The 55761-nt window shown below is 73.2% G+C and carries 33 protein-coding genes; 23 read left to right on the forward strand and 10 right to left on the reverse strand.

Features of this window, described 5'->3' with window-relative positions:
- On the reverse strand, positions 1-5431 hold a 5431-nt coding region (locus ACIG87_RS04450; RefSeq protein ID WP_396848102.1), incomplete at its 3' end, for a beta-ketoacyl synthase N-terminal-like domain-containing protein.
- 836 nt (positions 5432-6267) lie between these two features.
- Between ACIG87_RS04450 and ACIG87_RS04455 the strand changes: the two genes are divergently transcribed.
- The 3 genes from ACIG87_RS04455 (at position 6268) to ACIG87_RS04465 (ending at position 9214) form a co-directional block, all read left to right on the forward strand.
- Positions 6268-7197 (forward strand): sulfite exporter TauE/SafE family protein, encoded by a 930-nt coding sequence (locus ACIG87_RS04455; RefSeq protein ID WP_396848104.1) that lies wholly within the window; start codon positions 6268-6270, stop codon positions 7195-7197.
- Positions 7198-7306: 109 nt separating this feature from the next.
- Positions 7307-7528 (forward strand): hypothetical protein, encoded by a 222-nt coding sequence (locus ACIG87_RS04460; protein ID WP_396848106.1) that lies wholly within the window; start codon positions 7307-7309, stop codon positions 7526-7528.
- A gap of 102 nt (positions 7529-7630) precedes the next feature.
- Positions 7631-9214, forward strand: coding sequence for a DUF4139 domain-containing protein (locus ACIG87_RS04465; RefSeq protein ID WP_396848108.1), 1584 nt, complete (start codon positions 7631-7633; stop codon positions 9212-9214).
- A 106-nt stretch (positions 9215-9320) separates the two neighbouring features.
- Here ACIG87_RS04465 and ACIG87_RS04470 read toward each other — a convergent pair whose 3' ends face one another.
- The 3 genes from ACIG87_RS04470 to ACIG87_RS04480 all read right to left on the reverse strand — a co-directional run bounded on the left by ACIG87_RS04470 (position 9321) and on the right by ACIG87_RS04480 (position 13714).
- The gene (locus ACIG87_RS04470; protein ID WP_396848110.1) at positions 9321-10853 is read right to left on the reverse strand and encodes a polysaccharide deacetylase family protein; all 1533 of its coding nucleotides are present in this window, start codon (positions 10851-10853) and stop codon (positions 9321-9323) included.
- Between the two features lie 112 nt (positions 10854-10965).
- Positions 10966-12342 carry a glycosyltransferase gene (locus tag ACIG87_RS04475; protein WP_396848111.1) on the reverse strand — a complete coding sequence of 459 codons (1377 nt, stop codon included), beginning with the start codon at positions 12340-12342 and terminating at the stop codon, positions 10966-10968.
- A gap of 1 nt (position 12343) precedes the next feature.
- Positions 12344-13714, reverse strand: coding sequence for a nucleotide sugar dehydrogenase (locus tag ACIG87_RS04480; RefSeq protein WP_396848113.1), 1371 nt, complete (start codon positions 13712-13714; stop codon positions 12344-12346).
- Positions 13715-14269: 555 nt separating this feature from the next.
- Between ACIG87_RS04480 and ACIG87_RS04485 the strand changes: the two genes are divergently transcribed.
- The 7 genes from ACIG87_RS04485 to ACIG87_RS04515 all read left to right on the forward strand — a co-directional run bounded on the left by ACIG87_RS04485 (position 14270) and on the right by ACIG87_RS04515 (position 27282).
- Complete coding sequence (locus ACIG87_RS04485; protein WP_396848115.1) at positions 14270-15145, forward strand: DUF4132 domain-containing protein; 876 nt, start codon at positions 14270-14272, stop codon at positions 15143-15145.
- Positions 15142-19899, forward strand: a complete 4758-nt coding sequence (locus ACIG87_RS04490) for a hypothetical protein (RefSeq protein WP_396848117.1) — start codon at positions 15142-15144, stop codon at positions 19897-19899. The genes ACIG87_RS04485 and ACIG87_RS04490 overlap by 4 nt, the downstream gene beginning before the upstream one ends.
- Positions 19896-21056 carry an AAA family ATPase gene (locus ACIG87_RS04495; RefSeq protein ID WP_396848119.1) on the forward strand — a complete coding sequence of 387 codons (1161 nt, stop codon included), beginning with the start codon at positions 19896-19898 and terminating at the stop codon, positions 21054-21056. Before ACIG87_RS04490 ends, ACIG87_RS04495 begins: the two co-directional genes overlap by 4 nt.
- A complete protein-coding gene (locus tag ACIG87_RS04500) occupies positions 21040-24600 on the forward strand; it encodes a DUF5682 family protein (RefSeq protein ID WP_396848121.1) in 3561 nt (1186 codons plus the stop codon). The genes ACIG87_RS04495 and ACIG87_RS04500 overlap by 17 nt, the downstream gene beginning before the upstream one ends.
- Positions 24597-26504 (forward strand): hypothetical protein, encoded by a 1908-nt coding sequence (locus ACIG87_RS04505; protein WP_396848123.1) that lies wholly within the window; start codon positions 24597-24599, stop codon positions 26502-26504. The genes ACIG87_RS04500 and ACIG87_RS04505 overlap by 4 nt, the downstream gene beginning before the upstream one ends.
- A gap of 48 nt (positions 26505-26552) precedes the next feature.
- Positions 26553-26759, forward strand: coding sequence for a hypothetical protein (locus tag ACIG87_RS04510; protein ID WP_396848125.1), 207 nt, complete (start codon positions 26553-26555; stop codon positions 26757-26759).
- Positions 26760-27003: 244 nt separating this feature from the next.
- Positions 27004-27282 (forward strand): potassium transporter TrkA, encoded by a 279-nt coding sequence (locus ACIG87_RS04515; RefSeq protein ID WP_396848127.1) that lies wholly within the window; start codon positions 27004-27006, stop codon positions 27280-27282.
- Between the two features lie 78 nt (positions 27283-27360).
- Here ACIG87_RS04515 and ACIG87_RS04520 read toward each other — a convergent pair whose 3' ends face one another.
- Together ACIG87_RS04520 and ACIG87_RS04525 are read right to left on the reverse strand one after the other, a co-directional pair.
- Positions 27361-28491, reverse strand: a complete 1131-nt coding sequence (locus tag ACIG87_RS04520) for a hypothetical protein (RefSeq protein WP_396848129.1) — start codon at positions 28489-28491, stop codon at positions 27361-27363.
- 307 nt (positions 28492-28798) lie between these two features.
- Positions 28799-30067, reverse strand: a complete 1269-nt coding sequence (locus ACIG87_RS04525) for an amidohydrolase (protein WP_396848131.1) — start codon at positions 30065-30067, stop codon at positions 28799-28801.
- Positions 30068-30220: 153 nt separating this feature from the next.
- Here ACIG87_RS04525 and ACIG87_RS04530 point away from each other — a divergent pair, with 153 nt between their 5' ends.
- The 11 genes from ACIG87_RS04530 (at position 30221) to ACIG87_RS04580 (ending at position 46847) form a co-directional block, all read left to right on the forward strand.
- Positions 30221-30415 carry a thiazolylpeptide-type bacteriocin gene (locus ACIG87_RS04530; RefSeq protein ID WP_396848133.1) on the forward strand — a complete coding sequence of 65 codons (195 nt, stop codon included), beginning with the start codon at positions 30221-30223 and terminating at the stop codon, positions 30413-30415.
- A gap of 389 nt (positions 30416-30804) precedes the next feature.
- Positions 30805-32568 (forward strand): BTAD domain-containing putative transcriptional regulator, encoded by a 1764-nt coding sequence (locus ACIG87_RS04535; protein ID WP_396848135.1) that lies wholly within the window; start codon positions 30805-30807, stop codon positions 32566-32568.
- The gene (locus ACIG87_RS04540; RefSeq protein ID WP_396848136.1) at positions 32568-34673 is read left to right on the forward strand and encodes a TOMM precursor leader peptide-binding protein; all 2106 of its coding nucleotides are present in this window, start codon (positions 32568-32570) and stop codon (positions 34671-34673) included. Before ACIG87_RS04535 ends, ACIG87_RS04540 begins: the two co-directional genes overlap by 1 nt.
- Positions 34670-36538 (forward strand): TOMM precursor leader peptide-binding protein, encoded by a 1869-nt coding sequence (locus tag ACIG87_RS04545; RefSeq protein ID WP_396848138.1) that lies wholly within the window; start codon positions 34670-34672, stop codon positions 36536-36538. Before ACIG87_RS04540 ends, ACIG87_RS04545 begins: the two co-directional genes overlap by 4 nt.
- A gap of 9 nt (positions 36539-36547) precedes the next feature.
- Positions 36548-38242: a nitroreductase family protein gene (locus ACIG87_RS04550; protein ID WP_396848140.1), complete on the forward strand. Its 1695-nt coding sequence runs from the start codon at positions 36548-36550 to the stop codon at positions 38240-38242.
- Positions 38243-38249: 7 nt separating this feature from the next.
- Positions 38250-41036 (forward strand): lantibiotic dehydratase, encoded by a 2787-nt coding sequence (locus ACIG87_RS04555; RefSeq protein ID WP_396848142.1) that lies wholly within the window; start codon positions 38250-38252, stop codon positions 41034-41036.
- Positions 41029-42075, forward strand: coding sequence for a lantibiotic dehydratase C-terminal domain-containing protein (locus tag ACIG87_RS04560; RefSeq protein WP_396848144.1), 1047 nt, complete (start codon positions 41029-41031; stop codon positions 42073-42075). The genes ACIG87_RS04555 and ACIG87_RS04560 overlap by 8 nt, the downstream gene beginning before the upstream one ends.
- Complete coding sequence (locus ACIG87_RS04565) at positions 42072-43253, forward strand: peptidase M50 (protein ID WP_396848146.1); 1182 nt, start codon at positions 42072-42074, stop codon at positions 43251-43253. The genes ACIG87_RS04560 and ACIG87_RS04565 overlap by 4 nt, the downstream gene beginning before the upstream one ends.
- Positions 43254-43264: 11 nt before the next feature.
- On the forward strand, positions 43265-44173 hold the full coding sequence (locus ACIG87_RS04570; protein ID WP_396848148.1) for an ABC transporter ATP-binding protein: 909 nt from the start codon (positions 43265-43267) through the stop codon (positions 44171-44173).
- Positions 44170-44925, forward strand: a complete 756-nt coding sequence (locus tag ACIG87_RS04575) for an ABC transporter permease (protein ID WP_396848150.1) — start codon at positions 44170-44172, stop codon at positions 44923-44925. The genes ACIG87_RS04570 and ACIG87_RS04575 overlap by 4 nt, the downstream gene beginning before the upstream one ends.
- Positions 44922-46847 carry a TOMM precursor leader peptide-binding protein gene (locus ACIG87_RS04580; protein ID WP_396848151.1) on the forward strand — a complete coding sequence of 642 codons (1926 nt, stop codon included), beginning with the start codon at positions 44922-44924 and terminating at the stop codon, positions 46845-46847. The genes ACIG87_RS04575 and ACIG87_RS04580 overlap by 4 nt, the downstream gene beginning before the upstream one ends.
- Positions 46848-46911: 64 nt before the next feature.
- Here the strand turns inward: ACIG87_RS04580 and ACIG87_RS04585 are convergent, their stop codons facing one another.
- The 3 genes from ACIG87_RS04585 to ACIG87_RS04595 form a co-directional block, all read right to left on the reverse strand.
- Positions 46912-47586 (reverse strand): LuxR C-terminal-related transcriptional regulator, encoded by a 675-nt coding sequence (locus ACIG87_RS04585; protein ID WP_396848152.1) that lies wholly within the window; start codon positions 47584-47586, stop codon positions 46912-46914.
- On the reverse strand, positions 47574-48761 hold the full coding sequence (locus ACIG87_RS04590; protein ID WP_396848154.1) for an ATP-binding protein: 1188 nt from the start codon (positions 48759-48761) through the stop codon (positions 47574-47576). The genes ACIG87_RS04585 and ACIG87_RS04590 overlap by 13 nt, the downstream gene beginning before the upstream one ends.
- A 423-nt stretch (positions 48762-49184) precedes the next feature.
- Positions 49185-51302: a cellulase family glycosylhydrolase gene (locus tag ACIG87_RS04595; RefSeq protein WP_396848156.1), complete on the reverse strand. Its 2118-nt coding sequence runs from the start codon at positions 51300-51302 to the stop codon at positions 49185-49187.
- Between the two features lie 572 nt (positions 51303-51874).
- Between ACIG87_RS04595 and ACIG87_RS04600 the strand changes: the two genes are divergently transcribed.
- On the forward strand, positions 51875-52927 hold the full coding sequence (locus tag ACIG87_RS04600; protein WP_396848158.1) for a LacI family DNA-binding transcriptional regulator: 1053 nt from the start codon (positions 51875-51877) through the stop codon (positions 52925-52927).
- Positions 52928-52948: 21 nt separating this feature from the next.
- On the opposite strand, the gene ACIG87_RS04605 is transcribed toward ACIG87_RS04600, so the two are convergent.
- Positions 52949-54031, reverse strand: coding sequence for an SRPBCC family protein (locus ACIG87_RS04605; protein WP_396848162.1), 1083 nt, complete (start codon positions 54029-54031; stop codon positions 52949-52951).
- A 558-nt stretch (positions 54032-54589) separates the two neighbouring features.
- Here ACIG87_RS04605 and ACIG87_RS04610 point away from each other — a divergent pair.
- Positions 54590-55761 (forward strand): endo-1,4-beta-xylanase (locus ACIG87_RS04610; RefSeq protein ID WP_396848164.1); only part of this gene is annotated, 1172 nt, incomplete at its 3' end.

Raw genomic sequence — 55761 nt, forward strand, 5'->3', positions numbered from 1 at the left:
CTTCGGCGCGTTTGATGGAGTCGATGGAGAGGTCGGCTTCGAGGTCGAGGTCGAGTTCGATGAGGTCGACCGGGTAGCCGGTGCGCTCACTGATCACCGCCAGGATCGCGTGCTGGAACTCGGCGATGCCCGGTCCGGCCGGGGCGGGGGCCGCGACGACGCCGCCGACCGCGGGAGAGACGGGCACGACGTCCGGGGTGACCGGCACGGGCCGGGCGATCGCCGGTGCGGTGGCCAGCGCCGTGCCGCCGTTCGACGTCGCCACGGCGGGCACCACGGCCGGGGCCACGGCGGGCCTCGGGGCCGGGGCCGGGGCGGGGGCGGGGGCCGGGGCCACGGTGGGCCGGGGAGCCGGGGCGGGCATCGCGGCCGGGGCCGCAGTGGGCGTCGGTGCCGGCCCGGCGGGCAGTGCCGTGTACCCCTCGACCCGGTACGTCTCGGTGGGCTGCCAGGCCGGCTGGCTTCCGGCGCCACCGGAGTCGCCGAGGAAGGCGAGCATCACGTCCCGCTGGGTAGCGATCATGTCCCGCGTGGTGCGCAGGTACTCACTGAGCAGCTCGCCCCGGATGTCCCGGACGGCCGCCGGTTCGGGGCCGCTGACGGTGCCGGTGGCGGTGCCGGGGGTGGTGGCGGTGCCGTTGGCAGGGGTCATCGACAACTCCTTGATCCGTCGGGGAGGGGTCATGCCACCGGGAAGGCAGTTGCCGTGCTGGTCCCGGACGAGTTGGCCGTCGACCGTCCAGAGCGGACGACGGGACGGTGCGGTGGTGCTGGCGTCGTCCGCGACCCGGCCGTGGAACAGCCAGTCGGGGCGGACCGGGAGGCCGGCGCAGGCGAGCTCGGCGACCGAGATCAGGAACCCGCGCAGGCCGTCGGCCGGGCCGCGTTCGCAGGCGACCGTCCGGTGCGGTCGGTCGCCGAGCACGGCCTGCACCAGCCGGGTGAGCACCTGGCCGGGGCCCACCTCGACGAAGAGGCGGGCGCCGGCGGCGTACATCGCCTCGATTTGTTCGACGAAGCGGACCGGTGCGCCGATCTGCTCGGCGAGGTGGTGGCGGACCTGGCCGGCGTCACCGGAGTACGGTGCGGCGGTCAGGTTCGACCAGACCGGGATGCGCGGTTCGGCGATCTGCCGGGCGGCGAGCACCTCGGCGAAGGTCTCCACCGCGCCGGCCACCACCGGGCTGTGGAAGGCACAGGCCACCGGGATGGCGCGGGCGGACAGGCCGGCCTCCTTGAGCGCGACCACCGCCGCCCGCACCTTCGCGGTCGGGCCGGAGACCACCACCTGCTGCGGGGCGTTGCGGTTGGCCAGCACCACCTCGCTGGTCAGGCCGGCCCCGGCGAGCGTCTGGGCGACCTGGTCGGCGGTCGCGTTGACCGCGGCCATGGTGCCCGGGTCCTCGCCGCACGCGCCGAGGATGGCCGCCGCCCGTTGCCGGCTCAGGTCGAGCAGGGTGGCCGCGTCGAACGCCCCGGCGACGCAGAGTCCGACGAGTTCGCCGTAGCTGTGGCCGGCGGTCATGTCGGGTCGGACCCCGAGTCGGCGCAGCAGGTGGTCCATGGCGAGGCCGCCGATGCCGAGCACCGGCTGGGCGATCCGGGTGTCGCGTACCCGGTCCTCCTGGGCGCGTCGGGACTCCTGGTCGAACGCGGTCGGCGGAAAGAGCAGCTCCGCTGCCGGCCGGTCGAGTTCGAGGTAGTGCCGCAGCTCGGGGAAGGCGACGAAGAGCTCCCCGAGCGCGCCGGGGCGTTGGCTGCCCTGGCCGGGGAAGAGGAACGCCACCTGACCGGGCCGGACCGGGTCGGCCCCGGCCGGCTGGACCAGGCCCTGGGCCGGGTCGTGCTCGCCGGCCAGGGCCCGACGCAGCAGCGTCTCCAGTTCGGTCAGGTCCCGGGCGACCACCGCGACGTGGGTCGTTCCGGGCCGGTTGGCGGCCTTGGCGGCGACCGACGCGGCCAGCTCGGCGAGCCGTCCCGGCCGGTTGCGACCCTCGTCGCCGGCCAGGTTCTCCAGCAGTTGCCGGATCGGTTGGTGGGCGGCGGCCCGGTCCGCGCCGCGGAAGCAGAACAGCTCCGCCGGCCAGATCCGTTGCGCGTGCCGGGGTTCCGGCGCGTTCGGGTACGCGCTGAGCACGACGTGGAAGTTGGTGCCGCCGAAGCCGAACGCGCTGACCCCGGCGATCCGCTCGGCGGCCGGCACCGGCCAGGGGCGGGCCTCGGTGAAGAACGCGAACGGGCTCTGCTGCGGGTGCCAGGCCGGGTTGGGCCGTTCCAGGTGGATGGTGGGGGGCCGGATGCCGTGGTAGAGGGCGAGGGTCGCCTTGATCAGCCCGGCCAGCCCGGCGGCGCACTTGGTGTGCCCGATCTGGGACTTCACCGAGCCGAGCGCGCAGCCGCCCGGTTCGGCGCCGGCCTCGACGAACATCCGGGTCAACGTCTCCAGTTCGGTGCGGTCGCCGACCACGGTGCCGGTGCCGTGCGCCTCCACCAGCCCCACCTCACGGGGGGAGATGCCGGTGCGGTGGTAGGCCCGGTCCAGGGCCCGCCGCTGGCCGTCGGGGCGCGGCGCGGTCAGGCCGAGGGCGCGTCCGTCGCTGGCCCCGCCGAGCCCCTTGACCACGCCGTAGATCCGGTCACCGTCGCGTTCGGCGTCGGCCAACCGCTTGAGTACGACGCAGGCGACCCCCTCGCCGAGGGCGATCCCGTCGCCGGTGCTGTCGAAGGGGCGGGACCGGCCGGTGGGGGAGAGCGCGTGCGCCGAGGTGAACATCAGGTAGTCGTTGACGCCGTTGTGCAGGTCGGCGCCACCGCAGATCATCAGGTCGCTGTCCCCGCTGACCAGTTCCTTGCAGGCGGCGTCCATCGCGGCCAGGGACGAGGCACAGGCCGCGTCGATGGTGTAGTTGGGCCCGCCCAGGTCGAGCCGGTTGGCGACCCGGCCGGCGATCACGTTGGCCAGCACGCCGGGGAAGCTGTCCTCGGTGACCGTGGGCAGCAGCTCCTGCATCTCCTCGGGCACCTCGCCGAGGTAGGCCGGGAGCATGGTGCGCAGGGTCTGCGCGTGCCCCATGTCGCTGCCGGCCTCCGCGCCGAACACCACGCCGGTGCGGGCGTGGTCCGCGCCCGGGGCGTCGTAGGCGTAGCCGGCGTCGACCAGCGCCCGGTGGGAGACCTCCAGGGCGAGCAGCTGGGTGGGGTCGATGCTGCTCAGCGCGGCCGGCGGAATGCCGTAGCCGATGGCGTCGAAGGGCACCGGCTCGATGAACCCGCCCCACTTGGAGACGCTGATCCGGCCGGTCTGCCCCGGCCCGACCTCGGGGGCGTAGTAGTGGTCGGTGTCCCAGCGGTCGGCCGGTACCTCGGTGACGGTGTCGGTGCCGCTGAGCACGGTACGCCAGAAGCTGTCCAGGTCGGGGGAGCCGGGCAGCATACAGGCCATCCCGACGATGGCGATGTCCAGCGGGGCCGGCGGCTGGTCGATCTCGGCGACCGGCGGCGCGAGCCGGGTCCGCAGCGCGTCGAGCCGGTCGCCGTGGAAGCCCCGTACCTCGGTGGTGACCGCGTCGTGCAGCTCGGCGACGGTGGTGGCGGTGTCGCGCAGCACGGCGACCTGGCCGGCCATGAACAACCCGTCACTGGCCTGGACGGTCTCGTCGACGGCCTCGACGACGTCGCCGGAGCGACGCAGGCCCTTGCTGGCGATCCGCAGCCGGCCGACGTTGAGCAGCTCCAGTTGCTCCCACACCTCGCGGTTCTCCACCCCGGCACCCTCCAGTTGGGTGCGCAGCTGGTGGAAGTCGTCGACGAACGGGGTGTGCAGGCAACGGGTGGCGTGCCCGGGGGCGGTCTCCAGCAGCGCGGTGTGCTCGGCGGTGAGCGCCTCGCGTTGGAACAGCGGCTGGACCGCGCCGTAGGTCACCGCCTCGGCGGTGAACAGGTACGCCGTGCCCATCAGCACGCCGACCTGGGCGCCCCGGCGGGCCAGCGGCGCGGCCATCGTGGCGACCATCGCCGCGGAGCGGGCGTCGTGGACCCCACCGGCGAAGAAGATCTGCAGCTGCGCGCCGGCAGCGGGATCGGTGTCGAGGTATTCGTCGAGCACCGCCAGTTGGGCCTCCCACAGCGGGAAGCTCGCCCGGGGACCGACGTGTCCGCCGCACTCGGCGCCCTCGAAGATGAACTTGCGGGCGCCGGAGCGCAGGAACTGGCGCAGCAGGCCGGGGGAGGGCACGTGCAGGAAGGTGCTGATCCCCTGCTCCTCCAGGGCGCGGGCCTGCGGTGGCCGGCCACCGGCGATGATCGCGCAGGCGGGGCGGATGTCGCGGATGACGTCCAGTTGCGCGGCGCGCAGCTCCTCGGGGGCGAAGCCGAGCACCCCGACGCCCCAGGGCCGGTCGCCGAGCCGTTCGGCGGTCTCGGTGAGTATCCGGCGGCACTGGTCGGCCGAGTTCAGGGCGAGCGCGATGAACGGCAGCGCGCCACCGTCGGCGACGGCCGCGGCGAAGGACGCCTCGTCGCTGACCCGGGTCATCGGGCCCTGGGCGACCGGCACCCGTACCCCGAGGGTCGCCGCGAGGGGAGCGCCGGGCTGGAGCAGGTCGGCGGCGTCCGGACCGTCGACGGCGTCGAGCATGGCCGCGCGCATTCCCCGGACGGCGGCGGCGGTGTCCGGCCAGCGGGCGGCGAAGGCGCCGGCCAGCCAACCGTCCTGGCCGACGGGCAACAGCTCGGCGTCTGCCTCGTGTGGGCCGCCCCGGCGGATGCCCCGCACCCCGTCGCGCAGGAGGGTCTCCGAGCCGTCCATCCGCCGGATCACCGCCTGGACGTCCGCCGGCAGCTCCGACTCGGGCATCAGGGCGAGCTGGGTGTCCAGGACGACGCCGGCCGCACCGCCGACCAGGCAGGCACCGGCGGTGCGGGGGCCGATTCCGCCGGCCACCCAGACCGGCAGGTCGAGGGTGTCGTCGGCGACGAGCTGCTGGAGCAGGACGAAGGAGCTGAGTTCGCCGACCCGGCCGCCGGCCTCCATGCCGCGGGCGATCAGGCCGTGTGCCCCGGCCGCCGCCGCAGCGCGCGCCTCGGCCCGGCTGGTCACCTCCACGAGCACCCGGTGGTGCGGGGTGATCTCGGCCAGTGGCCACGGGCTCGTCGGCTCGACCACGACCAGGTCCACCCGGCCGGCCGCGGCGCGCTCCACCTCGGCGGGGGTGGCCCGGCAGTTCGCCGGCACCCGGATGCCGACCGGGGTGGGGGACCAACTGGCGGCGCGGGTGAGCGCCCGCAGCGCCCAGTCGTCGCCGGTGGCCAGGTCGATGATGCCCCGCCCCCCACCGGCGGCGGTGGCGGCCGTGATCCGTGGGCCGGGTTCCAGGACGCCTACAGGATTGACGACCAGGATCAGGTCACGCGTGTACGGTGCGCTACTCATCGGGCTCCCACTTCGGTCGCGAAGGATCGCGTGGTGACGGGGGGGATCTGCCGGCCGATCGCCGGCGAGCGTGGTTCTGATTTGCGGCAGTCAATGTCGCACTGAGTCACAATCTAGAGTCTCCCAGTTACGCCCCGGTTAAATCCAACCATCCAGGCCGCTTGGCTGAAGATTTCCTACCAAGGCGACCGGATATGCCGTTGGGGTAACCAGGCAAAAGGTTCATCGATGCGTCGACCCTGTCACCAGATCGTGTCATCGTGGGTTACCCGTTCATTTTCAGCTTTATTTCCAAACTGTTTTCTGTTGGCCGGGAAGTCCCTGGTGGTGGAGATCAACTCTTGCATCGTCTCACCATGTGGAACGGGTCTTGCCATAGATTGCGGTGAACATCAAGGATCCGTATCGGCATTGATGCCGGCATTACCCATCGATTAGCTGTGGCATTCGTGAGGCGAGGTGGGATTGGTTTTTGATCATCAGATTCCCTGGTGGGGCGGGGTGAAATTACTCTCTGTGTCCCTGTCTCGCCCATCGTTGCCGACCTCGGCGGTGACTGTCGGCGAGGTGAAGACGCCCTGGAGGCGTCGCCGGTGACGGCTCTGGGCTGGTCAAACTCCGACCTCTGACGACGGCCGACGTGCTCACTTAACGAGCGTTTCACGCGCTGCGTGTCGGGTGGTCGAGCGCTCCAGGGCCGGACGATCTGCGTGCTGATTTCTCCAGCAGCACCACACTCTGCACGGGCTCCGACCAGGCGGGACGGTCAACACCGGCATGGTGGTCCACCCCGGCGGAGCTGCCTTCCCCATTCACCTTCCGGATCGGTGGTAATTGTGCGTAGCCTGCTTCTTCTTGCCCTCGTCGGCCTCGGTGCACAACTGGTCGACGGCAGCCTCGGGATGGCCTACGGTGTGACATCCACAACATTGTTGCTGGCCCTCAACACCGGAGCCGCCAGCGCTTCGGCAACCGTTCATCTGGCCGAGATCGGCACCACCCTGGTCTCGGGCGCCGCGCACTGGCGGTTCGGCAACGTCGACTGGACGGTGGTCCGCCGGGTCGGTGTGCCGGGCGCCCTGGGCGCGTTCGCCGGTGCGACCTTCCTGTCCCGCCTCTCCACCGAGGCCGCGGCCCCGATCATGTCGCTGATCCTGTTCACCCTCGGCCTGTACGTGCTGATCCGGTTCACCGTCTCCGGGCTGCCCCGGGAGCGCGTCGGGCTGCCCCTGCGCAAGCGCTTCCTCGGGCCGCTGGGGCTCGTCGCGGGCTTCGTCGACGCCACCGGCGGTGGTGGCTGGGGGCCGGTCGGCACACCCGCGATCCTGGCCAGCGGCCGGTTGGAACCCCGCCGGGTGATCGGATCGATCGACACCAGCGAGTTCCTGGTGGCGGTCGCCGCCAGCCTGGGGTTCCTGGTCGGCATCGGCTCGGAGAACATCAACTTCGGCTGGGTGGGCGCGCTGCTGCTCGGCGGCATGATCGCCGCGCCCATCGCCGCCTGGCTGGTACGGCTGGTCCCGCCCCGGATCCTCGGCTCCGCCGTCGGCGGGGTCATCGTGCTGACCAACACCCGGACCCTGCTGCGCAGCGACTGGATCGCCGCCCCGGCCGCCGCCCAGTACATCTGCTACCTGATCGTCGCCCTGGTCTGGGTGGCGGCGGTGACCTGGTCGACGCGCCGACACCTGGCCGACCGGCAGGTCGCGCCGGTCGCCGTCGCCCGCGAGGGCGGCTCCGGGGAACCGGCCACCGCGCCGAGCTGATCGGGGGCGGCCCGGCAGCTCACCACCGACCTGGTGGGGCCGGCAGGCTGGTGGGGTCGGCAGGACTGGTGCGCGAGGACGCTCGGCGTGGTGTGCTGCAATGGCGTCCATGATTCGACAACGCGTTCTCGCCACCCTTCTGTTGCTGATCGCGTTCGTGGCGTTGGTGCTGTCCCGCACCTTCCCGTTCCTGGACGATCTCTCCGGGCTGGCGGAGACGGCGATCGCCGTCGCGGGCGCGGCCTTCGGGCTGGCGGGGGTGTGGCTCTGGCTGCGCGGGGGGTCGGAGGCGTCCGTAGCGGACTCGGCCGGGGACGACGGCAACCGCTGACCGGGGCCGGACCGGCCCCGGTGGACGGTGGCGGACCGTGTCGCCCGGCCGGGTCCGGGCGTCCGGCGACGTCGCGAGCGCCGTCCGGCTACCCTCGCCGCCGTGGACGCAGTGGAGATCGAAGCACCAGTTGTCGCAGTCACCGTCTACCCGGACCGGGCCCGGGTCACCCGCCGGGGCAACGTCCGGTTGGCCGCCGGTGAGCACCGGGTACGCATCGCACCGTTGCCGCTGGGCCTGCGGCGGGACTCGCTGCGGGTCGGCGGCGGGGGTGCGGCCACCGTGCTGGGTGTGGACGTGGCCACGTGGCGGCGGGCCCGCAGCGTCGACGGCCAGGTCCGCGAGCGGGAACAACGGGCCCGGGAGTTGGCCGACGAACTGGCCGAGGTGGACGACGCGGCCGAGGTCGAGACACAGCGGCGGCAGTTCCTCGCCCGGCTGGCCGACCGGGCCGGTGGCACCTACGCCCGCACGCTGGCCGCCGGTGAGACCGGCCCGGCCGACGTGGCCACCTTCGCCGACTCGGTGGCTGCCCAACTCGCCGACTCGCACCGCCGTCGGCGCGGCCTGGCCCGGCGGCGGACCGACCTGACCGAGGAGTCGGCTGCCCTCGAGCGGCAGTTGGCCGCCGTGAACGGCAAGCGGGAACCGGACCGGCTGGCCGCCGAGGTGACCGTTGCGGTGGAGACGGACGACGCCGTGCTGGACCTGGAGCTGACCTACCTGGTCGACGGGGCCCGCTGGCAGTCCTCCTACGACCTGCGGCTGGTCGACGACGCGATGACGGTCACCTGGTTCGGGCTGGTCACCCAGGACACCGGCGAGGACTGGCCGGAGTGCGTCCTCCAGCTCTCGACCGCGCGACCGGCGGCGGTTGCCGGCGTACCCGAGCTGTCGCCCTGGTATCTCGACCGGGTCCGGCCGACACCCGCGATGGCGGCCCTGCCGGCGGCGAGCTTCGGCGCACCGCCGCCTCCGGCGCCGGGCGCGGCGGCCGGCGGTGGCATGGCCCGCTCCGCCGCTCCGCGCCCGAGCATGCGGGAGAGCGTGGCCGCCGTCGAGCAGGGGGTCACCGCGGCGACCTACCGACCGTCCCGCCCGGTGGCGGTGCCTGCCGACGGCAGCGCGTACCGGGCCGTCATCGCGGTGCTGGACCTGCCGGTCCGGCTGGATCACGTGACCGTGCCGCTCCGGGTGCCCGAGGCGCACCTGCGGGCGACGGTGCGCAACACCTCGGCACACACGCTGCTCCCCGGCCCGGCGGCGGTCTTCCACGGCGCCGACTTCGTCGCCGCCACCCGGCTGCCGGTGTGGGCGCCCGGCGAGGAGACCGAACTGGCGCTCGGGGTGGACGACCGGGTGCGGGTGGAGCGGAAGCTGGGTCGGCGTGCCGACACCCGGGCCACCCTCGGCTCGACCCGGCGACGCGATGTGGAGTACCGGATCAGCGTGGGTAACCACACGCCCCGGCCGACGACCGTGGAGGTGCGCGACCAGCTCCCGGTCTCCCGTGACGAGGCGGTGGTCGTCCGGGAGTCCACCGTCGTCCCACCACCGGACGAGCGGACCGAGTTGGGCGAACTGACCTGGCGGCTGCGGCTCGCCCCGGGGGAGACCGGCGAGGTCACCATGGGCTTCCGGGTCGAGCTCGGCAAGGGGGTCGAGCTGGCCGGCTGGCGGGAGTGACCGGACCCTCCCGCGCGGCGGTGACGACCGCCACCGGTCCCCCGCCCGCCGATGGGCGGTGGGTGGGGGACCGGTCCGGCAGGTGCGGCAGCCGGGCGCGGCCGGCTCAGTCCGCGGTGGACACCCCGAGGGTGGCGACGGACGGGTGGGGCCGGCCCTCGTCGTCGTCGACCGCCACGGCGAGGCCACCGGTGGCACCCGGCCCGGTCGGGGTGACCACCCGCAGGGTCGGGCCGCCGTCGACCCGGGCGACGGTCTCGCCGTCGCGTACGGTGACCGCGACGCGGTGGGTCGCGGCCGGCGCGAGCGCGGCCTCGGCGACCACCCGGCCGTCGCGGAGCAGGGCCAGCCGGCCGTACGCCACCCGTACCGAGACCGGAGCGTCGCCGTTGACCCCGACCACCAGGGTGACGGTGCCGCCGTCGGCCCGCAGCCCGCGCAACGTGGCCTCGGCCGTGTAGCCGGTCCAGTCGGCGCTGGCGTAGGCGAGCAGCGTGCCGTAGGCGCGGCGTGGGCTGGTGGCGGTGAACCGGCCGGCGGTCAGCGGGGACAGGTCGGTCATCGGCTCGCCGTGCTGGTCGCGCCAGTCCCAGGCGCGGGCGAACGGGTCGGTCACCTCGGCGGGCACGGCCGTCCGCTCGACGACCGCGCTGACCAGTTCGGCGGCGCTGGTCGTGGCGTACACCTCGGCCCGTTCGACCTGCCCGCCCGCCGCCGATCGGCGGCTGGTCGGGTCCGGGGCGAGCGACTTGTTGGTCAGCGCGCCGACGAACCGTGCGGCGATCAGGTCACGGCTGAACGCGGCGGCCTCCGGATCGGTCGTCGCGTCGCCGATCTCGGAGAAGGGGTACGCGAACAGCTGCGGCCGGGGCAGATCGTGGGCGGCGAACGCGGCGAACATCGCGTCGAAGTCGGCGGTCAGCCGCTGCTCGTAGGCGGCCAGGCTCTCCTGGGCACCGGTGGTCGGCTCCCACCGACGGTGCGTCAGGGGAGAGCCGAGCTGCCCCGGTGCGGTCTGTACCCGGGTGTGCAGGTCGTGGGTGTGCGCCTGGAAGCTCCACCGCCCCGAGCGGGCCATCCGGTTGACCTCCGCCCAGCTCAGGTAGTACGGCCGATGCTCGCCCACCTGGGCGGTGATCAGGAAGGCGGCCGCCACCATGTCGTGGCGTTCCAGGATCTTGTCGGCGTACGACCACAGCCCGCGGGTGCCGTCGTCGAAGGTCAGGTAGACCGAGCGGGCCGGGACCGCGCCGCCGCGGAGGTAGTCGACGTACTGCGCCGAGGAGATCGTCCGGTAACCCGCCGCGCGGAGGGCGGTGAGCTGGGCGTCGAACTCCTCCGGCGTGACCACGTAGTGCTCCCGGCCACCCGGTGCGGTCTCGGCCGGGTCGTCGCCGTGCGGCCGGATGTCGTGGTAGGCCACCACCACCGGGGCGGCCTGTGCCGGTAGCTGCCCGGCCAACTCGGTCCACCGTTGCAGGTCGGCCGGGTCGACCCGGGTGACCGCGGTGTCCCGCTGCCCGCTGACGTGCCGCCGCAGGTCGGCGAGGTACCAGGACACCCCGAAGGGCGCCGCCACCACCAGCAGGGTGACCAGCGAGAGCAGCGCCCCGAGCGAGCGGGGCCAGATGAGCCTCATCGGAGCACCTCGCCCCGGGAGAACACCACGGCGTAGAGCAGCACCAGCGCCACCACCCCGCCGAGGGTGAGCGCCACCCGGGCCAGCCGGGTCAACAGCCGCCGGCCCGCGTTCACACCGTGCTCCGGGACCAGACGCCGCGCCGGATCGTGTTCACCGAGTAGGGCAGCAGCCAGGAGAGCACGGTGGCGGAGAGCACGCTCATCAGCGGCCGGTACGCCCAGCGCGGATCTCCCGGGTTGTCCAGCCGGTACGCCAGCCCCCAGGCGGTGCCCTTGAGCAGCACCCCGCAGAGGTAGAGCAGCGGAACGGCCCACCAACCGCGAAGCGGTGCCAGGACCAGGTGGGAGAGGGCCATCGCCGGGGCCAGCGCGACCCAGAGCGCGTGTCCGTAGTAGAGCGCGGCCGGGCCGGGCCCGCGCCGCCACATGAAGGTGCCGGTGAAGAAGAGGTTCCGGACGTAACTCTTCTTCCAGCGGGTCTGCTGGCGCAGGAACGGCCGCAGCCGGGCCGGCACGGTGGTCCACACCCGGGCCGAGCGGACGTAGCCGACCCGCCAGGCGCGGGGCGGGTGGTCCTCGTCGCGGACGAACGGCGAGTCGGCGAAGCGCCGCTTGAGCCGGTCGCCGATCCAGCGTTGTCCGAGGACGTAGCCGGTGAGCTGCCGGTCGGTGGCGAAGCGGAACTCGCCGCCGAGGAACCGGTCCGCCGCCCAGGCGGGCAGGTAGTTGATCACCGCGTCCCGCCGGAACACCGCCAGCGGGCCGGAGACGCAGGTGACCGCGCCGAACGACGCCTCGGCCGCCTTGGAGACCCGGAACTGGCCCTCGTACCAGACGTCCTGCACCCGGGTGAGCAGCGACTCGTCGGGGTTGAGCGCCCGAGCGTGCCCGCTGACCGCACCGAGGTCCGGTTGCCGCAACAGGGCCTCGACACAGCGGCCCAGCGCGTCCGGGGCGAGGACGCAGTCGGAGTCGGTGAAGGCGAGCACCTCGCCGGTGGCGTGCCGGGCACCCTGCACCAGGGCGCGCTTCTTGCCGACGTTGCGGGGCAGGTGCAGCACGGTGACCGGGAGTTGGGTGGCGAGCCGGTCCAGCACCTCGGCGGTGCCGTCGGTGGAGCCGTCGTCGACCACGATCACCTGCAACGGCCGGTACGCGCTGTCGGTCATCGAGCGCACGCACGCCTCGATCCCGTCCACCTCGTCCTTGACCGCCACCAGCAGGCTGACCCGGGGGGCCGGCGGCAGGGGCGGGAACGCGGCGGCGTGCCGGGTCTGCGGCGGAGCCTCGCTGGGATCCACGTAGCGGGCGTAGGCCAGGTAGAACACGGCGACGGTGGCGGTGAGCACGGCGAAGCCGTAGTACGCCAACAGCGGTGCGTACGGCAGCTGGGGCAGCTGCCGGGCCAGCAGGGCGACCAGCGGGAGCAGCGCGAGCACGGTGAGCAGCCGGCGCAGGCCGCGCCGGACCGGTGGGGGCACCGGCATCTCAGACGACCTCCCGCCGGGGCAGGCCGGTCAGCCGGTAGGTGGCGTCGAGCACCATGGGCTGCCCGCGCAGCCACGACTCGTCCAGGTCGGCCTGGGCGGTGTGCACGACCACCAGGTCCCACTCCTGGTCGGTGTGGTCGGTGCGGCGGTGCAGGGTTCCGCCGTCGGGCGTGCGGACCGACGCGACGAGGTCGTCGACGAAGCTGACGTCCGCGCCGGCCCGGACCAGCTCGCCGATGATCTCCAACGCCGGTGACTCCCGGACGTCGGCGACCCCGGGCTTGTACGTCACCCCGACCAGCAGCACCCGCGCCCCGAGCAGGGGACGACCGGCCCCGGCGAGCAGGTCCCGGATCCGTTCGACGACGTGGCGGGGACGGGCGGCGATACCCCGCATCGCGGTCTCGATCAGCGGTGCCTCGCGGCGCTGGCCGCGCAGCTGCCAGAGCAGGTAGTGCGGGTCGCAGGGGATGCAGTGCCCGCCGACACCGGGGCCGGGTTGGAAGGCCATGAACCCGTACGGCTTGGTGTCCGCCCCGTCGATCACCTCGGTGACGTCCAGGCGCAGTTCCCGGCACAGGTCGGCGAACTCGTTGGCCAGGGCGATGTTCACCGCCCGGAAGGTGTTCTCCAGCAGCTTGGTCATCTCGGCGGCCTCGGGTGAGCCGAGCCGGTGCACCCGGGGGGAGATCCGGGACAGCGCGGCGGCGGCCCGCGCGGTGCAGTCGGGGGTGGTCCCGCCGACGACCCGGGGGGTCAGCTCCTGACGGTGCCGGTCGTTGCCGGGGTCGACCCGCTCCGGGGCGAAGGCCACCCACACCTCCTGCCCGACCCGCAGGCCACGGGCGGCCAACGGCTCGACCAGCAGTTCGCGGGTGGTACCGACGTAGCTGGTCGAGGTGAGCACGATGGTCTGACCGGGGCGGGCGTGGGCGACCACCGCCGCGCAGGCGGCCCGCAGCGCGGTGAGGTCCGGGGCGAGGTGGCGGTCCACCGGCGTGGGCACGCAGACCAGCACCGTGTCGGCGTCGGCGATCTCGCTGATCGAGGTGGTGAGCCGCAGGGCGGGATCGGTGGCCCCCAGCGTCTCGCGCAGCCGGTCGTGGTCGACGTCGAGCAGGTCGGCCCGGCCGTCCCGGATGACGTCGAGCCGGGCCGGGTCGATGTCCACGCCGATCACCCGGGACCCGCTGGCGACCAGGGCCAGGCTGGTCGGCAGGCCGACGTACCCGAGGCCGACCACGGCGGTGCGCGCGCCGGGGGCGGTGGAGACGCCGGGGGCGGTGGCGGGCTCCGTCGAGGTGGACGGGGATGCCGGGGCGACGGTGGGGAGATCGGACCGGGCGGCGGCGGGCAGGAGCTGCGACATGGTCGGGGACCCTCACGGAAGGTGAATGGTGATGGCCCAAGAGTGCGGACTCCGCTGCCCGCCGGCCGTCCCACGAACAGTCGGCCAGTAGACGAAATGCTACGGTCCGTGACCAGCCGTTCGGTCATTCTTCTCGGGCCGGAACCACCCAAAGGCGAAGTTGTGGCGATAATGCGTCACTCTTGGTAGTCGCGGTGGAATCACTGGCCACGTTTGTCCCAGCGTCACCACGACCCGGCTTCGAGTAAGAATCATCACTGGCCGTGAGCAGTTCAGGTGTGCTCGGCCGCCCTTGGCCGGTGCGGCGCAGCCGGTGGCCCCCAGTCGGTGCGACGTCGCTGGCGGCCTCTCGGACCTGCGCTTGGGGCCGCGCCATCGCCGTGCCGTCGGCGCCGGCTGGTGATCCTCCGGACCCGTTCGGCGCTACGTCGATCGTCACTGAGAGTAACGATCCGCGCGATCCTGGCCGGCTCACATCGTGGCGCGACGGCGCATTGTTGTCACCCGTCCGGGCTAACCTCCGGTGTCTTCTCCCGTCGAGCGTTGGATGTTCACATGGGTTGGTCGGAGGTAGCGGGTGGCTATCAAGTCACTCTACGTGATGGCGAGATCGTCGCCCGGAATGCCAAGGGCAGGGAGCTGCGCTCCGTGCCGGCATCGGTGCGCGACGACCCGGCCGTGGTCGGGCTGCGTCAGCTCACCGAGTGGCTGGTCCGGCACGAGACCCAGTGCCGGACGGACATCGAACGCTGGATGGTGCGCTCGCTGCCGGTGCCGGTCGCGGTCCTGACCGAGGTGTGGCCGGACGAGGCGTGGCGCACCGCGCTCACCGACCTCGTGGTGGCGGTGCTCGACGACGACGGTCGCTGGGACCCGGACGAGGTGGGTCTGCTCCGCGAGGCGGGCGACGGCCAGGTCGGGTTGGTCACCCTCGACGGCGACACCGTCCGCCGGGCCGCCCGGCGTGTCGTCATCCCGCACCCGGTCACGCTCGCCGACCTCGACGACCTGCGCGAGTTCGCCGCCGACCTGCAGGTCAACCAGTCCGTCGACCAACTCTTCCGGCAGACCTGGGTCCGGGGGCCGGACGTCGACGCGACGGCGACCCGGTTCGGCGACTACGCCGGCGGCCGGTACGACCAGCTGCGCCACCTGACGGCCCGCGCCACGAAGCTCGGCTACCCGGTGCGCGGCGGCAACGCGGTGTGCCGCATCGTCGAGGACGGCGACACCGTCGAGGCCCGGTCGTGGGTCGGCACCGACGACCCGTACTACGAGACCGAGACCGGTGACCTCGTCTTCACCGACCGGCACGGCACCGCCCTGCCACTGGGCGCGGTCGGCCCGGTGGCCTGGTCAGAAGGTACCCGGATGGCCGCCGCGCTGTATGCCGGCCGGGTCGTGGCAGCACAGCAGGAGGAGGATCAGTGAGCGTCGACGCGATGGACCTGCTGGAGGCGGGGGCGGTGCTGCCCGCCGGCACGGTGGTGGCCAAGGACGACACCGCCGACACCCTGACCGCCCGCCGGTACGCCCACCCCGTCCTCGCCGGGCGGACCGTGGTACGGCTGGTCAGCGACGCGCTGGGCGAGGCCGAGGACCTGTCCCTGGAGTTCCTGGGCTTCGCCCGGCCGGACCGGGTGACCCCGGTCGGCGTGGTCCGCCAGCAGGCGCTCGGCTTCCCGGCGTGGGCGCTGGTCCACGATCCGGCCAACGGGCATCACGCCCTGGCCCTGGTCAAGGAGATCGAACGGCTGGCCCGGACGGCCCGGTCCCGGATCGGCCCGGCGAAGGACGGCTTCAACACCCTCGGCGAGCGGCTGGCCCGGTCGGTGCCGCACTTCCTGCCGACGTTCTACGAGGAGGCCGGCCGGGCGTTCCTCGCCGCCGACAGCGTGACGTACGCGGCGAGCATGTTCGGCAAGGCACGGGAGGCGGAACGCGCCTACGGGCTGACCATCGACGAGGACCGCCAGCACGCCGTGTTCCTGGAGTTCGCGCTGGCCGGGGCGTTGACCGCGAAGGCGCTCTCCGGCCACGCCCGGGACCTGGCGGCCCGGTGCGCCCCGGCGGACGCGTACGGGATGTTCCTGCGGCTGTGCGTGGAGCGCACCCTGGGCGGTCTCCCGCCGTACGCGGCGATGCACACCGATCTGCGCCGGCTGGCCCGCAAGGCCGGGCTCGACCCGGCCGCCGAGGACGAGCGGGTGCTCGGCGCGCTACTGGCCGCCCCGGCGCTCAACCGGGCGCCGGAGGCGTTCTGGACGGCCTACCGGGCACCGTTGGCCCGGCTCGCCGCAGTCGACCCCGCCCTGCGCGGCCGGTTGCTCGGTCTGACTCCCCAGCACTGCGGCGACGACGTCTGGCTCAGTGTGCTGGAGGAAGCCGGCGCCACGGCGGCGCTGACCGAGCCGGCGGGCAGCGTGCCCGCCGCGGCCGACTCGCCGGACGGACCCGCCGGCTGGCTGCGCCGCTTCGACGAGCACCGCGAAAGCCGTTCGTGGCGGACCCGCAAGCGGCACCCCGGGCTGCTGGCGCTCGTCGAACGGATGGCCGGACGGCTGAAGTCCGACGGGGTGCCGGTCGCGCTCTGCCGCGCGCGCGACGCCGTGGACCTCGACCTGCTCGACACCTGCCTGGCGCTGGGGGTGCCCGTCGCGGAGCCGACCGACGACGTCCGGCACCGGCTGGAGCACTGGTTGTCGGACGACACCGACGGCCGGCGTGACCTGGTGGCCGTCGCCGCCGACCCGCGCTTCCTGCCGGCGCTGATGGAGGGCGTGGAGAGGCGGCTGCGCACCGGCTCGCGCGACCAGCGCGACTCGACGGCGCGGGTGCGGGAGATCATCGCGGTACCCGGCCTCCGGACCGCCCTCCAGCGCTGGCTGGACACCCTCGCCGTCGCCGTCGGACGCCACGGGCTGCCGATGCTCGACCACCACCTCGACCGGGTCGACACCGTCGCCTGCCCGGCCGGGTTCGCCGTCAACCCCGAGGCGGTCCGCCGGGTCGTCGACCACGACCTCGGCCCGGTCCTCGGCCGTACGCTGCGGTCCGGTCTGTTCGACGAGTACGGCTGGCCCGCCCTGGACGACGCCGCCGCCCGCCTCGGCGAGCCGGACCAGGACGTGCAGCTCATCGGGCAGTGGCCGTACCTGCTGCTGCTCAGCGGCGACCTGGTGTCGGTGATCGGGCCCGACGGGGTGGAGCACGAGCACCTGATGCGGATCCCGGCCGGGGAACGCCGGTACCGGTGGCGGCTGGTGCTGCGCTACGTCGACGGTCAGTTGCTGGTCTGTTGGGACCGGGGCCCGGACCGGGCCGCCTACTGGAGCGGCACACCGGACGACGTCTTCGTCATCGCCGACGACGCTTTCGACATGTACGCCGACCTGTCGCTGCCGCTGCCCGGCGGGGGGCGTACCTTCGGCCGCCGTCCGCTGCGGGCCGGCGACCGGGGCGAGCGGACCGGCGGCCGGGTGATCAGCGACGGCAGCACCTACTGGGTGCGCGCCGCCGACCGCACGCCGGGATGGCGGGAGTACGACCCCGTGACCGGCGAGCCCGGCCGGTTCTCCCTGCCGACGTTCTTCGAGGACGGCACGGTCGACGGCCAGCCACTGGACGCCGACGCGTCCTGGCTGCGTCCCACCGAGTCGTCCGACAGCCCGCTGGGTCGGGCCGACGGGCTCGCCGGATGGCGGGTCCGGCGCGGCCCCGATGGTGGCTGGGCCGGCGAAGCCGTGAACGGCCGGTCCTTCGCCCTGCCGCCCGGAGTCGGCCTCGACGGGACGCTGACCGCAGCGGTGCGGTTCCCCGGCGCGGCCGCCACCTATGGTCTGCTGCCGAGCAGCCGCGGCCTGCTGATCTGCGCCGACGACGGCTTCCTGCTCGGCCGCTACCCGACCGACGGCGAGCGGTCGGCCTTCGCCGCCGGCACCCGCCTGGCGCCGCCGCCGGAGTTCTGGCACTTCCTGCGCCCCCGCGACGAGGCCGGTTCGGCGGCGCTGCGCGTCGTCACCGACGAACAGGCCGGTGCGCTGCTGGCCGAGGCGGCCGGTCTGGACACCGCACAGGTGCGTGCCCTGGTCGGCCGGCATCTTCCGCAGCTCACCGACCCCGCTCTCGTCGCCGGGGTCACCGGTCTCGTCGCACAGGCCGCCGGGCAGGTGGCGCGGCTGCGCACGTTGGCCGCCGTGCTGGCCGGCGGGCAGGACATCAGCCCGGCGGCCGGTGATCCGGGTCCAGCCGTGGCCGCTGCCGGAAAGACGGAGGCCGACCGGCTGCTCGCCGAGGGGCTGTCCGGGCTCATCCAGTACTGCTACTGCAAGGGGGACAGCGCCCGGCGGCTCATCACGCGGGCGGGCGCCGCGCTCACCGGCACCGGGCCGGTACCGGACGCCGCGGTCGAGCTGGAGGGTGACCTCGACTGGTTCGACGCGCTGGGACTGCTGCCGGCCGCGATGTACCGGGCGGCGGCACCGGTGTGCCGACCCGAGGTGCGTGAGGAGCTACTGACGCTGCTGGAGGTCTGCGCCCGGTCCGGGCTCGTCGCCCCGGGCAGCCGGGTACGGCGGGCCACCCTGGTCGCCGACGGCACCGAGCCGCTCAGCCACGTCAGAGGCCAGGTCTTCGAGGCCGGCGGACGCCGGCTGCTGGTGCTCGCGGTGGACACCGACGACCGCGAGGTCGACGTGCTCGACTGGGCGGCCACCGGGCGGTTCGCGGCGGTGCCGGGCTTCCGGATCACCGAGGAGCAGATCCATCGGACCGGTGCGGTCACGCCGGAGCGGCTCGACGGGTTCGTCCGGCTGGTCCGCGAGAACGGCCCGGCACCCTGGCACGCCGACCGGGCGCGGGCGCTGTCCGAGGAGGCGGGCATGAGCCACGCCGAGGCGGTGCTGCTGCTGGCGGGCCTGCCCCGGGTCGCGTGGGAGAAGGCCGAGGCTGCCGAGACCCGTACCACGCTGGGGTTGCCCGACCCGGCGGCGGCGGCCACGGCGGCGCGGTTCTGGGGCACCGGCGGCCACCGGAGCGAGGGCTTCGCCGCGCTGCTGGAGCAGCTGTTGCCCGAGGACCCGGCGGCGCTCTGGGCGGACGGGCCCCGGCACGACCTGATCGTCGAGGAGTGGGCCCGCCGGCACGGGCGACGCCGCCCGGTGTCCGACGAGTTGATCGTCCAGGTGGACCGGGCCGGTGTGACCAGCCCGTTGCCGGCCTCGGCAGTGCTCCACTGGGTGGCCAACTCGGCCACCTGCCACTGGCTGGCCGGCTCCGGCCTGGGCATCGACGACGACGACGCGCTGACCGCGTTGACCAAGACGCTGCCATGGCTGGCCTACCAGTTGGCCGTCGACGACCCGCTCCGGTCGGCGTTGCCCGTCGCCGCCCGACTGGCCCGGCAGCGGCTGGCCGATCCCGAGTTCACCGTCCCCGTCGGCCACCTCGACGGGAACCGGATCCCGGCGTTCACCGCCGCGTTCGGCCTCCCGGCGACGACCGGCCCGGCGGGGACCGAGATCGGCCCGGTGCTGATCCCGCCCGCCGCCCGTTGGCACCAGGTCCGGTTGTACCCGGGCAGGCTGTCCGGGGTGGACGATCCGGCGCTGGCCGTGCTGCGGGCCCGCCTCGACCGGGTCGACGAGCCGGTGCTCACGGCGCTGCGGGCGCTGCTCGGTGACCAGATCACCGAGGTGGTGTCCTACGCCGTCCCGGCGATGGCCGAGGGCTTCGCGCAGGACCCGACCCGGTCCGCGCCGGAGCTGGTCGCGACGGTCGGCGCGACGCTCGGGCTGAGCGCCGACGCCGCAGCGCTCTACCTGCAACTGCTCGCCCTGCCCGACCCCACCGACCGCAACGTCGCCCGGTGGACCGGCTGGAAGCCGGCCCGGCTCAAGGCGGCCCGAGCCGAGTTGGCCGCGACCTCGCACGTCGTGGCGGCGAAGCGACCCCGGGCCGGGCGGTCCCTGTTCCTGCCCGGTGGCTGGTTGGCGCTGAAGGCGCCGCTGCTGCCGCTGGAACGGTGGAAGCTGCCGCTGCTGGTCGGGGGCGAGGGCGGCGTGACCGCCCTGGGTATCGTCACCCCGCTCGCCCCCGCGCCCCGGCTGTTCGCGCTCGCCTGGGCCCGGCTGGGCGAGGGCGACGCACCCCGCTTCGACGATCTTGTTACGGAAAGGCGCCGATGACCACGACCACCCCGGCGGCTCGGCAGGTCCACCCCGCCGAGCACGCCCACGCCACCGAGTTGGAGTTCCTCGCCGCGTACGACGGCGGGCCCCGTCCTCCGGGTTGGCGGCTCACCCCCCGGGCGGTCGTCACGTTCATCGTCGGCAGCGCCGGTGCCGAGCTCGAGCTGCCGAAGGAGGCACGCCGCGACGGCCTGCCCCGCACCTTGGCCGTCGCCGCCAAGTTCGTCGGCGAACGGGCACTGGTCGAGCGCTGCGTCGTCACCCTCGCCGGGGAGCGGGGCCTGCTGCTCGTCGGCGAGCCGGGCACGGCGAAGTCGATGCTGTCGGAGCTGTTGTCCGCCGCGATCTGTGGCACCAGCGAGCTGGTCGTGCAGGGCACCGCGGGCACCACCGAGGACCAGCTGCGGTACGGCTGGAACTACGCGCTGCTGCTCGCCCACGGGCCGAGCGCCGCCGCGCTGGTGCCGTCGCCGATCCTGTCCGCGATGCGCACCGGCGCGGTGGCCCGGGTGGAGGAGATCACCCGGTGCCTGCCGGAGGTCCAGGACGCGCTGGTGTCCATCCTGTCCGACCGGCGGATCGCGGTGCCCGAGCTGTCCGGCACCGCCGAGGCCACGGTCCCCGCCGCCCCCGGCTTCACGCTGATCGCGACCGCCAACCTCCGGGACCGGGGGGTGTCGGAGATGTCGGCGGCGCTCAAGCGCCGGTTCAACTTCGAGACCGTCGGCCCCATTCCCGACCTGGCGCAGGAGGTCGCGCTGGTCCAGCGGCAGGCCCGCGCCACGCTGGACCGGGTACACACCCCGTTCGCGGTCGACGACGCCGTGCTGGAGGCGCTGGTCACCGCATTCCGGGACCTGCGCGCCGGGCAGTCGGTCGAGGGCTGGGAGGTGGAGCGGCCGTCGACGGTGATGAGCACCGCCGAGGCGGTGGCGGTCGCGACGTCGCTGGCGTTGGCGGCGGCCTACTTCCCCGGCGACCGGGACGTGTTGTCGCTGCTGCCGGGGCACCTGCTGGGCGTGGTCCGCAAGGATGACCCCGCCGACGGGGTCAAGCTGCTCGGCTACTGGGACGGCGCGGTCCGGCGTCGGGCCGAGGACGGCGCACGGCTGTGGCGGCGACTCTGGGAACTGCGCGATGTCCTTGCCGACTGACCCGCCGACCCCGACTGACCCGCCGACCCTGGCCGGGTCGCCGGTCCTGGCCGGGCCGCCGACCGGGGCAGGGCTGGTCGATCCCCTGGTCGCGGTCACCGAGCTGGCCGGGCACCGGCGGCCGTACCTGATCGGGGTGCGGCACCACTCACCCGCGTTGGCGGTGGCCCTGCCGCGACTGCTGGCCGAGTGCCGACCCGAGGTGTTGCTCCTCGAACTGCCACCGGAGTTGGGCGAGTGGCTGCCGTGGCTCGCCGACCCGGCCACGACCGCCCCGGTGGCGCTGGCCGGGGTGGTCGGTGACGGCGGGGGGCCGGCGTTCTACCCGTTCGCCGACTTCTCCCCGGAGCTGGTCGCGGTGCGCTGGGCCGCCCGCAACGGGGTTCCGGTCGTACCGTGCGATCTGCCCCTGGCCGACCCGGCGTGGGGGGAGCGCGAGCGCGGACCGGGGGGTGCCGCCACGGTGGGCCGGTCGTTCGCCGACGCGCTGCGGGCGGCGGGCACCGGGCGTCCCGACGAGGACCTGTGGGACCGGTCGGTCGAGGCACGGGCACCCGGTGGCAGCCCGGAGGCGGTACGCCGTGCGGCGCTGGCGGTCGGCTGGGCGCTGCGCGTCGACGCCGAGCGGGGGCCGGGGGTGTCCGCCCTCGATCTGCGACGGGAGGCACGGATGCGGCAGTGCCTGGCCGAGGCGGGGCAACGGCGGGTGGCCGCGCTGGTCGGCGCGTTCCACGCCCCGGCGCTGCTGACCGGGGCGGACGATCCGCCACCGGACCGTCCGACCGGCACGTCGGTGGTGACGTCGCTGGTGCCGTACACGTTCGGGCTGCTGGACGCCCGGTCGGGCTATCCGGCCGGGATCCGTGATCCGCAGTGGCAGCAGTCGGTCCTCGCGGCCGACGGTGCCCCCGCCGCCGTCGAGTCGGCGACGGTGGCCGCCGTGGTGGCCGTCTGTGCGGCGATCCGCCGGGCCGGTCACCCGGCCGGCCCCGGCGAGGCCCGGGAGACGGTCCGGCTCGCGCTCGACCTGGCCCGACTGCGCGGTCTGCCCGCACCGGGCCGGGGCGAGCTGGTCGAGGCGATCCAGAGCGTGCTGGCCCACGGCGAGGTGCTCGGCCGGGGCCGGGTGGTGGCCGGGGCGATGGAACAGGTGCTCGTCGGCGACCGGCGGGGCGCGCTGGCCCCCGGCACCCCCCGTTCCGGGCTGGGCCCGGTGGTACGGGAGCTGCTGGCCGGGCTGCGGCTGCCCGGTGCCGGCGACCCGGCCAGGGACCTGCGGCTGGACCCGCTCCGCTCGGAGCTGGACCGGCGGCGCGAGATCACCCTGCACCGGCTCGTGGTCTGCGGCGTCGACTACGCCGAACCGGTCGCCGGTGAGGGGGTCGGCGGAGTCGACCCGGTCACCGCGCGGTGGCGGGTGGCCTGGTCACCCCGGACCGAGGCGACGATCGAGGTGGCCGGCCTGCGCGGGGTGACCCTCGGCCAGGCCGCCGAGGGCGCCCTGGTGGAGCGGCGGCGGCGGGAGCGGGCCGAGGACGGCCCGACCGTGGCCGCGGTGATCGGTGGTCTGGCGGACGCCGCGCGCTGCGACCTGACCGAGCTGGCCGCGCGCCGACTCACCGAACTGTCGGCCACGGTGCCGGCGGAGGGCACCCTCAGCGAACTGATCGCCGCGTTGGCGCTGCTCGACCGGCTGCGCCTCGGCCAACTGGCGGGTGGGGCCGGGCTGTCGGCGAGCGAGCTGGGCCGGGTCGCCGAGGTGCTGGAGAGCGCGGCGATCCGGCAGGTCGACGGGCTGGCCGGTGCCGAGGACGTGGCCGACGCCGAGGCGTTGGCCGCGCTCGCCCAGCGGGCCGACACCGCCGGGGCGGGGCTGCGCCTGGCCGACTGCCTGGCCCGGCTCGCCGCCCAGGGCACGCCGATGATGGCCGCCGCCGCCGGGGCGGTACAGGTGCTGGTGGGCCTGCGGGAGCCGGCCGCCTTCGGGCGACGCATCGCGTCCTGGCTGGACACCGCGACCACGCCTGCCGCGCGGCAGCAGCTCCAGGGCCACCTGACCGGGCTGCTGGTCGTCGCCGAGCCGCTGCTGCGGGCCAGCGGCGAGGTGCTCGACGGGCTTCTCGACCGGGTCGAGACGCTGCCCGACGAGGAGTTCCTCACCCGGCTGCCGGCGCTGCGCGCCGGCTTCCACGTGGTCAGCCCGGCCGGTCGGGACCGGCTGCTGGACGTGGTCCGGGAGCGGCTCGACGGCACCGGTCCGGCCGCCGACATCGCCGTGCTCGACGATCCGGACGCCCTGCTGGTCCGGCTGCTCGCCGATCGGGCGGGCCGGGCGGCGCTGCTGCGACAGGGCTTCCTCGCCCCCGAGCCGGTGGACCCGTCGGCGGACCTGCCGGCAGCGGTCCCCGGTGCGGCGCGGCCCACCCGGCGGGCACCGGCCGGCGCGCTCTCGACCGTCGACCGGTGGCGGCTCGTGCTCGGCCGGGAGTCCGCCCGGGTCGGGCCGCGAGCACGCCGGTACGCCACCGCGCTCGACGAGTTGTACGGGGCCGGCCGGGGTGAGGGCGCCGGTGCCGAGGCGGCCGGTCGGGCCGGCCGGGAAGCGTCGTTCCCCGGCGTACGGGAGTGGGCGGAGGAGCTGTCCGCCCTGTTCGGTCCCGGAGTCCGGGAGGAGGTGCTGGCCCGGGCGGTCGAGGCGGGCCGGTTGGACGCGGCCACCGAACTCGATCCGGCGGCGGTGCGCCCCTCCGTCGAGTTGCTCCGCGACGTGCTCACCCTCGCCGGCGGGCTGCCGGAGTCCACCGTGGCGCGGCTGCGACCACTGGTGGCCCGCCTCGTCGAGGAGCTGACCAGGGAGCTGTCCTCCCGGCTGCGGCCGGCGCTGACCGGGCTGACCACACCACGCCCCACCTACCGGCCGGGCGGGCCGCTGGACCTGCCCCGGACGCTGCGGGCCAACCTGGCCACGAGCCGCCGCGACGCGCAGGGGCGGGTCGTCCTGGTGCCCGAGCGTCCGGTGTTCCGGACCCGGGCCCGCCGGGGGGTGGACTGGCGGCTGGTGCTCGTCGTCGACGTCTCCGGATCGATGGAGGAGTCGGTGATCTGGTCGGCGCTCACCGCCGCCGTGCTCGCCGGTGTCCCGGCGCTCAGCACGCACTTCGTGGCCTTCTCCACCGAGGTGGTGGACCTGTCCGAGCGGGTGGACGACCCGCTGGGCCTGCTGCTGGAGATCAGCGTCGGCGGGGGCACGCACATCGCGGCCGGGCTGCGTTACGCCCGGTCGTTGGTCACCGTTCCGCAGCGGACGATGGTGGTCGTGATCAGCGACTTCGAGGAGGGGTTCCCGATGGGTGGGCTGTTGGCCGAGACCCGGGCGTTGGTCGAGGCGGGCTGCCCGGTGCTGGGCTGCGCCAGCCTGGACGACACCGGGCGGCCCCGGTACTCGGTCTCGGCGGCGGGTCAGCTGGTGGCGGCGGGGATGCCGATCGCCGCGTTGAGCCCGCTCGAGCTGGCCCGGTGGGTCGGGGAGCAGGTGCGTCGATGACCGCGCTGCCGGCGGTGACCGCGCCGGTGCTGGCCGAGGCGCTCGACGCGCTGCCCGCCCGGCTGCGCAGGAAGGTGGACGACGCGGTCGCCCGAGCCAGCGGCTGGCCGGTCACCGGCACGGCCGACGAGGTGACGGTCCGGGTCGACGACGCGACCATGGTGACGCTGGTGGCGGTCGACGGGGTGGTGCGCAACGCCGCCGACGCCCGGTGCAGTTGCCTGCTCGCGCCCCACTGTCTGCACCGGATGGCGGTGCTCGCCCTGGCCCGGGTGGACGACTCGGCTCCGCCGGAGCCGGTGGAGGACCCGGTGCCGGAGCAGGTGCCGGAAACCGTCGGCCGGTCCGTCGCCACGGCGGTTGGTCCGTCGGCCGGTGCCGTTGCCGATCCTCCTGCCGGTGCGGCGGCCGGGGCGTCCAGCGGTGCGGCGGCCGAGCCGGTGGGTCCGGCGCTGCGTGGCGGGTTGACGGCGCGCCAGCAGGCCGCCGCCGACGGGTTGTGGCAGGTGGCGGTGGCCGTGCTCGCGGCGGGGATCGTCGGCTGCGGGGTCGTGCTGCGGACCGCCCTGCTGCGGGCCGTGCACGAGGCCAGGGCCAACGGTCTGCACCGTGCCGCCGCGTCCGGCACCCGGGTCGCGGCGGGCCTGCGGGCCGCGCGGACGGCCGAGCCGCAGTACCGACTGTCCGACCTGACCGACGACCTGCGCGAGCTGCTGGCCGTGTCCCGTCGGCTGCGCGGGACCGTACCGCCGGCCGGTGAACTCGGGCCGCTGCTGGGCACCGCCCGGCGGGCCTACGACCCGCAGGCCGGCCTGCGCCTGTACGGACTCTGCGCGGTGCCCGTGGTGACGGACTCCGGGTACGCCGGGGTGGTCACCTACCTGGTCGACCGCGACGGTCGACTCTGGACCGTCGCCGACCTCGCCCCGGGGGACGTGGGACGGGCCGCCGGCGCGGGTGACTCGACGGTGGCGGTGGGCGAGTCGGGGCTCAGCCACCGGCAGCTCACCCGGGCCGGGCTGGTGGTGTCCGGCGGCACCGCGTCGGAGTCGGGGCAGCTGGGCACCGGGCGAGCGGTACGCGCGGTACGGGCCGGTGGTGCCGGTTGGGCCGACGAACCCCTGGTCGGGTTGTGGGCGCAGCCCCTGTCCGACCAGGTACGGCGGGCCTTCGGCGCGGCGACCCTGCCGGTGCCGGAGCGCCCCGCCGGGGCCGACCTGCTCTTCCTGACCGTGCGGGTGCTGGGCGGCCACGACGACGCCGTCCTGGTGGCGACCGGCGACGGGGCGGTCCTGACGCTGACCGTCGCCGACGAGCACGCCGCCCTGCCGCACCGGGACAACCTGCGGCTGCTGGGGCGGGTGGTGGGGGTGGAGTTGCGCCTGGTGGGCCGGCTCGATCCGTTCCGCCGGGCGACGGTCCAGGCGCTCGCCGTGGGGCCGACGTCCGTGGGCGAGCCCGGGCTCGGCCTGCCGGAGAGTTGGGCGGGCCACGCCGACCTCGGGTACGACCGGCTGCACCACAGCCAGCTCAGGGCGGCCAGCGGGTCGGCCGCGACGCCGGTCGACGGGCAGCTTCCAGGCCCCGGTGGTCCGGTGCCGCGGCCGGGACTCGGCGATCCGGCGCTGGGGCTGCTGCGCCGGCAGGTGGAGCGGGTCGTCTCGGGTGGCCGGGCGATCCAGGCGCTTGCCGACTCCGCGGAGCGCGGACTACGGCTGGCCCGCCTGGATCTCGGCGCGCACCTGCTCGCGGCGATGGGCGCTGCGGCGCGGGCCCGTCCCCGGGACGCCTTCGGGCGGCTCACCGACGACGACGGGCAGGTGTTCGCGGAGTCCTGGCTGGCGCTGGCGGTCTACGAGGAGGCGGCCTCCCGGGCGCTTGCTGAGGCGTCCTGGCTGCCCTGACGGCTGCGCCCGGCACGACCCGTGACCGATCCCGGCTATAGTCGTCGGATGCATGCCGGGCGCAGCCACCTCGGCGTCGACCAGCGCAGACCGCTGTCGACGCTGTTCGTGCTGGCCGTGCTCGCGGTCGTCCTGTGCGCGGCACGGGCGGTGGGGCTGTGCATCGTCTTCCGGCTCGGACGCCGTGCGGTGCCGGGCTGTGTGCCGGCCTGGTCCGCCGACCGCGCCCCGCCGCAGCGCGTCGCTGTCGCCTGACGTCCCCGTCGTGCCGACCGGTCCGGTCGTCGTCCGGACCGGTCGGGTCGGGCCTGCGCATCGCCGCCCGCACCGCACGCCGTGACCCGTCCCTGCGCCACCGGCCGCTGAGCCGGTACCGCACGGGCCGCCGGGTCGTGGTCAGCGGGCGGTGGCCCACGACGTAGCCGCCGTACGGCTCGATGCCGGCGTGCAGCAGCCGATCCCACGCTCTCACCCGCCATCCTCGCTGCGGAGTCGCCCCATGGAAGTCGAACGCACCCCACTGCCCGGCATCGGAACGCGCCTCTCCTTCGTCACCGAGAACGGTCGTCGGGTGGGTGTCGTCACCCACCGGGCCAGCGGCCGTCGCGACCTGGTCCAGGACGACGGCCAGGACCCGGACAGCATGCACAGCCTGTCCCTGACGCGCGCCGAGGCGATCACGCTGGCCGGGCTGCTCGGCATCATGGACATCGTCGAGGTGACCGAGGGGCGGGAGCAGCCCGCCGCCGGCCGGTCGCCGGCCGTGCCCCGGTGCTGATGCGTACGCCCCCGGTCAGCAGACAGGTGGAACTCGACGTGCTGCGGCGGGTGGTGGGCAACCGGTTCGACCACGGGGCTAGGAGAACAGCAGCACCGATCTGCGGGTGGCGTTGCCGTAGCTCAGCTTCCGTCCTCCGGTACCGGAGGACGGTGTGACCGCCAGCTCGAAGGTGAGCGTGGTGCCGGCGGGGACCTGGTGGTTCTCGTTGGCACTGATCGTGACGAATCCACCGCCGGTGAGAGCCGGGTCGACCGTCACGGCCTGCTGGTTCAGGATCTGGGAGGTCGGCGTCGGATTGCCGGGGAAGGTGTAGACCGCCCGAAGCCGGACCAGGTCGCCCTGGTGGAGACCGACCAGTTCGATTTTCGACTGGTGGCCGATGAGGCCGGTGGCGGTGATCCGGTAGGCGGTGTTGCCGTCCTTCCACCGGATCGGGTGGAAGGCCCCGTCGGCCGCGACGGCGGAGCCGGGAGAGATGGTGTCGATGGAGACTGTCTGCACGTCCGTACCTCCTGCTGTGGTAGCGCCGATCAGTACCGCGAAGTCGGTGTCCGTACCCCGGAACGCGTTGGCGTCGCAGGTGTGCTGCGCGCCGATCCGGGCGGTGCTGGTGTACTGCCAGATCCGGGGCACTGCGGACGGGCTGCCGTACGCCGCCCAGCCGGGGCCGGCGTCCCCGCCGGCTCGGGCATAGGCGGCGCTGAAGCCCTCGTCGAGGTTGTTCGGGTAGTTGGCGTTCCAGCGTGGGAAGTGACCCAGCGGGCTGGTGCCGTACTGGCCCTTGGAGGCGTACAGCACGGCGATCTTCTGGGTGCGTGCCTCCAGTTCGGTGGCGACCTGGACCCCGACGGCCGGTGCGACGGCGTCGTAGGGCCACCGCTCCAGGTCGACCTGCCAGAAGAACCCGGGCCAGCTGCGCCACCAGGGCAGGCGGGCGTCGGCGTGGTCGATGACGGTCTGCGCCTGGGTGGCCGCAGGCACCCCGGAGCGGACCACGACGTACACCCCCAGGTAGGGAATGCCGGCGTCACGGCCGGCGGCGAGGATCCAGCCACAGCTCAGGCTCCGGAACACGCTGGACGGTGTCTGTTCGGTTCCCTTGCTGGTGAGGAAGGCAATCCCCAGACCCGCGGCGGCGGTCACCCGGGACGAGGTCAATCCCCTGCCGACGTCGTAGTCACTGGTGTCCCATCCGTAGAGCGTCACGGGCACCTCCGGTGCCGAACATCAAGGGTGGAGGGCGGGCAGATCGGGCTGCCCGGTGGAAACGCTGTCGTAGCGATGGCCGGAATATCACATTTCCTGGCCATCGTGCGGAATGGCGTTGGATGAACCATACGTCGCTCGGGGAGTAGAACAACACCTGGTCAGCGGCTGTTTCGGTGAGTGCGAATTGCGGCCTCCGCAGTGCCGGGCGACCGACTCCCGGACCCGGCGCCGTCGACCGGCAACCGCCCCGGGTCGCGATGTGGGTCGCCGTGCGCCGCGGTTCGAGGTACCCCCCCGCTGGACCTTACGACCGGCCGAGCCAGGTGAGCGCCGCCGAGGTCAGCGCGTCGATCCCGGTGGGTACGGCGAGCGGGGCGTACGGCGCGAACCGGGGTGAGTGGTTGCCCGGGATCTGCGCGATCCTGGCGGCGGCGTCACCGGCGGTGGCCCGCCACTGGGCCGGCCCGATCGTGCCGAGCATCCAGTATCCGGTGGGCACCCCGTCGGCGGCGAGCAACGGGAAGTCCTCGGTGGCGAGCGACGGTGGCCAGCCGGCCACCCGCGCGGCGCCGAAGGCGTGCACGTGTGCCGCGCGCACCTCGGTGGTGACCTGCGGATCGGGCCGGTTGACCGGAGACTGCGCGACCACGGCTATCCGGGGTTCGCCCGGTGCTCCGGCGGCCGTGCACGCTGCCCGGACGATCCGTTCGACGGCCTCCCGCATCCGGGTCAGGGTGGTGGTCGAGTAGGCCCGCATCGTCACCCCGATGGTCGCGCTCTCGGCGACGACGTTGGCCCGGGTGCCGGCGGAGAGCCGTCCGACCGTGAGCACGGCCGGCTCGGCCGGGTCGACCTGCTGCGTCCGGATGGTCTGCAGCTGCACCACGACGAAGGCGGCGGCGACCACGGGGTCGACGCAGTGGTGCGGCATCGCGGTGTGTCCGGCGTTGCCCTCGATGGTGATCTCCAGGGTCACCGAACCGGCGGTCATCAGGTCGCCGTGCGCCACCAACCCCGCCGGCAGCGGCGCGCTGTGCTGGGCCAGTGCGACGTCGGGACGGCCCCACCGGCGGTAGAGCCCGTCGTCGATCATGGCGGCGGCTCCCCGCAGGGTCTCCTCGGCGGGCTGGCCGACCGCCAGCAGGGTTCCCCGCCACCCGTGCCGATCGGTGGAGAACACCTCGGCCGCGCCGGCGAGGGCAGCCAGGTGCAGGTCGTGCCCGCAGGCGTGCATGACCGGGGTCGGGGTGCCGTCGCCGTCGGGGGCGACCACCTCGCTGGCGTAGGGCAGCCCGGTCCGTTCGGCGATCGGCAGGGCGTCCAGCTCGGCGCGCAGCAGCACCGTCGGCCCGTCGCCGTTGGTCAGCCTGCCCACCACGCCGTGCCCGCCGATCCCGGTGGTGACGTCGAAGCCCACGGCACGCAGTCTGGTCGCGAAGGCGGCGGCGGTCCGCTCCTCCGCGCCCGACAGTTCGGGGTGGGTGTGCAGGTGCCGGTACAGCTTCAGCGCCGCCCGTACGACGTCGCCACGCGCCGGTCCGACTGCCGGCTGCGGTGCGGGGCGGGTCTCCACCCACGCAGTCTGGGTCGACGCGCTCACAGGTCACTGACAACGGCTGCCATCGTGGTGCTGTCGATCCGTGAGCGCGAGCCGGTGGACTGGGCTGGCACGGGCCAACCGGGCTCCCGGTCGTGACTGGTCGGGACGACACGAAGGAGCACAGCCATGAGCGGCCAGACCGATCTGGATCTTATCGCCCAGGAGATCCTCGAGCTGGAGACGGAGACCTTCGCGATCTCCGACTACACCGATGTCACCGAGGCGGTCCTCGCCTCGACCTCAAGCTCCGCCACCACCTCCACCACCAGCAGCACCACGTCGAGCACGAGCACGGCGTCCTCCACCTCGTGCTGCGGCTGACCCACCACTCGGTGCGGTGACCGGTGCGGTGACCGCCGGCGGGCGACCGGCGGCGGTCACCGTGACCGTCGACCGGAACGAATAGTGATACCGCGATCACTTTCTGTTCCGCGTCAAAATGGCGGTCGGGTACGGGGTAGACGGTTCTGCGTACTTGACCGTTGATCAAGCAATCCAGATGATTCCATTCATGAATTGCTCGATCGGTACTCCGGGCTGGGCCAGCGATTCCGAAATCGTCGTCCGCTCAGTTTTCTGCGGCGGCTAGCGGTGGTGACGGTGTCCGCTGGAAGGGCATGGCGTTCCCCTCGGAGGCGACTGGGGCCGGTCGCCGGGCCGGCTGTCCCGGACGGCCGGGCCCGGGTGTCGGTTCGGCGGCAGGGTCCGACGTGATCTTCCGGGTGCTCGGTCCGCTGGCGCTCGCCCAGGGCCAGGACTCCGTCGTGTTGCCGCCGTCCAGGGTGGCCAGCATGCTCGCGGCTCTGCTGGTCCGGCCGAACGAGGTCGTCTCGGTGAAGGCCCTGCAGGACGCGATCTGGGGTGACGACCAACCACTGGCCGCCAAGGCGGCCCTGCAGACCTGCGCGATGCGGCTGCGGCAGCTCTTCGTCCGGCACGCGATCGTCGCCTCCTCCATCGAGACGGTCCCGGGCGGCTACCGGTTCAACGGGTCCGGGCAGACGGTGGACCTGGTCCAGTTCCGCGAGATGGCCTCGGCGGCGGAGGTGGAGCCGCAGGCCGACCGGCAACTGGTGCTGCTGGAGGGCGCGCTGTCGCTGTGGCGGGGGCCGGTGCTGGCCAACGTGCCGTCGGAGAGCCTGCACCGCGACGCCGTGCCTCGGCTCAACGAGGAGCGGCTGCGGGTGCTGGAGCGGCTCTGCGACCTCAAGATCCAGTTGGGTTTCGCCCCGTCGGCCCTGGTCCAGCTCTGGGAGGCGACGCGCTCCCACCTGGGCAACGAACGGTTGGCCGAACTGCTCATCGAGGCGCTGTACCGGACCGGGAGGCAACCCGAGGCGTTGGCCGAGTACCGGCGGGTCAAGGACTTCCTGGCCGACGAACTCGGTGTCGATCCCGGGCCCCGGCTGCGCCGACTCGAGCTGAGCATCCTCAGTGGCGAGGCCCGGACGGAGAAGGCCCTGGTCGTACGGTCGGCGGTGCGCACGGCGTCGGCGGTCGAGCGTCCCGCTGTCAGCGCGCCGCAGGGATTCGTGGGGCGTCGCGCCGCCGTCGAGGCCGTCGCCGCGCGCCTTCGCGCCGACGGGGGTGTGGTGGTGCTGGCCGGCCTGCCGGGCGTTGGCAAGACCGCGCTCGCCTGCCAGGTGGCGTCGGTGGTCCGGGACGAGTTCCCCGCCGGTCAGTTGCTGCTCGGCATGCGGGAGGCCGATGGCCGGCCGACGCGTACGGCCGACCTGGCCGAGCAGGTGGCCCGCTGGCCACGTGCCGACGCGGCCCAGCGCGGCCTGTTGATCCTCGACGACGTGGTCGACGTGCAGCAGGCGTTGGCCAGCGCGCCGCTGTGGAGGCCCGGTGACGCCGCGCTGCTGACCAGCCAGTTCGGCCTGGTCGGAGTGGTCGCGCGGTTCGGGGGATGGATCGAGCGGATAGGCGGGTTCAGCCCGTCGGAGTCGACCGCTCTGCTGTCCGCCCTCATCGGCCGTGAGCGGGTCGAGGCCGAGCCCGCAGCGGTGGCGGCTCTCGCCGAGCTGTGCGATCACCTGCCCCTGGCCCTGCGTATCGCCGCTGCCCGGCTGCTGACCAGGACGACGAGCCTGGCCGAGTCGGCCGGCTGGCTGCGGGAGAACCCGATCAACCGGCTGGCGTTGCCGGGTGACCCGGACATGACGTTGGTCAGTCGGTGGGACGCCGCACTGCACCGACTGGCCCCTGTGCTGGTGGACGCCGTGCTGCGCCTCGGCGTCCACGACCCTGGTCCACTCGACCTGTCCACGGTGGCGCGGCGGCTGGAGGTCACCCCGCAGGTGGCTGAGTCCATTCTTGATCAGCTCGCCGACGCGAGCCTGCTCGACGAGCGGGCAGGGCAGTACCGAATGGGTGATCTGCTGCGGCTCTACGCGCATGACGCAATTGACGGAAAACGTTTTGTGGTGGGCCTGTGCGCCACCCTTTCCGCACCCGGAACGGAGTTCTGATGAGCACGGTATTCGATTCCGTTGCCGCCGCCCGACCACGGCTTCGCCGCGACGTTCTGTTCACCGCGGCGTACGACGGTGTGTTGTTCCACAACTCGTCGGGCGGCTTCAAAATCACCTCGCCGAGCGCCTACCGCCTGGCGACCCTGCTGGTCCCCGTCCTCGACGGGCGTCGGACGGTGGCCGAACTCTGCGCGAAGCTGCCCGGCCCGCAACGGGCCATGGTCGGTGAACTGGTCAGCGCGCTGCTGTCCCGGAGCTTCGCCCGGGACGTCCCGCCCGACGAGGTGGACCCGGCGACCCTGCTGGGCGCGGCGGTGGCCAAGCGGTTCGCCAGTCAGGTCGGCTACATCGACCACTACGTCGACGGTGCGCCCCACCGGTTCGCCGCCTTCCGGGACAGCACCGCGGTGGTCATCGGCAGCGGACCGGTCGCGCATATGTGTGCGCTGAGCCTGGTCCGCAACGGGATGGCGCAGGTGGGGATCGTCGGCCGGAGCGACGGTGCGGCAGCGCAGGAGGCGGCGGCGTTGGCCGCCACCGGTGTGCCGGCCGAGGTGCGTGACTGGTGTCCCGCCGGGGACGAACCCACCTGGGCCGACCTGGCCCGTGCCGACATCGTGCTCGTCGCCGGCGGTGACGACGCCGCCCGGCTGACGCATCGGCTGCTGGCCGCCGGCGTTCCCGCCGGAAAGACGATCGTCCCGGCCTGGACGTTCGGCCGCCGGGCGATCATCGGCCCGGCGGGCGGCGTCGGCCGCCGGGGGTGCTGGTACTGCGCCATGCTGCGGCTCACCACGAACGACGACAGCGGGGCGGCGGCCGAGGTCTGGCGTGGGGTCGCGGTTCCCGGCGCACCGCCGTCGGCCCGGCCAGGTCCCACCGGACCGCTGGCCGCGATGATCGGCAACCTCCTCGCGTTCGAGGCGTTCCGGCTGATGACCGGCGCGCTGCCCGCCGAGACCGACGGCAAGGTGACCGTCCAGGACCTGGAGTCGCTCGACGTCGTCAGCGAACCGCTGTCGCCACACCCACGGTGTGTCTACTGCCCACCGGAACCTGCCCGGCTGCCACCGGACCCCATCGTGCTGGACGTCGCGCCGGACCCCTCGATCGACCGGGACGCCGCCACGGAGGACGCCGCCGCGCGGCTGTCCGCGCGGGACGGATTGCTGCAACCACATGTCGGGGTCTTCCAGCGCTACCACGACGAGGACTGGGACCAGACGCCCGTCAAGATCGGCACGGTGGTGTTCACCGACCCGGCGGGGACGGCCCGGCGGATCAGCGCCTTCGACGTGCACCATCTGGTCGGGGCGCGGACGCGGGCGCTGGCGCGGGCCGCCGTCGCGTACGCCGACCAGTTCGGCGTCGACGCCGGGGGCACCGGGCCGGTCACCGGCGAGTCGCTGATCAGCGGAGCCCGGGTCGACGTGCCCAGGGCGGTGGTGGAACCGTCCGGGGCGGCCGACGCCGACCGTCCGGTCGAGCCGACCCGGGCCGGTGCCGGGGCCGGCTTCGACCCGGCGGCGGCGACCAGGGACGGGCTCGCCTCCGCCCTGGCGTACGCCGCGCTGCGGAGCGCCATCTCGGGGGTGCTGCCGTCCCGGGTGCTGCCGGACGGCCTCGGCGACGACGCGGAGCTGCGCTTCCTGAGCAGGTCGGCGGTGAACCTGGGGGTCACCGCCGACCTGCTCGACCTCGGGGCGGGCACGCCGGGCGGGGCGCACACCCTGCTGGCCCGGTGCGTCGAGCCGCGCAGCGGGACGAAGATGTGGACGGTCGCCGCCGATCCGTCCTGGCGGGAGGCCGCCGTCCGGGCGCTGTGCGATCTGGTCGGCCAGGTCCAGCTGCGGCAACAGTCGGCCGACCCGCAGACCACGGACGGTGGCGACCCCGTCCTGCGGGACTTCGACGCGGACACCCTCGCCGTGGCCGGCGTCGTCCCGGCGCGACTGGCGGCGAACGGGAGCTGGCAGGACGTGTTGGCCGGACTGGCGGAGGCCGGCAACGACGTCGCGGTCGTGCCGATCGGCGGCGCCGACCTGCCGGCCGCCGGCCTCTACGCGGTGCGCGTCGCGCTGCTGGAACGGCCCGGCAGATGAGTCAGCCGGTCATCGATCCGGGGCACCGGATCGTCGAGGCGCTCAGCGCGCTGCTGACCACCGAGGACCCTCCGGCACTCACGGTGCATCCACTCGGCGTACGCGACGAGCGGGCCGCCGACGTGGCGTCGACGTCCGCGCGGGTGCTGGTCTACGGTCGGCACGCGCTGCTCGCCCCACGATCGGGCGCAACGGGTTGCGCCTGTTGCCTGGCCCGCCGCTGGCAGGCGGTCCGGCCACCGGAGATGCGCGACGCGCTGGAGTTGGGCGGGGAGACGACGGCGGCGGGCGACTGGCCGTACACGACGCCGTTCGTCGCCGATGCGCTGCGTGCGCTGGCGGCCGCCGTCGACGCCGCGCACTGCGACGCCGACCCGCCCGTCGTCCACGACCTCGACGTGGAGACGCTCCGGGTCAGTCGGGTGCCGCTGATCGCGGACGGGGACTGCCCCCGCTGCGGCCGGGTGGCGTCGGACGCGCCCACGCCGCCGCAGTTGGCGGCCAGCCCCAAGCGCGCGCCGGACTCCTTCCGGATGCGGGACGCGGCGGCCTACCCGCTGTCCCCGACCGCACTGGTCAATCCGGTCTGCGGCCCGCTCGGGGCAGCCCTGTGGCCGGACCTCACCTCGACCTCGACGTCCCCGGTGCACGGGGTCTTCCACCCGCGATCGGGGAGCTTCCTGCGCGAGATGCTCTTCGGCGGCCACGCCGACGGGTACGCCCGCAGCACCCGGCTCGGGCTCCTGGAAGGGCTGGAACGCGCCGCCGGCCTACGGCCGTCGAGCCGGCGCACCACCGTGGTCGCGACCCTGGACGAACTCGGTCCGCAGGCGCTCGACCCGCGTGAGTGCGGCTCGTACTCCGACGAGTTCTACGCGGAGAACCGCCACATCAGACGGTTCGCGCCGGATCGGGCGATCCCGTGGGTCTGGGGCTGGTCGATGCGCGACGAGCGACCGATCCTGGTGCCCGAGGTGCTGGTCTACTACCACCACGCGCCGGTGGCGGAGCGTTTCGTCCAGGAGAACTCCAGTGGCTGCGCCTCCGGCGGCAGCCTGGTGGAGGCGATCTACCACGGCCTGATGGAGGCGATCGAGCGGGACGCCTTCGTCCTCGCCTGGTACGGCCGGCGACCGCTGCCGGAGATCGACCCCGACACCAGCGACCGGGTCCAGACCCGGACGATGGTGGACCGGCTGGCGATGTACGGCTACCGGGCCCGGTTCTTCGACACCCGGTGCACCTTCGACATCCCCGTCGTCACCGGGGTGGCCGAGCGGATCGACGGGGGCTTCGGCACCCTGGCCTTCGGGGGCGGGGCCAGCCTGGACCCGGAGACCGCGATGGCCGCGGCGCTCTGCGAGATCGCCTCGGACGCGGTCATGTCCGGGGTACGCGCCGCAGCGGACGAGTCGCGGCTCCGCGAGATGGTCGACGACTACGACAAGGTGTGGCGGCTGCACGACCATCCGTTGCTGTACGGGCTGCCGGAGATGCGCCGCCACGCGTCGTTCCTGCTGGATTCCGGCACGCCACCACGCCCGGTGAACGAGACCTACGCCGACTTCCGGTCGGCGTTCCCGCTCGCCGACGATCTCCGCGCCGACCTCGACCGATGCGTACGAATGGTCGCGGCCCGGGGCTTCGACGTGATCGTGGTCGACCAGACCACGCCGGAACAGCGCGATCTCGGCCTGCACACGGCCAGCGTGACGGTGCCGGGGCTGCTGCCGATCGACTTCGGCTGGCGGCGTCAGCGGGCGCTGAACATGCCCCGGCTGCGGACCGCTCATCGCCAGGCCGGGCTGGTCGACCACGACCTGCGCGACGGCGACATCCACCTAGTCCCGCACCCGTATCCGTGAGGTGAGGCGATGACCATCAGCACTGAGAGCTACGCCTACGAGTACGCGTCGATGATCCTGCGACGCAACCGGGTCCCGATGCCGCCGGCCGACTTCGCACCGAACTGGGCGGACAAGCCACGGCCGACCAAGCACTATCCGGGCGCGTTGTCGTTCCCGCTGCCCGACGCGCCACCGCTGCCGTCGGCCACCGTCGGGGCCGGCATCGCCGCCGCGCCGGCCGACGAGCCGTTCAGCCTGCCGGTGCTCGGTGCCATGCTGCGCGACTCGTACGGGCTCATCGGCCGGCGGCTGGCGATCCAGGCCAACACCGACGTGCACGGGTATCCGTGGTACGCGCGGGCGAACTGGCACCGGGGCACCGCCTCCGGCGGAGGTCTCTACCCGTGCAGCATCTACTGGGTCGCCGGCCCCGGGGCGGAGCTGTGCCCGGGGGTGTACCACTACGCCTGCCAGCCGCACACCATGCAGCGGCTGCTCGCCGGTGACGTCACCGGGCGGGTCCGCGCGGCGCTCGGCCTGCCGACCGACGCCACCCAGTTCCTGGTCATCGGCGTCAAGTACTGGGCGAACGCCTTCAAGTACAACAGCTTCGCCTACCACGCGGTGTCGATGGACGTGGGCACCCTGTTGCAGACCTGGCGGCTGTGGGCCGGCGGCCAACGACGGCGGATCGAGCCCCGCTTCTGGTTCGACCAGGCGGCGCTCGGCCGGCTGCTCGGGCTGCCACCCGACGAGGAGGGCCTGTTCGCGGTGGTGCCGTTGACCTGGACGGCGTCGCCGCCCGCCGACCCGTCCGCCCGGCGGCACGTCACCACGGCCGAGGACACCGCCCTGGCCGAGGGGACCGCGACGGCCGGCACCGCCGCAGCCGACGGTACCGGCAGGGCCGAGGGGGACGTGGCGGCCGTCGGCGAGGTGGCGGTGCGGCGGCGTGACCGGGAGCGGTCGCGGGTGGTGCTGACCTTCGAGGCGACGCAACGCATCCACCGGGCGACGGCACAGGTGGCGGCCCACCGGCCGGCGGCCGGGGCGCTGGCCAGCGCGGCGGCCACCCCGACGCCCGACGGCGGCGACCGGGTCGACCTGCCACCGCCGAGCCCGCTGGAGACGCCCGTCCGCACCGCGCTGAGCCGCCGCCGTAGCAGCTTCGGCCGGTTCGACGGGAGCGTGCCGATGCCGCAGGCAGACCTCGCGGCCCTGCTCACCGCCGCGCACGCCGCGCGGTTGCCCACCGAGATCACCGAGGCGGCCGACGGAGGGCTGGCGAAGTTCTACGTCTTCGTCAACCACGTCCGGGGGATGACGCCGGGCAGCTACGAGTACGACCCGGCACGCCACCAGTTGCGCGTGGTCCGATCGACCCCACCGGGCCTGTTCCTGCAACGCAACTACTTCCTGCCCAACTACAACCTGGAGCAGGCGGCCGTGGTGGTGGTCCCCACCGTCCGCGTACCGGCGGTGCTGGACGCGGTCGGACCGCGCGGCTACAACGTGGTGAACGCCACGATCGGCGCCGTGGCGCAGACCTTCTACACCGCGGCTGCGGCGCTCGACCTCGGCTGCGGGGTGGCGCTCGGGTTCGACGGCGTCTCCTACGTCGAGGAACTCGAGCTGGCCGCCACCGGCGAGACGCCACTGCTGATCATGCTCGCCGGCCACGAGCGGGTGCTTCCCACCGACTACCGGCACGAGTTGCGGTGAGGCGACGATGACGATTCTCCCCGGCACCATCGACCAGTCCGTACCGCAGGCTCTCCCCGCCCCCGCCGACCAGCGCGCACCGCAGGCGCGACGGCTGGGCCGCCACTTCGCGGTGCGCGTCGGTGGCCTGCCCTACGACACCGTGGCGGCGCTGCGCTGCCCGCAGGCCGCCGACCGGGCCGGCGCGGTCCTCGACCTGGAGGCGGCCCTCGCCACCGAGGCCACCGCACTGAGCGACCTGCTCCACGACCTCGTCGGGGCCAACGAGGACGGCGACTCCCGTCGACGGCTGCTCGCCCTGCGCCGGCAGGTCTTCAAGGGGGCGCTCCCGGCCGACCCGGAGGGCGCGCTCGCCGCCGTCGCCGCGGTGGCCCCGACCGTGGTCGCCCCGGTGCGGGACTGGCTGACCCGCCGGCAGCGGCTGGCGGTGGAGCGGGGTGGCCTGGCCGCGCTGCTCGACGAGGAACTCGCCACCTCCCGGGCCGAGCTGTGGCGGCTGACCGGCGAACCCCGGCTGCGGGCCGGGATCCAGGTCGCCTCGCCCACGCTGGACGAGCAGTTGGTGTCGCTCGCGGGACGCGACGGCCGGCCACCGGCGGCGAAGAAGCTGCGCCGGGTCGAGCGGTCGGTGCTGTCCTACCTCTACCGCACCGCGTGCAAGACGAGTCCGTTCAGCTCGTTCACCGGGATCGGGGTGGGGGAGTTCACCGAGGGGGCGGCCGGGCCGGACCCCGCCGGGCCGGCGACGTGGCAGGGGTACGCCCGCCTCAACGTCGTGGCGTTGACCCGGATCGTCGAGGCCGTCTGCGCCGACCTCGACCGCCGGGGCGACCTTCCGGTGGCGCTGAGCCCCGGCCTGCGACAGGATCCGGAGCGGGTGCGGTACGTGCGGCGGTGGGTCACCCCCGGTGACGACAGCGCCTCGGTCAGCTTTGACTCCATTCAGGACGGGCTGTTCTACCTGCGCCGCAGCGGACTCCTCGACGAGCTCACCGGCCTGCTCCAGGACGGCGGTGCCCGGCGGTGCGCGGAGTTGGCCGAGTGGCTGCGGCAGCGGACGCAGGCGAGCCCGCAGCGGTGCGAGGAGTACCTGTCCATCCTGCTCCGGCTGGGCATCCTGCAGATCGACGGGTTCGCCGTCGACGTGCACACCCCCGACCCCCTGCGCCAGCTGCGCGACTTCCTCACCACCCTGCGGCGGGCGTGGGCCGACGACCTGGCCGAGCGCCTGACGGAGCCGATCGCGCTGATCGAGACGTTCCGGGACGGGGAGTTGGCCGACCGGCGTACGGCGATGCGGCGGCTGCGGGACGCGCTGCACGAGATCCAGGTCCACCTGGGCGCCGAGGCGGCCTCCCTGCCGCAGGCGCTGCTCTACGAGGACTGTCGGATCAGCACCCGGCTGTCCACCCCGGACGCACCGTGGCGACGGCTGGCCGGTGGCGACCTCGCCGCCGTGGAGGCGGTGCTGCCGGCCTTCGACCTGACCCTGCCGCACCGGATCACCTTCCACGGCTTCTTCCTGGCCCGCTACGGCGTCGGCGGTCGCTGCGACGACCTGCTGCGGCTGGTCGAGGACTTCCACGAGGACCTGTACGACCAGTACCTGTCGATCACCGCGGACCGTCGACCGTTCGACGCGGACGGCTCCTACCAGGCGGAGGAGAACTGGCTGGGCCGGCCCGAGCTGACCAGGCTCGACGACCTCCGGCAGGACTTCGCGGCCTACCTGCGCTCGGTCGGGCAGCCGGCGGCCGAGACGGCGGAGATCCGGCTCGACCCGGCGAGGCTGCACCAGATCGGGGCCGGCCTGCTGGGCCTGCTCGGCGGGTTCCGGCCGCAGAGCCACCTCGTCCAGGTGGCCCGGCGGCCGGACGGGCCACCGCTGGTGGTGGTCAACCAGTCCCTGGGCGGGCTGTCGTTCCCGTTCAGCCGATTCACCCACTGCTTCGACGACACCCCGCCGGCACTCTCCGCCCGGCTACGGGCCCAGGCCGCCGAGGTCGCGCCGCCGGGCACGGTGTTCGCCGAGGTGACCGGCGGCCCGGCGACCACCAACCTGAACCTGCACGCCCAGCTCACCGACTACGTCATCGTCTGCCCCGGTGAGACCAGCCTGGCACCGGAGGCCAGCCAGCTTCCGCTGGCCGATCTCTACCTGCGCCACGAGCCCGACACCGACCGGGTGGTGCTGCGCTCCCGCCGGCTGGACCGGGAGGTGATCCCGGTCTACCTGGGCTATCTGGTGCCGATGGCGCTGCCCCAGCTGCACCGGGCCCTGCTGCTGCTGTCACCGACCTCGATGGCGGTGGTCGACGTGTGGCGCGGGGTGCCGGAGTCGCCGGATGCCGACGGGGTGGTCCGGCGTCCCCGGGTCCGGGTCGGCGACGTCGTGGTCAGCCGGCGCAGCTGGGCGATGTCGGCGGCGGCGTTGCCACGCCGGGCCGAGGGCGACACCGACGCCGACTGGTTCCTCGGCTGGCAGCGGTGGCGGCGGGCGCGGAGGTTGCCCACCGAACTGTTCGCCACCGTGCACGGCGGTGCCGGCGGCCGGCCGTCGGGACGGCCGAAACCCCAGTACGTCGACTGCGCCAGCTACCTGTCGTTGCTCGCGCTCGAGGCGTTGCTGACCGCCGACGACGACCGGGTGGTGTTCCGCGAGATGTTGCCGTCCGGCGACGAGGTGACGGACTCCGCCGACATGACGGCCGGCTCGGCCCAGGGCCGGCACGTCACCGAGTTCGTCATCGAGACCTTCCCCTCTTCCCCGACGCGCGGAGGCGGTCATGTCTGAACAGTCCACCGCTGGTGAGCCGGGCCAGTGGCTCGGCATCCACATCTTCTACGGCGCGAACGCCAGACCGATGGTGGTCGAGTGCATCCGTCCGCTGGTCGACGAGCTGACCGCCCAGGGTGTCCTGGACACCTACTTCTTCATGAACTACTGGATGGAGGGTCCGCACGTGCGGTTGCGGCTCAGGCCCCGCACCCGTGCCGACGAGCCCGCCGTACGGGCCACCGCGGAGGCGGCCATCCGGCGCTTCCTGGCCGCTCGGCCCGCGCTGTACGAGATGGACGCGGGCTTCCGGGGCGAACTGCACGAGCGGCTGTTCCAGCTGGAGTACCCGCAGGGCGCACCGGACGAGCTGACCGGGCCCGACGGCACGCCACGGATGCAGCCGAACAACTCCTTCAGCTACCGGCCGTACGAACCGGAGTACGGCAAGTACGGCGGTGCGCGGGGCGTCGCCCTCGCCGAGTGGCACTTCCGCTACTCCAGCGACCTGGTCATCGACATGGTGCGGACGATGAACCTTCACCTGCGGCCGGTGACCCTGGGCAGCGCGGCCCAGCTGATGCTGGTGATGGCGGGCACCTTCCTGCCCGATCGCCACGACCTGGTCGCGTTCTTCGACTCGTACCACCAGTTCTGGCATCGGGCGTTCGGGGGCGCCGGTTTCGTGGACAACATCGACTACGACCGGATGTACGCGCGGATGTCCGGCGACCTGGACCGGCGGTTCCAGCCGATCCTCCGCGCGCTCGACCAGGGTGAGCAGCATCGGCTGCCGGTGTTCCTGCGCGGCTGGGCCGAGCACTCCGGCGAGCTGCGCAGCCGGGTGTCGGAGCTGGCCGGGTCGGGTGAGCTGACCTTCGCCTACCCGGAGGGCGCGGCGGCGGTCACCGTCACCGATCCGCACGAGGCGTCGGCCCGGCTGCTCTCGCCGTACCTGCACATGACCAACAACCGGCTCTACATCACCCTGCGCGACGAGGCGTACCTGGCGTACCTGATGGCTCGGGCGCTGCGCGAGACGCTGGCGGCGCGGTGACCGACGGCACGGTGGTCGGTCTCCCGTCGCACGCGCCGGACGACGCCGTCGAGCGGCCCCGGGTCCGGCCGGACCTGCTGGTCTCTGCGGAACTGGGCCGGGGTCCGCACCGGGTGCACCTGCTGAGGGTTCCCGGCGGCGCGACGTTCGAGGTGTCACCGAAGGAGTGCTTCCTGATCCGCAACCTGGACGGGCGTCGATCGCTGGCCGAGGTGGGCGCGGCGTACGCGGCGCGGTTCGGCCGGCGGCTCGGCCCGGCCCAGTGGTCGCAACTGCTGTGGTTGCTGCGCCAGCGTGACCTGCTGGCCACGGGCGACCGGGCCGGCGCGGCGGTCGCGCCCCGGCTGCTGCTGGCGCGCCTCGCCACCGCCTTCGGGTGGGCCTTCTCGCTTCCGGCCGGCGTCGCCGTCGGGATCGGGTTCGCGGCGCTGTACGCCGTCGTCGCCGTGGAGTCGCCGCGGCTGTGGCAGGACGCGCGCCCGGTCTTCGGCGACTGGCGGTGGGTGGTCGGGATCGTCGCGGTCAGCTACCTCAGCGCGATGCTGCACGAGTTGGCGCACGGGGTCGCCGCCACGCACTTCGGCTGCTCCGGGGTGCGGATCAACGTGGTGGCGTTGAGCTGCCGGGTGGAGGACTACCAGTTCCTGCCCTCGCGTGCCGGACGGGTCGTGATCGCGGCGGTGGGCGGGGTGCTGAACAGCATCGTCACCGTGCCCTTCCTCCTCGTCTGGCTGTTCAGCACGCCCGGCTCGGCGAGCCACCGGTTCGCCGCCGCGGTGGTCCTGGTGGGCACGGTGCAGAGCCTGGTCAACTACGTGCCGTTGGCGCCGCTGGACGGCTACAAGATGCTCAGTCATCTGCTCGGCGTGGTGGCCCTCGGTCCGGAGAGCCGCCGTTACCTCTGGTCGCGGCCCCGCCAGTGGGTGTCGCGGCGTGGCCCCCGGTATCCCGGGCGGGCCCGGCTCGCGCTCGGGCTCTACGGCACGGGGTGGCACGTGGCGACGGCGGCCCTCGGCGTGGGCGTCGCCTGGTCCGGCGGCCGGCTGCTGGAGCCGTCGCTGGGCCGCGCCGGTCACGCCGTGTCGGCGGCGGTCGTCGTGCTGACGGTCTGCCTGTGGCTCGCCGGCCTGCCCCGCCACCGGACACGGACCGATCCATCCAACCAAGCAACCAGGTGAGAGGCGAGGCGATGCAGACAGACATGGAACCGGCCGTCGAGGTCGAGGGGCTGAGCAAGTCGTACGGCAAGGTGCGTGCCGTGGACGACGTGAGCCTGACCGTGCCGCGCGGCGAGTTCATCGGGCTGCTCGGGCCCAACGGGGCGGGGAAGACCACCCTCATCGAGTTGATCGAGGGGCTGCGGATGCCCGACGCCGGCACGGTGACCGTGCTCGGCCACCGTCCGCATCCGCGCAACCGGGCGCTGCTGCCGCTCATCGGCGTACAGACGCAGAAGTCGGCGTTCTTTCCGCACCTGACCGCCATCGAGCACCTGGAGACGGTGGCCGCGTTCTACGGCCTCGACCGGCAGGCCGCGCAGCGGGCGTTGGCGCAGGTCGGGCTGACCGCTTCCGCCGACGCCCGGGTGGCCCGGGTCTCCGGCGGCCAACGGCAACGGCTGGCCATCGCGTCGGCGCTGGTGCACCAGCCCGAGGTGATCTTCCTGGACGAGCCCACCGGGGCGCTGGACCCCCAGGCCCGTCGTGACCTGTGGACCATGCTGCGCCAGCTCAAGAGCGCCGGCAAGACCATCGTCTACACGACCCACCATCTCGACGAGGCCGAGGCGCTCTGCGACCGGGTCGCCATCCTCCACCACGGCCGGATCGTGGCGCTGGACAGCCCCCGGGCGCTGATCAGCCGCGCGGCGGTGGGCACCCAGGTGCTGGTGCCGATGGGGCAGCTCGCGCCGGAGCAGGCGAGCAGGCTCGACGGCGTCGACTCGGTGACCGTCGAGAACGGCACGCTGACCCTGCACACCCAACACCTGACCCGGGTCCTGGCGGCGCTCGGCACCGGCGCGGATCTCGACGGGGTGCAGACCAGAACGGCCACGTTGGAAGACGTCTACCTGGAACTGATCGGAGCACAGTCGTGACCGTCTTCACCGCCCTGACCCGGGCCTCCTACAAGGCGAACACCCGGGACACCGTGACGATCTTCTTCACCTTCGCCTTCCCGTTGATCTTCCTGGTCATCTTCGGCCTGATCTTCAAGGGGCAGGAGGTGGTGGAGACCGGCAACGGCTACATCGACTTCATCGCCCCCGGCGTGCTGGCCTGGGGGCTGGCCAACGCGGCGTCGTTCGGGGTCGCCTTCACCCTGATGCAGTGGCGTCGGGACGACCTGCTGCGCCTGATCCGGCTCACCCCGGCGCGGCTGTCCGAAGTGGTGCTCTCCCGGATGGCGGTCGCCGTGTGCATCGGGGTGGCCCAGTGCCTGCTCTTCATCGGGGTGGCGACGATCCCCCTGTTCGGCATGAACGTGGCCCCCCGGTGGCCGCTCGCCCTGCCGATCATGCTGCTGGGCATCGGCACCTTCCTGGGCCTCGGACTGATCATTGGAGCGATCTCGAAGACCCCCGAGGCGGTGAGCGCCATCGGCAACTGCGTGGTGATCCCGATGGCGTTCCTGTCCGGCGCGTTCATCCCGGTGGAGCTCATGCCGGACTGGCTGCGCAGCTTCTCGTACGCGATGCCCCTGCGCTACGTCCTCGACGGCCTGGTCTACGCGCTGGCCGGCGCGGGCGAGGCGCGTGACTACTGGATCGCGTGCCTGGTGCTGGTGGGATTCACCACGGTCTTCACCGCGATCGGTCTGCGCCTGTTCAAGTGGAGCAACGACGAATGACGCCGGTCGTGGCCACCGCAGCCGGGCCGGACACGCCGCTGAGCGCCGCCGCGGCCCAGCTCCAACGCGACCTCGTCGCCCGCTGGTCGGCGGCTCCGCCGACCGGCGGGCGACCACCCGCCGTGGTGACGCTCGGCACCGCCGACGTCACGCGGACCCCGGACCCGGTCCGCCGCCACGCCAACGTCCACCTGTCCCCGGGCGCGGTCTTCCTCGGGCCGTGGGGCGGGGCCCCGGGACAGGCCGAGGGGTGCGGGCACTGCTTCGGCGTACGGTGGCAGCGGCTGCGGGGCCGCACCGAACGCGACGCCCTGGAGACCGGCCTGGGCCTCACCGGCGTCGGCGGCTGGCCGGAGCTGCCGGAGTACCTGGTGGACGCGGTGTGGCACCTGTTCCGCGCAGTCGCCGTAGCGCCGCCCTCGGTCGGCGTCTTCCTCGATCCGGACAGCGCGGCGCTGCGCCGGGTGACCTCGCTGGAGCTGGGCAGCCTGCGCTCGTCGACGGTGCCGATCCTGCCCGAGCCGAGGTGTCCGAGCTGCGGCGACGTGGTACCGGACCGGCCGATGCCGGTCGAGACGGCGCGGCCACGTCCTAAACCGGCGCCGGACGGCTACCGGCTGCGCGGCGTGCACGACTACCGCCTGCCGGTCGGCGCGCTGGTCAACCCGGTGTGCGGCGTGATCGGCGCCGGGGCGTTGGTGAACCCGACCCTGCCGACCACCGCGGCGGTGACCGGGGGCATCTTCATCCGAGGCTACGCGGGCCTGCTCGACGTCGCGTGGAGCGGGCACGCCAACGGCTTCGCCGACAGTCTGCGGCTGGCCTATCTGGAAGGCCTGGAACGCTACGCCGGCACCCACCACCGCCGCCCCGTCGAGCCCCTCGTCGCCCCCTACGCCGACGTCGCCGACCGGGCCCTCGACCCGACCAGCTGCGGCGGGTACGCCGAGGAGACCTACGACACCGATCCGCTGGTGCAGCGCTTCGACCCGGACCAGCCGATCCCCTGGGTGTGGGGACGGTCGATCCGCCACGACGCACCGGTCCTGGTGCCCCGACGGTTGTGCTTCTACAGCACCGGCGCGTCCGGGGACAACTTCGTGCTCTCCTCCTCCAACGGCTGCGCCACCGGCAGCTGTCTGGAGGAAGCGATCCTGTTCGGGCTGCTGGAACTCATCGAACGGGACGCGTTCCTGCTGGGGTGGTACGGCCGGGAGCGGCTGCGCCGTATCGACCTGGACTCGTGCGCCAGCGCGGCGATCCGGACGATGGTCGACCGCGGCACCCTCGCCGGCTACGAGGTGCTCGCCTTCGACAACCGTACGGATCTGTCCGTGCCCGTGGTCACCACGCTCGCGGTGCGGCACGACGGCGGCCCCGGGTTGCTGGCGTTCGCCGCCGGCGCGCACCTGGCCCCGGAGCAGGCGGTCGCCGCCGCGCTGTCCGAGACGTTGTCGTACATTCCCCTCAAGGCCGGCAGGACCCGGCAGCGGTGGCGTGAGCTGAACGCCATGGCCGAGGACTACTCGCTGGTCCAGACCGTGCACGACCACGCCGACCTGTTCGGTCTGCCGACGATGCGGGAGCACGCCGGGGACTACCTCGCCGACCGGCCGACCGAGTCGATGACCGAGCTGTACGGCCGCCCCCGACCACCGACCCGGGACCTGCGGGAGGACCTGCAGGCGGTGCTGGACGAGCTGTACGCCAAGGGGTACGACGTCATCGTCGTCGACCAGACCACACCGGAGCAGTTCGCGATGGGGCTGCGCACGGTCTGCACGATCGTGCCCGGTCTGCTGCCGATCGACTTCGGCTGGCTGCGGCAGCGCGCCCTGACGATGCCCCGGCTGCACGAGCGCCTCCGGGCGCACGGGCACGCCGACGCCGGGCCCCGTCCGGTGCCGCACCCGTTCCCGTAGCCCGGTCGCCACCGGACCGGCCACCCACCACCCGTCACACCCACCGCCGGCTACCCACCACCCGTCAGCCGCCGGCCGGTGGGGTGTTTCCCGGTCCGCGTAGCCGTTCCCGGCCGAGCGAGTCCTCCCGGATCCGCTCGCTGTACTGCCCCCGGTGCCGGATCGGCCGGCCGACGTCGGCGTACTTCTGCTTGGCCCGTTCCAGGTGGGTGCGGACCGTACCGGCGGCGATGCCCAACTGCCGACCCACCGCGTCCACGGTCATCCCGCGGCCGTAGGCCACCAGCACCTCGTGCTCGCGCGGGGTCAGCTCCGGCCGGTCCGGCCGGTTGTCGCGTCCCAGCCAGAAGGCGTGTTCGGTGGTCAGCGGAGAGTCACCACGCGCCACCGCCCGGATGACGTCGGCCAGCACGGTGAGGTTCGCGGTCTTCGCCACGTACGCCACCGCGCCCGCCTCGGTCGTCGCCAGGATGTACGACAGATCCGGCACCACCGTGATCACGATGATGGTGAAGCCGGCCTCGACCAGGCTCGCGACGTTCTCCACCGGGTCGGTGAAGTCCTCCAGGTTGAGGTCGAGCAGCACGATCCGGGGGGTGACGGTCTGGCTGAGGAAGTCCGTGACCGACCGCGCCGTCGCCGTCAGGCGGATGTCGGGCACCGAGGCGAGCCAGGTCGCCATGCCGTCCAGGAGCATCTGGTCGTTGTCTATCGCGGCGATCTCGATCAGGGGGTCCACAACACCTCCACCACCGTGCCGTGACCCGGGCTGGACGTGACGTCCACCGTGCCACCTGTCTCGATCACGCGGTGTCGCAGCTCGCGGATCAGGCCACGGCCGCCGGTCACCGCCTCCGGCTCGAAGCCGACACCGCGATCCACCACGACGACCCGCACCCCGTCGCCCTCACCGACAGCGGTCAGCCACGCCTCGTCGACCTCGGCGTGCTTGGCCACGTTGTTCAACGCCTCCCGGGTCGCCCCGAGCAGCATCGCCGCCACCGCCGGCGGTAGCTCGGTCGGCAGGGCGTGGAACTGCGAGTTCACCCGCAGCCCGAGGGCCTGCTTGTCGCGGACCACCCCGGCCAGCGCCCCGACGAAGTCACCCGGGCCGATGTCGGCGGCCCCACTCATCAGGCCACGCAGGAAGTCGGCATCCCGGGTGCACAGCGCCCGGACCTCGTCGGCGCGATGGTCCAGCCCGCCCCGGGCGATCTTGCTCAGGGTGCTCAGCACGGTGTGGTGCAGCACGTCGTACTGTCGGGTCCGCTCGTCGTAGCGGGCGCGGGCGGTGGCCTCCCGGGCCCGCGCCTCGATCGCGTCGGCGGTGGCGAGGTCGACCTGTCGGGCGGAGGCGCGCAGCATCCGGGCGCACACCCAGCTCAGCAACGCGAACCCCAGCATGAAGAACACGTTCACCGCCACCGAGCCGAGGGCGTCCGGGGCCGGCGCCCGGGTCCGGACGACGTGCTCCCAGATGCCCAGGACGTACGCTCCTGCCACCGCCAGGGTGCCGACCACCGCGATGCCGAACGGAATGAAGATCATGGCCAGGATGATCGATCCCATCGCGGACGGCACCACCCACAGCTGCCAGCCGCTCGCGCAGGACGTGACACACATCTGCGGCACGGCGATCAGCCAGATCGCCGCGAGCGCCAGGTCGACCAGCACCCACTCGAGGGTGACCCGCCGACGACGCAGCATCACGGTGAACAGCACCGTCGACCAGACGACCGCCGAGAGGTGACTGCCGACGACCGCCGTGATGGACCGGAAGTCGTCCAGCCCGCCGGACAGCAGCACCGGCAGGCCCACCGAGAGCTGGAGCGCGCGGAGCGCGCCGGACGCCTGGATGAGCAGCAACTCCGCGCGGGCCTGCGCCCCGTTGCCGGTTGTCGCCGATGATTGCACCTAACAAACCTCGCGTATGGACCTGGAATCGGGTAGTACGCACAATTGTCGACTAGCGCCATCGACCCGGGTGGCTGTGTCGGGTCGCTTCCTCCTCCATCAAACCAGGAGCCCCGGTGGGCCGGGGGAGCGCGCGCCGGGCGTCCGCCGGGCCGGGGAGCGCGGGCGGGAGGTCGGGCGGGAGTCCGCCGGTCGTGTCACGAATCGCCCCCGGTCGGTGTCTCCATGCCGAGACCGGCCGGCCAGGAGGCGACATGACCAGCAACATCCGGGTTCCGAGGGCCGAGATCACCGGCCGCTACGGCGGCCGTCGACGCCGAGGTGGCTCAACGGCGGGCCGGCGGTGCGGCGGCGGGCGGACCCGAGCTGCGGTGGGCGAGCCGGGGGCGTCGCGGCCGAGCACGCCGCGACGCCCCCGGTCGGTCAGGCCGGGCTGCCGGTGATCGAACTTCCGGACTTCGTGATCCGGTACGTGAGCTGCGTGCCGCTCCAGAAGTGGAAGGTCAGGGTGACCGGGCCGTCGTTGACCTCGGCGAAGAACTCGGGCTTCAGCAGGATGGTGTTGGCGCTGTAGTCCGGCTGGAAGTGCGTCCAGAACTCCTTGTAGGACGTCCAGTTGGCCGGGCCGGCGCCGCTGCCGTCGGCGTACTTGGCCTCCATGGTGGCGAGCTGGTCACCACGGAACTGGGTGGGGATGGCGAACGAACTGGTCGATCCGGTCGCCGCCGACTGGGTCGGCTTGTCGTACGAGATGATGCTGATCTGCCACGGCACGCCCTGCGAGAAGCGGGCCTCGATGGTGGCGTTGACCCCCGGGTTCCGGTTGCCGACCAGCCGGGTCAGCGCCGACGCCGTCAGGGTGAGCGTCGTGCCGGAGACGGTGTAGTCGGTGCCGTTGACCAGGTTGGTGCTGCCCTGCCGCAGCCCCTGGAACGAGGTGCCGTTCAGGTTCCGGGTGAGGGACTTGCTGGTGATGGTGCCGGTGCGGGGCACGTAGACCTGGTCCGAGGAGGCGGTGGCCGACCGGGTGGTCCAACTTGCCTTCATCATGTCGTAGATGCCCTGGTCCCGCCACTGCAGGGTGTTGCGGTTGAGGAACGAGCCCGCGTCCCAGAGCATGGTGGTGAGCTTGCGGGTGCGGGCCTCGTAGCCGACGGCCTCGAAGAACTTCAGCAGCTCGCCGCGCTCGATGATGCCGGGCCGGGTGTAGTCGTAGCTGAGCAGCGCCCACTCGCCGATGATGACCGGGACGCCTCGGGAGACGAAGGTGCTGCGGACCCGCTCGAAGCCGTCGATCAGGTCCTTCTCGACGTTGGCGTCGTAGCGGGTGCCACCGGCGATGTTGACGCTGAACGGCCAGTATCCGTAGAAGTGGACGGTCGCGGCGATGTTGTTGTCCTGCAACTGGTTGATCGTGGTGGTCAGCGCGTCGAGCCGGGCCTGCTCGGAGCTGGTGTACAGGGTGGGCAGCACCAGCAGCCGGTTGGTGTTGTTACCGCCGGACTGGCGGATCAGCCGGACGAACGCGAGGTGGAGCTCCCGCAGCACCTCGTCGCTCTGTGCGTCGCCGGACGTGCCGGTGAACTGCGGCTCGTTGATGTTCTCGAACACCAGCTTGGACGAGTGGTCGCGGAAGGTGGTGGCGATCTGGGTCCACAGCGCGGTGTACCGGTTCATCACGGTGGTGCGGTCACCCGGGTAGCCGTTGATCCACTGCCAGGAGTCGTGATGCAGATTGATCATCACGTAGAAGCCCTCGGCCAGCGACCAGTCGACCACCTGACGTACGCGGCTCAACCAGACCGGGTCGATGGTGTACGTCGGGGCCGGCCCGGTGTGGTCGGTCCAGGTCACCGGGATCCGGATGCTGTTGTAGCCCTGCGATCGCACCTGGCGCAGCAGGGCCTGCGTGGTCAGCGGGTTGCCCCACGCGGTCTCGTCGGGGATGGCGTCGAGGGTGTTGCCCAGGTTCCACCCGGGTTGCATCGCGGCCACCGTCGCCATCGGGTCACCACCGGGCGAGGGTGACGGGGACGGGGAGGTCGTCGGCGTCGGGGTGGGGGTGGGGGTGCCGGTCGGGGTCGCGGTCGGGGTCGGGGTCGGGGTGCCGCCCACGCTTCCGGTGCAGGCGACACCGTTGAGGCTGAACGAGGTCGGCGCGGGGTTGCTGCCCGTCCACGACCCGTTGAACCCGAAGGAGACCGTGGCGTTGGTGCCGATCGCCGCGTTGTAGCTCATGTTCTTCGCGGTGGTCTGGTCGCCCGAGGCGGTGACCGTCGCGTTCCACGCCTGGGTGACCCGTTGGCCGGCCGGGAACGTCCAGACCAGGCTCCAGTTGTTGACCGCGTCGCCGAGGTTGGTGACCTGCACGTCGGCGGTGAAGCCGCCCTGCCACTGCGACTGCGTGGTGTACGCCACGCGGCAGCCGGCGGCGGCCTGCGCGTTGCCGGCGACCATCAGGCCCGCCAACAGCAGTGCGGCAAGTGCGCCGGCGAGCAGGCCGGCCCGCTGGCGCATTCTTCGAATGTTCTGCGAACTCATCAGGGAACTCCTCGCCATGGTGGCGCCGGTTGGTGGGGGTCGTCGGACGTCTCGCCAACCGGGCCGCCCTGACGGGTCCGGGGTCATCCGGATCGGGTCGGGACACGGCGTTCCACCAGCGCGATCGAGGTGACCTGGTCACGCGGGCGGGACGTGGCCGCCCGACGGCACGGTTGGGGACGTGGCGAGTGCGGACGCTGCCCAGGGCGTCCGCGATGAGTGGCGAGGCTCCCGCGCGGAAACGATCGGAGGCCCATCTCGGAAAGTTTCCGACGCAGACCCTACAAGCGTCGGTTGACGCGCGTCAATGGAAGTGGTCGTTGCGGGGAGGGCGGGCGCGAGCCTCGGCTGATCCGCCGGTCGAACTCCCCACGGCTGGGCATGGGCGCATCGGACACTGTCCACAGGTATCGACAGGCCATGGAAAGTTTCCCGGTTCTTCGGGCTTCCGGCACCGGTGGGGCCGGCGGCGGCCGGGTTACTCTGTGTCTCCCGCACGACGCCGGCGGCCCGGTCGCGCGGCGATGCCGGCGCGACCGGCAGCCACCGCGGCAGAGAGGTAGGAGGTCGGGTTGACGCACGTCACGTCGGGCGATCCGGGCGGCGACCTGGCCTCGCTCGCCAGTCCCGCCAGACCGGTGACGATCGCGGTGATCGCCGAATCCGCCGGTGTGTCGATTCCGACCGTGTCGAAGGTGATCAACGGCCGGTCCGGCGTCGCGGCGGACACCCGGGCCCGCGTCGAGGCAGCGATCAGCCGGCACGGCTACCGTAGATCTGCTCCGGTCACCCGCAGCAACATCATGGAGTTGGTCTTCGACGAGATCGAGGACATGTGGGGCCTGCAGATCATCCGGGGCGTCGAGCGGGCAGCGCGGCAACAACGCGTCGGTGTCGTGCTGACGGAGTTCGGCCCGCAGCGCAACGCGATCCGGTACTGGATCGACGACACCCTCTCCCGCCGGCCGGACTGCCTGGTCATGGTGGCTCAGCTGGATGCCGAGCAGCACCAACAGCTACGTGCCCGGGGCATCCCGTTCGTGGTGTTCGACCCCACCACCGAACTGCCCGAGGACGTGCCGTTCGTCGGCGCGACGAACTGGGCCGGCGGTCGATCGGCCACCCGTCACCTGATCGGTCTCGGTCACCGCCGTATCGCGATGATCGGCGGCCCGGAGCACATCCTGTGCTGCCGCGCCCGGCTGGACGGATACCGGTCCGCTCTCGACACAGCCGGCCTGCCGGTGGAATCCGACCTGGTCGTCCACACCGGCCTGAACCACCAGGACGGCCACGCGGCAGCGCTCGACCTGCTCCGCCGCCCCGACCGCCCGACGGCGATCTTCGCCTGCAACGACCTGCAGGCCCTCGGTGTCTACCAGGCCGCCCGGGCGCTGGGGTTGCGGATTCCCGCCGACCTCAGCGTGGTCGGCTTCGACGACCTGCCGATGGCCACCGTGGTCGACCCCGCCCTGACCACGGTGCACCAGCCACTGACCGAGATGGCAGTCACCGCCACCGAGTTGGCGCTCGCCCTCGGACGGGGGGAGCGGACCGCCCAGGTCCGCCTGGAGTTGGCGACCACCCTCACCGTTCGCCAGAGCACCGCACCGCCGGCGATCTGAAGGGGCGGGCTGGGCGGCACCTCACAGACCGGCACAGGGGCGCTTGTCGACCGTGCAGCCCTCCGGCGCCTTGGTGACCGGGTCGGCGGTGCGGACGTCGAACCGGATGGCCTGCGACCCTCCCGCCGGGACGGCCGGCCCGGTGAAGGTGACGGACTGCCCGTCCTGTCGCCAGTCGGCCCCGCTCACCTCGGCGGCCGTGCTGCCCCGGGGCAGGGTGACGACCACCGTCCAGCCCGAGGCCGATGTTTGGCCCGGGTTGTCGACCACCACCTTGCCGGTGTAACCGAAGACCCGGGTCGACACGGTCTCGTACCGGGCGTCCAGCGGGCCGGACGCCGAGGGGGTCGGGGAGGGGGTACGCGACGGGGTCGCCGACGGGGACCGGCTCGGACGGGAGCTGCGCGGCGCCGGGGTCGACGTCGGGCGCACCGTCGCAGCGGAGCGGGACGGGCTGCGTACGTCAGCGGTGGGCCGGGCCGGCGGTGACACCGGGCTCGACCCGGTGTCGGTCGGCGGTGCGCCCGGCAGCAGGACCCACCCGGTCAGCCCGAGGGCCAACGCCGCACCCCCCAGCCCGACAACCAACCAGGTCGGGCGTCGACGGAGCGGCGGTCGGCCGGTGCCGGCCAGCAGGGCCACCGGCAGCACGGCGGTCGGCGCGGCGGTGTCCCGCCGCAGGTCGACCTGTTGGAAGGCGAGCCAGTCGAGAAGCGCGGGCAGGCGTCCGGCCAGCGCCTGCCGGTAGCACTCCTCGCGGCGTGCGCCCTGCTCGGTGGGCCAGTCACCGTGCTCCACGGTCTCCCGGACGGAGACCCGGCAGCCCTCGCCGGTAGGGGTGATGGTGCAGGTCAACAGGGTGCGTCGGGCAGCCTCGTGACACCGTACGACGATCAGCTCCGGCTCCCGCCGGTCGACGCCCTCGACGTCGGCGTCGCCGTCGAAGCCGGGCAGCGCCGCCGTGCGTACCCGCCACCGGCCCGGTCGTCCGGGGATCGTCTCGGCCTCGGCGAACCAACGGGCGAGCAGCTTCGGATCGGTCACCGCGCGCCAGACCCGGTCAGCCGGGTGGGGCAGGTCGATCTGCGTGCCGATCTCGATCACGGCGAGAGACTCTACGGCCCGGGCGGCCCGGTGGTGAAAGTGGTGGGCCGGATTGACCTGGCTCATTCCGCTACGACTTGACGAATGGCATGTTATCGCTCACAGTCGATGGCGAGGACTACCGCACCTGTGGCTCACCGGGCGAGCTGTGCTGGTCGAACCTCGGATCACGACGTCCCCCCAGGGCATGCGGGACGTCGGGTCAGGATTCCCATCAGCAGATGCCGGTGACGGCGCGACCAGCCCCGCACGCGTCGGGGTTGGATCGTTGCGCCGACAGCCGGCCCGGTTTCCTCCGGGAAGGAGGATCATGGCTCCCTTCTCGGGAGGCGCTCCGCCGTCCCCACGACCGGGCGATCCTCTCGCCGGTCCGGGCCCCGGCCCCGGCACCGAGGTCACCGGTGCCGAGGGCCGGCGCGGACTGCGGCGAGGTTTTCGCCGCCGTCCGCCGTGGCCGGCCGGGCGGCGACGCACGCCGGTCGTTGCGGCCCACCACCGGCAGTGGAACCGGGCACCTCATCACCACCACCGCTGCACCCACACCGAGAAGGATGCGACATGAGACCCAAGAGAGCCCTGCTAGCGACGGCGACCCTCGCCGTCGCCGGCGCACTCACCGTCGGAATGACGCTGGCGATGGCCCCCGTCGCCAGCGCCGGGACGACCCTGCGGGCGGCCTCGGCCGAGAAGGGCCGCTACTTCGGTGCGGCGGTCGCGACGGGCAAGTTGTCCACCGGCACCTACACGACGGTCCTCAACCGCGAGTTCAACTCGATCACCGCCGAGAACGAGATGAAGTGGGACGCCACCGAGCCGTCCCAGGGGCAGTTCAACTACACCGGCGGCGACCGTATCCTCAGTCACGCCCAGGCCAACGGCATGCAGGTACGGGGACACGCGCTGCTCTGGCACCAGCAGCAGCCCGGGTGGGCGCAGGGCATGTCCGGCACCGCGTTGCGTAACGCGGCGATCAACCACGTCACCCAGGTCGCGACCCACTACCGGGGCAAGATCTACGCCTGGGACGTGGTGAACGAGGCGTTCGCCGACGGCAACGGTGGTGGTCGGCGGGACTCGAACCTGCAGCGGACCGGTAACGACTGGATCGAGGCGGCGTTCCGGGCCGCCCGTGCCGCCGACCCGGGCGCGAAGCTCTGCTACAACGACTACAACACCGACGGGATCAACGCGAAGTCGACGGGCATCTACAACATGGTGCGGGACTTCAAGTCCCGTGGCGTGCCGATCGACTGCGTGGGCTTCCAGTCGCACCTGGGCACCACGCTGGCCGGTGACTATCAGGCCAACCTGCAGCGCTTCGCCGACCTCGGGGTCGACGTCCAGATCACCGAGCTGGACGTGATGACCGGTGGCAACCAGGCCAACATCTACGGCAACGTCACCAAGGCGTGCATGGCCATCTCGCGGTGCACCGGCATCACGGTGTGGGGCGTACGGGACTGCGACTCCTGGCGCGGCTCCGACAACGCCCTGCTGTTCGACTGCAACGGCAACAAGAAGGCGGCGTACGACTCCGTCCTGAACGCCATCAACGCCGGCGGTAGCACCAACCCGACGACGACGCCGCCGAACCCGACCACCACGCCGCCGAATCCGACCACCACGCCGCCGAATCCGACGACGACTCCTCCGAATCCGACGACGACGCCGCCGGGTGGGGCTGGTTGTTCGGCTTCGGTGTCGTTGAATTCGTGGACCGGTGGTTTTGT

This window comes from Micromonospora sp. NPDC051925, assembly GCF_044548625.1.
GTDB lineage: Bacteria > Actinomycetota > Actinomycetes > Mycobacteriales > Micromonosporaceae > Micromonospora.

What these genes read in the sequence shown, in the direction of transcription:
- ACIG87_RS04580 (WP_396848151.1), top strand. Translation starts at nt 44,922, where the DNA reads ATGACGCCGGTCGTGGCCACCGCAGCCGGGCCGGACACGCCGCTGAGC.
- ACIG87_RS04555 (WP_396848142.1), top strand. Translation starts at nt 38,250, where the DNA reads ATGACGATTCTCCCCGGCACCATCGACCAGTCCGTACCGCAGGCTCTC.
- ACIG87_RS04560 (WP_396848144.1), top strand. Translation starts at nt 41,029, where the DNA reads ATGTCTGAACAGTCCACCGCTGGTGAGCCGGGCCAGTGGCTCGGCATC.
- ACIG87_RS04545 (WP_396848138.1), top strand. Translation starts at nt 34,670, where the DNA reads ATGAGTCAGCCGGTCATCGATCCGGGGCACCGGATCGTCGAGGCGCTC.
- ACIG87_RS04495 (WP_396848119.1), top strand. Translation starts at nt 19,896, where the DNA reads ATGACCACGACCACCCCGGCGGCTCGGCAGGTCCACCCCGCCGAGCAC.
- ACIG87_RS04485 (WP_396848115.1), top strand. Translation starts at nt 14,270, where the DNA reads ATGGGTTGGTCGGAGGTAGCGGGTGGCTATCAAGTCACTCTACGTGAT.
- ACIG87_RS04500 (WP_396848121.1), top strand. Translation starts at nt 21,040, where the DNA reads ATGTCCTTGCCGACTGACCCGCCGACCCCGACTGACCCGCCGACCCTG.
- ACIG87_RS04540 (WP_396848136.1), top strand. Translation starts at nt 32,568, where the DNA reads ATGAGCACGGTATTCGATTCCGTTGCCGCCGCCCGACCACGGCTTCGC.
- ACIG87_RS04480 (WP_396848113.1), bottom strand. Translation starts at nt 13,714, where the DNA reads ATGTCGCAGCTCCTGCCCGCCGCCGCCCGGTCCGATCTCCCCACCGTC.
- ACIG87_RS04570 (WP_396848148.1), top strand. Translation starts at nt 43,265, where the DNA reads ATGCAGACAGACATGGAACCGGCCGTCGAGGTCGAGGGGCTGAGCAAG.
- ACIG87_RS04505 (WP_396848123.1), top strand. Translation starts at nt 24,597, where the DNA reads ATGACCGCGCTGCCGGCGGTGACCGCGCCGGTGCTGGCCGAGGCGCTC.
- ACIG87_RS04530 (WP_396848133.1), top strand. Translation starts at nt 30,221, where the DNA reads ATGAGCGGCCAGACCGATCTGGATCTTATCGCCCAGGAGATCCTCGAG.
- ACIG87_RS04460 (WP_396848106.1), top strand. Translation starts at nt 7,307, where the DNA reads ATGATTCGACAACGCGTTCTCGCCACCCTTCTGTTGCTGATCGCGTTC.
- ACIG87_RS04510 (WP_396848125.1), top strand. Translation starts at nt 26,553, where the DNA reads ATGCATGCCGGGCGCAGCCACCTCGGCGTCGACCAGCGCAGACCGCTG.
- ACIG87_RS04595 (WP_396848156.1), bottom strand. Translation starts at nt 51,302, where the DNA reads ATGAGTTCGCAGAACATTCGAAGAATGCGCCAGCGGGCCGGCCTGCTC.
- ACIG87_RS04550 (WP_396848140.1), top strand. Translation starts at nt 36,548, where the DNA reads ATGACCATCAGCACTGAGAGCTACGCCTACGAGTACGCGTCGATGATC.
- ACIG87_RS04475 (WP_396848111.1), bottom strand. Translation starts at nt 12,342, where the DNA reads ATGCCGGTGCCCCCACCGGTCCGGCGCGGCCTGCGCCGGCTGCTCACC.
- ACIG87_RS04515 (WP_396848127.1), top strand. Translation starts at nt 27,004, where the DNA reads ATGGAAGTCGAACGCACCCCACTGCCCGGCATCGGAACGCGCCTCTCC.
- ACIG87_RS04470 (WP_396848110.1), bottom strand. Translation starts at nt 10,853, where the DNA reads ATGAGGCTCATCTGGCCCCGCTCGCTCGGGGCGCTGCTCTCGCTGGTC.